General features: G+C 31.9%; 51 protein-coding genes (1 of these 51 running past the window's edge). 30 read left to right on the top strand and 21 right to left on the bottom strand.

The genetic code is table 11. The annotated features are described in order from the left end of the window. The 4 genes from cysS to Q0998_RS11550 all read right to left on the bottom strand — a co-directional run. On the bottom strand, positions 1-78 hold the 5' portion of the coding sequence (gene cysS, locus Q0998_RS11565) for a cysteine--tRNA ligase (protein ID WP_299670125.1). The gene continues 1,401 nt to the left of window position 1, outside the view; 78 of the gene's 1,479 nt are visible here — the first part of the coding sequence; its start codon is at positions 76-78; its stop codon lies off the left edge, out of view. Positions 79-175: 97 nt separating this feature from the next. Further along, the gene (locus Q0998_RS11560) at positions 176-1,591 is read right to left on the bottom strand and encodes a hypothetical protein (protein WP_299670124.1); all 1,416 of its coding nucleotides are present in this window, start codon (positions 1,589-1,591) and stop codon (positions 176-178) included. After that, entirely contained in the window at positions 1,572-2,153 is a 582-nt protein-coding gene (locus Q0998_RS11555) for a hypothetical protein (protein WP_299670123.1), read from the bottom strand. Before Q0998_RS11555 ends, Q0998_RS11560 begins: the two co-directional genes overlap by 20 nt. Beyond that, positions 2,137-2,694, bottom strand: a complete 558-nt coding sequence (locus Q0998_RS11550; protein WP_299670122.1) for a sigma-70 family RNA polymerase sigma factor — start codon at positions 2,692-2,694, stop codon at positions 2,137-2,139. The genes Q0998_RS11555 and Q0998_RS11550 overlap by 17 nt, the downstream gene beginning before the upstream one ends. Before the next feature lie 173 nt (positions 2,695-2,867). On the opposite strand from Q0998_RS11550, the gene meaB reads away from it, so the two are divergent. Together meaB and Q0998_RS11540 are read left to right on the top strand one after the other, a co-directional pair. Further along, positions 2,868-3,935 (top strand): methylmalonyl Co-A mutase-associated GTPase MeaB, encoded by a 1,068-nt coding sequence (meaB, locus tag Q0998_RS11545; protein ID WP_299670121.1) that lies wholly within the window; start codon positions 2,868-2,870, stop codon positions 3,933-3,935. Between the two features lie 184 nt (positions 3,936-4,119). After that, on the top strand, positions 4,120-4,791 hold the full coding sequence (locus tag Q0998_RS11540; protein ID WP_299670120.1) for a hypothetical protein: 672 nt from the start codon (positions 4,120-4,122) through the stop codon (positions 4,789-4,791). Positions 4,792-4,879: 88 nt separating this feature from the next. Here Q0998_RS11540 and Q0998_RS11535 read toward each other — a convergent pair whose 3' ends face one another. The 4 genes from Q0998_RS11535 to Q0998_RS11520 all read right to left on the bottom strand — a co-directional run bounded on the left by Q0998_RS11535 (position 4,880) and on the right by Q0998_RS11520 (position 9,797). Continuing rightward, positions 4,880-7,108 (bottom strand): TonB-dependent receptor, encoded by a 2,229-nt coding sequence (locus tag Q0998_RS11535; protein WP_299670119.1) that lies wholly within the window; start codon positions 7,106-7,108, stop codon positions 4,880-4,882. A 23-nt stretch (positions 7,109-7,131) separates the two neighbouring features. Next, positions 7,132-8,421 carry a tetratricopeptide repeat protein gene (locus Q0998_RS11530; RefSeq protein WP_299670118.1) on the bottom strand — a complete coding sequence of 430 codons (1,290 nt, stop codon included), beginning with the start codon at positions 8,419-8,421 and terminating at the stop codon, positions 7,132-7,134. Positions 8,422-8,551: 130 nt separating this feature from the next. Further along, positions 8,552-9,112 (bottom strand): DUF4331 family protein, encoded by a 561-nt coding sequence (locus Q0998_RS11525; RefSeq protein WP_299670117.1) that lies wholly within the window; start codon positions 9,110-9,112, stop codon positions 8,552-8,554. A gap of 25 nt (positions 9,113-9,137) precedes the next feature. Then, positions 9,138-9,797, bottom strand: coding sequence for a DUF4331 family protein (locus Q0998_RS11520; protein ID WP_299670116.1), 660 nt, complete (start codon positions 9,795-9,797; stop codon positions 9,138-9,140). A gap of 189 nt (positions 9,798-9,986) precedes the next feature. Between Q0998_RS11520 and Q0998_RS11515 the strand changes: the two genes are divergently transcribed. The 4 genes from Q0998_RS11515 (at position 9,987) to Q0998_RS11500 (ending at position 13,594) form a co-directional block, all read left to right on the top strand. Further along, complete coding sequence (locus Q0998_RS11515) at positions 9,987-10,814, top strand: ion transporter (protein ID WP_299670115.1); 828 nt, start codon at positions 9,987-9,989, stop codon at positions 10,812-10,814. After that, positions 10,814-11,722 (top strand): tRNA (adenosine(37)-N6)-dimethylallyltransferase MiaA, encoded by a 909-nt coding sequence (miaA, locus tag Q0998_RS11510; protein WP_299670114.1) that lies wholly within the window; start codon positions 10,814-10,816, stop codon positions 11,720-11,722. Before Q0998_RS11515 ends, miaA begins: the two co-directional genes overlap by 1 nt. Then, entirely contained in the window at positions 11,719-12,981 is a 1,263-nt protein-coding gene (locus Q0998_RS11505; RefSeq protein ID WP_299670113.1) for a DUF2254 domain-containing protein, read from the top strand. Before miaA ends, Q0998_RS11505 begins: the two co-directional genes overlap by 4 nt. Positions 12,982-13,075: 94 nt before the next feature. After that, positions 13,076-13,594, top strand: a complete 519-nt coding sequence (locus Q0998_RS11500) for an OmpH family outer membrane protein (RefSeq protein ID WP_299670112.1) — start codon at positions 13,076-13,078, stop codon at positions 13,592-13,594. A gap of 78 nt (positions 13,595-13,672) precedes the next feature. Here Q0998_RS11500 and Q0998_RS11495 read toward each other — a convergent pair whose 3' ends face one another. Further along, positions 13,673-13,897 (bottom strand): hypothetical protein, encoded by a 225-nt coding sequence (locus Q0998_RS11495; protein ID WP_299670111.1) that lies wholly within the window; start codon positions 13,895-13,897, stop codon positions 13,673-13,675. Between the two features lie 24 nt (positions 13,898-13,921). Beyond that, positions 13,922-15,322: an MATE family efflux transporter gene (locus Q0998_RS11490; RefSeq protein WP_299670110.1), complete on the bottom strand. Its 1,401-nt coding sequence runs from the start codon at positions 15,320-15,322 to the stop codon at positions 13,922-13,924. A 129-nt stretch (positions 15,323-15,451) separates the two neighbouring features. On the opposite strand from Q0998_RS11490, the gene tpx reads away from it, so the two are divergent. Genes tpx through ribB form a run of 6 tightly spaced genes read left to right on the top strand, consistent with a single transcriptional unit; the run spans position 15,452 to position 22,171 of the window. After that, complete coding sequence (gene tpx, locus Q0998_RS11485; protein WP_299670109.1) at positions 15,452-15,949, top strand: thiol peroxidase; 498 nt, start codon at positions 15,452-15,454, stop codon at positions 15,947-15,949. A gap of 4 nt (positions 15,950-15,953) precedes the next feature. After that, positions 15,954-16,334, top strand: a complete 381-nt coding sequence (locus Q0998_RS11480) for a diacylglycerol kinase family protein (RefSeq protein WP_299670108.1) — start codon at positions 15,954-15,956, stop codon at positions 16,332-16,334. Positions 16,335-16,368: 34 nt separating this feature from the next. After that, positions 16,369-18,819, top strand: coding sequence for a DNA translocase FtsK (locus Q0998_RS11475; RefSeq protein WP_299670107.1), 2,451 nt, complete (start codon positions 16,369-16,371; stop codon positions 18,817-18,819). Between the two features lie 36 nt (positions 18,820-18,855). After that, on the top strand, positions 18,856-19,512 hold the full coding sequence (locus tag Q0998_RS11470) for an outer membrane lipoprotein carrier protein LolA (protein ID WP_299670106.1): 657 nt from the start codon (positions 18,856-18,858) through the stop codon (positions 19,510-19,512). Between the two features lie 60 nt (positions 19,513-19,572). After that, a complete protein-coding gene (locus Q0998_RS11465) occupies positions 19,573-21,021 on the top strand; it encodes an LptF/LptG family permease (protein WP_299670105.1) in 1,449 nt (482 codons plus the stop codon). Between the two features lie 4 nt (positions 21,022-21,025). Further along, positions 21,026-22,171, top strand: coding sequence for a 3,4-dihydroxy-2-butanone-4-phosphate synthase (ribB, locus tag Q0998_RS11460; RefSeq protein ID WP_299670104.1), 1,146 nt, complete (start codon positions 21,026-21,028; stop codon positions 22,169-22,171). A gap of 94 nt (positions 22,172-22,265) precedes the next feature. Here ribB and pepE read toward each other — a convergent pair whose 3' ends face one another. Beyond that, complete coding sequence (gene pepE / locus Q0998_RS11455) at positions 22,266-22,967, bottom strand: dipeptidase PepE (protein ID WP_299670103.1); 702 nt, start codon at positions 22,965-22,967, stop codon at positions 22,266-22,268. Between the two features lie 132 nt (positions 22,968-23,099). On the opposite strand from pepE, the gene Q0998_RS11450 reads away from it, so the two are divergent. The 5 genes from Q0998_RS11450 to Q0998_RS11430 all read left to right on the top strand — a co-directional run bounded on the left by Q0998_RS11450 (position 23,100) and on the right by Q0998_RS11430 (position 29,828). Further along, positions 23,100-23,897 (top strand): carboxypeptidase-like regulatory domain-containing protein, encoded by a 798-nt coding sequence (locus Q0998_RS11450; protein ID WP_299670102.1) that lies wholly within the window; start codon positions 23,100-23,102, stop codon positions 23,895-23,897. Between the two features lie 87 nt (positions 23,898-23,984). Further along, entirely contained in the window at positions 23,985-24,788 is an 804-nt protein-coding gene (locus tag Q0998_RS11445; protein ID WP_299670101.1) for a hypothetical protein, read from the top strand. Positions 24,789-24,817: 29 nt separating this feature from the next. Further along, a complete protein-coding gene (locus tag Q0998_RS11440) occupies positions 24,818-25,315 on the top strand; it encodes a DUF6702 family protein (protein ID WP_366943643.1) in 498 nt (165 codons plus the stop codon). 31 nt (positions 25,316-25,346) lie between these two features. Continuing rightward, a complete protein-coding gene (locus Q0998_RS11435; protein ID WP_299670099.1) occupies positions 25,347-27,476 on the top strand; it encodes a M1 family metallopeptidase in 2,130 nt (709 codons plus the stop codon). A 147-nt stretch (positions 27,477-27,623) separates the two neighbouring features. Next, positions 27,624-29,828, top strand: coding sequence for a M1 family metallopeptidase (locus Q0998_RS11430; protein ID WP_299670098.1), 2,205 nt, complete (start codon positions 27,624-27,626; stop codon positions 29,826-29,828). 73 nt (positions 29,829-29,901) lie between these two features. Here Q0998_RS11430 and Q0998_RS11425 read toward each other — a convergent pair whose 3' ends face one another. Further along, positions 29,902-30,315 (bottom strand): 6-carboxytetrahydropterin synthase, encoded by a 414-nt coding sequence (locus Q0998_RS11425; protein WP_299670097.1) that lies wholly within the window; start codon positions 30,313-30,315, stop codon positions 29,902-29,904. Next, complete coding sequence (gene idi / locus Q0998_RS11420) at positions 30,308-30,826, bottom strand: isopentenyl-diphosphate Delta-isomerase (protein ID WP_299670096.1); 519 nt, start codon at positions 30,824-30,826, stop codon at positions 30,308-30,310. The genes Q0998_RS11425 and idi overlap by 8 nt, the downstream gene beginning before the upstream one ends. A 106-nt stretch (positions 30,827-30,932) precedes the next feature. Here idi and Q0998_RS11415 point away from each other — a divergent pair, with 106 nt between their 5' ends. From Q0998_RS11415 to Q0998_RS11390, 6 genes are all read left to right on the top strand, one after another. After that, the gene (locus tag Q0998_RS11415; protein ID WP_299670095.1) at positions 30,933-31,634 is read left to right on the top strand and encodes a peptidylprolyl isomerase; all 702 of its coding nucleotides are present in this window, start codon (positions 30,933-30,935) and stop codon (positions 31,632-31,634) included. A 160-nt stretch (positions 31,635-31,794) separates the two neighbouring features. Beyond that, positions 31,795-33,387, top strand: a complete 1,593-nt coding sequence (locus tag Q0998_RS11410) for a peptide chain release factor 3 (RefSeq protein WP_299670094.1) — start codon at positions 31,795-31,797, stop codon at positions 33,385-33,387. A 5-nt stretch (positions 33,388-33,392) separates the two neighbouring features. Next, entirely contained in the window at positions 33,393-34,961 is a 1,569-nt protein-coding gene (locus Q0998_RS11405) for a hypothetical protein (RefSeq protein WP_299670093.1), read from the top strand. Between the two features lie 109 nt (positions 34,962-35,070). Beyond that, entirely contained in the window at positions 35,071-36,003 is a 933-nt protein-coding gene (locus Q0998_RS11400; protein WP_299670092.1) for a peptidylprolyl isomerase, read from the top strand. 215 nt (positions 36,004-36,218) lie between these two features. Continuing rightward, complete coding sequence (locus Q0998_RS11395) at positions 36,219-37,082, top strand: YkgJ family cysteine cluster protein (protein ID WP_299670091.1); 864 nt, start codon at positions 36,219-36,221, stop codon at positions 37,080-37,082. 86 nt (positions 37,083-37,168) lie between these two features. Then, positions 37,169-37,540 (top strand): helix-turn-helix domain-containing protein, encoded by a 372-nt coding sequence (locus Q0998_RS11390; RefSeq protein WP_299670090.1) that lies wholly within the window; start codon positions 37,169-37,171, stop codon positions 37,538-37,540. A 204-nt stretch (positions 37,541-37,744) separates the two neighbouring features. Here Q0998_RS11390 and leuB read toward each other — a convergent pair whose 3' ends face one another. Both leuB and Q0998_RS11380 read right to left on the bottom strand, forming a co-directional pair. Continuing rightward, positions 37,745-38,800 (bottom strand): 3-isopropylmalate dehydrogenase, encoded by a 1,056-nt coding sequence (gene leuB, locus Q0998_RS11385; protein WP_299670089.1) that lies wholly within the window; start codon positions 38,798-38,800, stop codon positions 37,745-37,747. Between the two features lie 358 nt (positions 38,801-39,158). Next, a complete protein-coding gene (locus tag Q0998_RS11380) occupies positions 39,159-40,679 on the bottom strand; it encodes an alpha-isopropylmalate synthase regulatory domain-containing protein (protein WP_299670177.1) in 1,521 nt (506 codons plus the stop codon). A gap of 434 nt (positions 40,680-41,113) precedes the next feature. Between Q0998_RS11380 and Q0998_RS11375 the strand changes: the two genes are divergently transcribed. Beyond that, entirely contained in the window at positions 41,114-42,016 is a 903-nt protein-coding gene (locus Q0998_RS11375; RefSeq protein ID WP_299670088.1) for a hypothetical protein, read from the top strand. Between the two features lie 187 nt (positions 42,017-42,203). Here Q0998_RS11375 and leuD read toward each other — a convergent pair whose 3' ends face one another. Together leuD and leuC are read right to left on the bottom strand one after the other, a co-directional pair. Then, positions 42,204-42,803 carry a 3-isopropylmalate dehydratase small subunit gene (gene leuD / locus Q0998_RS11370; RefSeq protein ID WP_299670087.1) on the bottom strand — a complete coding sequence of 200 codons (600 nt, stop codon included), beginning with the start codon at positions 42,801-42,803 and terminating at the stop codon, positions 42,204-42,206. A gap of 197 nt (positions 42,804-43,000) precedes the next feature. After that, positions 43,001-44,401, bottom strand: coding sequence for a 3-isopropylmalate dehydratase large subunit (gene leuC, locus Q0998_RS11365; RefSeq protein WP_299670086.1), 1,401 nt, complete (start codon positions 44,399-44,401; stop codon positions 43,001-43,003). Between the two features lie 242 nt (positions 44,402-44,643). Here leuC and Q0998_RS11360 point away from each other — a divergent pair, with 242 nt between their 5' ends. The 4 genes from Q0998_RS11360 to Q0998_RS11345 all read left to right on the top strand — a co-directional run bounded on the left by Q0998_RS11360 (position 44,644) and on the right by Q0998_RS11345 (position 47,288). Then, complete coding sequence (locus tag Q0998_RS11360) at positions 44,644-45,003, top strand: DUF2200 domain-containing protein (protein WP_299670085.1); 360 nt, start codon at positions 44,644-44,646, stop codon at positions 45,001-45,003. Positions 45,004-45,219: 216 nt separating this feature from the next. Next, positions 45,220-45,900: a tetratricopeptide repeat protein gene (locus Q0998_RS11355; RefSeq protein ID WP_299670084.1), complete on the top strand. Its 681-nt coding sequence runs from the start codon at positions 45,220-45,222 to the stop codon at positions 45,898-45,900. A 472-nt stretch (positions 45,901-46,372) separates the two neighbouring features. After that, positions 46,373-46,840: an Mpo1-like protein gene (locus Q0998_RS11350; RefSeq protein ID WP_299670083.1), complete on the top strand. Its 468-nt coding sequence runs from the start codon at positions 46,373-46,375 to the stop codon at positions 46,838-46,840. Positions 46,841-46,949: 109 nt separating this feature from the next. Continuing rightward, positions 46,950-47,288 carry a tRNA-binding protein gene (locus Q0998_RS11345; RefSeq protein WP_299670082.1) on the top strand — a complete coding sequence of 113 codons (339 nt, stop codon included), beginning with the start codon at positions 46,950-46,952 and terminating at the stop codon, positions 47,286-47,288. Between the two features lie 62 nt (positions 47,289-47,350). On the opposite strand, the gene Q0998_RS11340 is transcribed toward Q0998_RS11345, so the two are convergent. Further along, a complete protein-coding gene (locus Q0998_RS11340) occupies positions 47,351-47,509 on the bottom strand; it encodes a YqaE/Pmp3 family membrane protein (protein ID WP_076686390.1) in 159 nt (52 codons plus the stop codon). A gap of 525 nt (positions 47,510-48,034) precedes the next feature. Then, complete coding sequence (locus tag Q0998_RS11335; RefSeq protein ID WP_299670081.1) at positions 48,035-50,527, bottom strand: M14 family metallopeptidase; 2,493 nt, start codon at positions 50,525-50,527, stop codon at positions 48,035-48,037. A gap of 51 nt (positions 50,528-50,578) precedes the next feature. Between Q0998_RS11335 and Q0998_RS11330 the strand changes: the two genes are divergently transcribed. Beyond that, entirely contained in the window at positions 50,579-51,709 is a 1,131-nt protein-coding gene (locus Q0998_RS11330; RefSeq protein ID WP_299670080.1) for a bestrophin family protein, read from the top strand. Positions 51,710-51,973: 264 nt separating this feature from the next. Here Q0998_RS11330 and guaB read toward each other — a convergent pair whose 3' ends face one another. Next, positions 51,974-53,449, bottom strand: a complete 1,476-nt coding sequence (gene guaB, locus Q0998_RS11325) for an IMP dehydrogenase (RefSeq protein WP_299670079.1) — start codon at positions 53,447-53,449, stop codon at positions 51,974-51,976. Positions 53,450-53,699: 250 nt separating this feature from the next. Here guaB and Q0998_RS11320 point away from each other — a divergent pair, with 250 nt between their 5' ends. Continuing rightward, positions 53,700-55,937 (top strand): TonB-dependent receptor, encoded by a 2,238-nt coding sequence (locus Q0998_RS11320; protein WP_299670078.1) that lies wholly within the window; start codon positions 53,700-53,702, stop codon positions 55,935-55,937. A gap of 32 nt (positions 55,938-55,969) precedes the next feature. Here the strand turns inward: Q0998_RS11320 and Q0998_RS11315 are convergent, their stop codons facing one another. After that, entirely contained in the window at positions 55,970-57,505 is a 1,536-nt protein-coding gene (locus tag Q0998_RS11315; protein ID WP_299670077.1) for a bifunctional metallophosphatase/5'-nucleotidase, read from the bottom strand. Between the last annotated feature and the right edge of the window lie 166 nt (positions 57,506-57,671).

Here is a 57,671-nt window from a genome sequence, read left to right as displayed (position 1 = left end):
TGTGATGGGTTTGAATTCTTCTTTAGTTTTGCTAAGAGAATTGTATACTTTAAGTTGATTTTCTTTGTAGAGTTCCATTAAAAAAGTGACTATTTACAGCGGATAAAGATAGTTACTTTATTGAGAATAGAGAAATGGAATTTGAGTGAAGTTTGCTAAGAAAAGAGATGAAAAACTATTTGATTATGATTGTACTTAAATCTGAATTTAAATTGATCATATTTTTTGTTTGACTATTGATAACTTCTGATTTAGAGCTCATTTCATACTTTTTAAAAACTTTGTTTAAAAAATCAAATGAAGATTTATTATCTAATTTGCTTCTATTGATGTTATAATGAAAAGAAGTTTTTACTTTATCTAACACCATAATAGCATTAGATTGACTTAAGTTTAAGACAAATTCTTCAAAATTTGGGTGAAAACTTTCTATGGTTAATTCGCCAAACTGATCAGAAATATGTACGTTTTTATTAATACTAAGAATATTCACATCTGATGAGTTATTAGATAAAGTTGTATTTGTAACTGATGCTATTTTAGCATCAGTTACATTGTTTAAAAATAAAGTACAGGCATTTAAGCTGTTAATACTTACAGGAGAATAATTGATGGTTAATTTTCCACCATTTAAATTATTGGCATCAAAAGAACCATATTTTACGTTACCAGAAGCCACTGTGTTTGGCAGCTTTACTTTACAATGGCGGGTGTTTAAATTAAAAGTTGCTCCTTTTGGGACTTTGATTTCTAGTCTTTTCTTAATTTTGATTTTCTTGCCATTGATCATCAAATCATTTTCATCTGAATAAAAATTAAAATTCATGTTTTTTAAAAGCTCTTTGGCTTTTGCCAACTCTCTTCTCATTTGTTCCTTATCGATACTCTTTATTTGAAGTTTTGCTTTTTCTAAAGATTTTTTTAGCCTTTCTTTATTTATATGTTTCATTTTTTCTTTAGAGTTTTCTAAAGCTATCTTTAGTTTTCCACTACTATTTTTAAATTCCTTCTTTAGGTCTTCATATTTTTTACTTTTTTTAAACTTTTCCCATTCTTTTTTTGTTTTTATAATAATATGTTCGCCGTCTTTATGATATTCGAAAGCATATTTTCCATCTCTTTCCATATCTTCTTCCAAGTCTTCTAATGATTCAAAATCGAAGTCAAAGTCGAAATCGAAATCCATATCTGGAAGTACAATGGCTTCAATATTCGGCATCTCTATTTCTGGGAAATCAAAATCGTTAAAGAAAACAAAATCGTTTTTTAAACCCGACAAGCCACTTCCCTTAGAGGTAATTTTTACTTTACTTTTGTTTCCTAAAGCTTCAAAATTCCATTTTTTAAAATAGGTCGTCGCTTCTTTTTGAGACAAGCCTTCAATTTCTATAAAAGCATTTATTTGTACTTCATTTTTATTCCAAGTAGTTACATTGATCTCTGAATTGGATGCATTTATAACCACTTCAACATCTTTATTTACCTTAAAATTTTCAGTAAAATTTTCATTAAACTTTTGCGCAAATACAGTTCCTCCTAAGAAACATATAGCTAAAAGTGTTGGTATTTTTTTATATAATTTGAGTTTCATTTTGATTTGTGTTTAAATTTTTAAGTTGTTTTAATTGCTTTTTCAAGCGTTGTAACAGCTGTAAGCGTAATTGTAAATTACTAATCAATGCATCTATTGTTGAATCATTAACACCGTTATTGTTGAGCTCTTGGGTTAATGACTTGTATTCTTTGGTGAGTTCTGCAATTTTTAATAAATAGCCGTCAATTACTTCTTTATTTTCATCGGTCAATTCTAACTGACTAATTTCTAGATTGATGCTATTTTTATAATACTTTTCTATCGTTTCAAATTCTGGTGAAATGCCTCCTAAAGTAATCTTTTTAGATGTTGCGTTATTTTCCGTATTATTTTGGTTTAAGGGTGCTACGATAGTATCTGTCGGATAAAACTGAATTGCCAAACTAATGAGTAGCACTACTGAAGCGGCAATAGAAAGCCATTTAAAATTTATCTTTTTAGATTTTTCTTGCGGAAACTCTGCATGCAATAGTGCTTTAAACTTTTTTGAATGATTTGCAGATAATTCTATATCCTTCTCTTTATATTTATTTACTGAGTTTCTAATATCTTGCTGCATAACTCGTGTTTTTTAATTGTTCTTTCAATATTCTTTTTCCTCTTAATAAATTTGTTCTCGATGTATTTTCTGTGATGTTTAAAACCGTTGAAATCTCTTGATGATCATAGCCTTCTAATAAATACAAGGTCAATACCAATCTGTATTTTTCTTTTAAATTGTTTATCGTTTCAACAATTTCATCAACAGAAATGGTGCTTTCTACTTGCCAATCTTCGGCTTCTACCGTTGTAATTACTTCCTCATTAATAGCAACCAATTCTAATTTATTCTTTTTCAAGTGATCGATACTTTGGTTAATTACAATACGCTTTAACCAAGCACCAAAAGCCACCTCATTTTTATAATTTTTTATATATTTAAATGCTTTTATAAAAGCATCTTGCATAACATCTTCCGCAATACACCGATCTTTCACATATCTGTGAGCCACAATAAACATTGCCTTGCAATACAAATTATACAACTGCATTTGCGCTTTGGCATTGTTGTTTTTGCATTGGTCAATGATGGGTTGATGTAACTGTTTGGTTGATTTCATTGAAATGTTCTTACTCTAAAGACGACACATTTTTAAGAGTGTTGCAAAATTTAAAAAATAAAATGCAAAGTGGTTGTTAAAGTTTCTATAGAAAGCAAAAAAATCTTTGTGAACGCTGTAAAAAACTTTGCTTCTTTGCGGTTAATCCTTAAATTTACACAATTACTTTTAAGATGGATAAAAAAAAATCTGCATTACAAGAAAATAAAGGAGTTTCTCAACCAGAAACGACCAGTAAATCGAGTGCAGAAAAAATTAAACTCAGTAGAGTAAAACAAAACTCTGTAGCCGAGTTTGTTACGCGTATTTTAGAAGGAAACATCACCTTTTTAAGCAAAGCCATCACTTTGGTTGAAAGTACAAACTCAAAACACCAACAAAAAGCAAACGAAATTTTAGAACGCTGTTTGCCGTACGCAAACAATTCTGTAAGAATAGGAATTACAGGAGTGCCTGGTGTGGGTAAAAGTACTTTTATTGAAGCCTTTGGCAAACACCTAACGAGTCAGGGAAAAAAAGTAGCGGTGTTGGCTGTAGACCCAAGTAGTTCTGTAAATAGTGGAAGTATTTTAGGTGATAAAACCAGAATGGAACAATTAGTTACTGATACAAATGCTTTTATTAGACCTTCTCCTTCCGGAACTTCTTTAGGTGGCGTTGCACAAAAAACACGCGAAAGCATTATTCTTTGCGAAGCGGCAGGTTTTGATACCATTATTATAGAAACGGTAGGTGTTGGGCAGTCTGAAACCGTAGTACATTCTATGGTAGATTTCTTTTTATTGTTGAAATTGGCTGGTGCAGGCGACGAATTGCAAGGCATTAAACGCGGAATTATAGAAATGGCAGATGCTATTGTAATTAATAAAGCAGATGGCGAAAACAAACAAAACGCAAAAATTGCCAAAGTTGAATTTAACAGAGCGTTGCATTTGTATCCGTTAAAAGAGAGTAAATGGCAACCAAAAGTACTTACTTCGAGTGCATTACATAACGTGGGGATTGAAAAAATTGACAATATGATTGTGGATTATATTTCTTTAACGAAAGAAAATAAGTATTTCTACCAGAAAAGAAATGATCAAAATAAGTTTTGGTTATTGTCTGCTATTGAGCAACAATTAAAAGCTAATTTTTACAGCAATAAAAACGTAAAGAAAGCATTACAAGAAGAAATTAAAAATTTAGAAAACGGAAAAACAACTCCTTTTTCTGCTGCTAAAAAGTTGTTAGATTTATAAAATTTTTCAAAACTTAAACATAAAGAATTTCTTGAAATCGATTATCCCAAAGGCAGAGTCCCGAGGAATTATTTTAGATTAACTTCTCTATAAAAACTAAAATTTTTAATTTTTGGTGTAATAATTCTTTCTCATTGAACGCAACCAATAGTAAATTAAAGCATCTATAAAAAAACGAACAGTTATGAAAAAATCTTTTTTGGTAAGTGTTTTTGCCTTTTTTTTACTGGTATCTTGTATAGATGAAGATTCATTCCCACAAATTGAAACTATAACAGAAGGAAAAAAATGGACGCTTGAAATGGGAAGCAGTCCGTCTGAAGTCTACACACAACTACAAGAATTCAATTTAGAGAAAAATTTTAATACTGTGGCTATCGCTTATAGGCAGCCTTATTCGAGTCCGGAAGAAATAAAGAGTGATATTTCATTATATAATTCAATCTCATTACAGACAACATCTGGGGTTTTAGAAAGAGTTCTCATAAGTTTTGACCAAGATAAAGTAAGCGCTATAGAAAAAGGAGGAGGACTTTTAGATCCTATTCAATATTGGCCTGAAAACCAACCCAATGATATTTCAATTCATGTAGATGATCCTCTTGAAATCATTCAACAAAAATTAATTGCAATTTATCAAATATCAACATATCAAGAATATCAAATTATTTTACCTGATAAATTGTTAGCAAAATCCTATGACCCTGAGATGAAAAATTATGAGGAATGGCTTTTTGTTTTTTCGGAAAGTATTTCTTCCTTACGAGAGGGCAGAACTTATGTACGCCTATACTTTAAAAATGAAAAATTAGTCAAGATTAGAACTGAATATGAAGAGTTTGATTTTGTTATTTAGGTTAGAAAACAAAATATCCGTTACAAATTGCAACGGATATTTTCATCCAACTAAAATCAACCAAAATAAAAATAGTTAATTATTTTTTCTAAAATGCATAATGAATGCTAGCTTTTGCGAAAAATGGTGTTCCTGGTGTAAAGTGAATTTCTTCTACAGCATTAGCTTCATTTTGCAATCTAGATTCTGTTGCAAATTGCGTTTCATTCCAAGCAACATCAAAAATATTTTCTATTGCCAAACCTAAAGTAATATTGTTATTCATTTTATAATTGATGTTAAAATCTGCTATAAAATAACCTTCTGCAATTATAGAATTGTCTTCATTTGCTGGTCTATCATCAATAAATCTATATTGTAAACCTCCCGAAAAATTTCCTAAGTTAGAAATAGACAAACCTCCTGCCATTGTAAAATCTGGCGCTAATGGAATATAATCTTCTCCACTAACATTCTCTAAACTTCTTGCCTTTGTAAATGTTAGATCTGTATTAAAAAACAACCAATCTGTAAATTGATATCTTACACCTAAATCTAGACCAAAACGTTCAGATTCTCCAGATGGCTCAATAATACCTGCATCACCAACATACACAAATTCTTCTTCAGATAATAAATACCAAACTGCTGTATTTAAAACCATATTCTTAGTTGGTTTCCAAACGTTCCCGAAGTCTAAACCATAGGCTCTTGGTAATATTTTATCTGCATTTTGTTGTAATACAACTCTTGCATCATTAGAATGAAAACCAATACCAGCTTTAAAAAACCATTGTAAATTATCGTTCTGAGCATATAAAAAATTTAATTTTGGAGCTACAATTGCTTTGTTTTTAGTTAAAGTTTTGTAGTCAGTTTGTAAAGCATCATTATAGATAAATTTAAAATAGTCTAAACGAACTGCGGGTGAAATTTTAAATTTACCTAATTCAAATTCTGAATTAAAAAATGCATACATATTGGTTTGTCTTACATTTCCTAATTGAATTTTATCTATAACTTCTTTTCTATTTTTAGTATGAGAAAGTTCAATATCATTTATTAAATCATAACGTAAACCTATTCCTTTTGTAAACTTTGCTTCTACATCTCCATATTCCTTATTAGAAATAATTTGTGCATTTGCACCAAAAATGTCTCTATTTTCGAATTGTTTTATTTGATCTCCGTTAATAGGATCTTCTAAAAAGAATGTAAAATTAGAAAACAATTCAAAATTATAATTAGAATAAAAAATATTACTTTTTAAAATTGATTCTTCAGATAAGACTTTATTTAATTGAACATTAAAATTTGTTCTCGAAGTAGTTCCTCCTTCAGTATCATCTATGGCACCAAAACGAGTGATATTTCCATTTTCAACTTCTCTTTTGGGTATTTGACCAGAAGCATCCCAACTACTTGTAAAATGTGAAGCTGTTGCTATAACTCTATCTTTTCCCGTTAAAAAAGTATTGTATTTCGCGAATACATTTAACCTGTTAAAATTCTGTGGAGATTCGAAAGGTCCATCATTGGCAATATATTCTATAGCAATATAGGCATCTTCATCTTTTTTATTTTCTAAAAGATGAAACATTCCCAAAAATCTTTGAGAATTAAACTGACCAGCTTCTAAAGAAATTGTGCTTTCCTGAAGGCTACTTTTTGTTGAAAAACTAACATAACCCGCTGTATTAAAATCTCCTTGATTCGCATAATAAGAACCTTTCCCAAAATCTATTTCATGTATGGTTTCTGGAATTATAAAATGTAAATCGCTATAACCCTGTCCATGAGCATGAGAAACCATATTAATTGGCATTCCGTCTACAGAAAGTGCTATATCTGTACCATGATCGATATCGAAACCACGTAAAAATATTTGTTCAGCTTTTCCTCCTCCGGCATGCTGACCAATAATTAAACCGGGTACTTTTCTTAAAATTTCTTGAGAATTATTTACAGGATTTACTAATAAATCTATCTTAGAGATAGTTTGTAACGCGTTTATTTCTTTTCGTAAAACCAATTCTTCTAATTGAAAAATTTTAGTTTCTAAAACAATAATTAAATCTTTAAAACTCGTTTTTGAAAGTACAACTTCTTGTTTTTCGAAGCCTAAAATTCCTATTTGAATTATATCTCCTATTTTAGAATTAGTAATTTTAAAACTACCATTTAAGTCTGTGTGCGTATGAGAATTTGATGTTACATTAAAAACATATGCATTCTCTATTGGTGCATTAAAAACATCTAAAACGCGTCCTTTTAACTCTTGACCAAATGTCTGCAAACAACTTATTATAAGAATAAATAGTACAAATTTACTTTTCATATTTTATTATTTAACTAGCAAATTTAAATATTTTTAATGTCTTTTTCTGCTAGAGGACCCAATTCGTAAATACTTTCTATCAATTCCTTTTTTAATTTCATAGCCTCCTCTACGCTACCATTCGCTTTTAAAATATAAGCGGTGTGTAATAATGCTTCAGGTTCAAAAGTTTTATTAATTACGTACCTTTCTACAATTTCTAACGCTTTTTCTTTTTGCCCGTTTTTAAAGTAAGACCAAGCCAATAAATCATAAGATTGCGCTGTTGGTCTTTCTGAAACCTCTTGTACTGCGATTGTTAATGCTTTCTTGCTATTATTATCTGCATGTAATAAAACGTCGTATTTATGATACATTACCCCATAATTTGAATCAGATACTTTTGTTAAATATTTTGCTATTTGTCTTTCTTTTTGATTATTATTTCCTATAAAACCTAAAATTTCTGCTTTTAATAAATGATAATCTGGCGCTATATTTTCTTTGGTAACTGCGTCTAAAATTCGCAATGCTTCTTCAGGGTTTCTTTCATAAGAATAGACGATCCAAGCAATTCCTTTTTTTGCATAGCTATCATTAGGATTTAGTGCTAATGCTTTTAAATACGCATTATAAGAGTCTTCTATTCTTCCTGCATGGCCATAATAATCGGCAAGGTTTGTATAATTCCATTGAATTAAGGCTTTGTTATTAGAAGATTTTGCAATTGCTAAAGAAGCTTCTAAATATTGAATGGCTTTATCTAAATTGCCCATATGATCGTTGAATTTAGAAATTCTAATTAAGTAATCGAAGCTTTTAAAGTTTTTAACTTTAGATAAGTAATGTTCTGTTGCTTCTAAGTTTCCTAGTTCTAAATAAACATCAATCAGCATCAATTGCGTTTGTTCTAAATTTTCACCATTTATTTCAGCTTTTTGAAGCAATGCCAACGCTTCTTTAAATCTGTGTTGAGAAATATAATTTCTAGACAAACTCCTTAAATAGCCTGCGTTGTTATATTTTGTTTTTTCATTTGCGAATATTAAGTTTTTTTCAGCATTTTTAAGCGAAGCTATTTCTCCTGTTAATTTAAAAATAGCAGTATTTGCACATGCAAATTTTGCATTGTAAGGATATTGATCTGGCGTGTTTTTTAACTTTTGCTCCCAAAAATTAAAATCTAATTTTACTTGTTCTAAAGATTCGTTTTTTACGCTATTTAAATAAACGTTATAATCATTCGTATTCGTTATTTGGGTGTTTGGTTTTGTGTTGCAACTTGTTGCTATTGTAAAAGTTACACATACTAAAATAAGTTGGAAGTATTTCATTGTTTGTGTTTTAAAAGTTAGTAGAAAACTTGGTGTAATTTATAGAGGTTTTACACCAAGTTTACAAAGGGTAATTTTTATTTTAAACTGGCACACATTCCCCCAAACGTGTACCAGATTTAAAAAACTTCTACCAAGGTGAAGCTAAATATGGAAAGCTTGTTAAAAAATCTTTGTCATTTCCATCTACATTATCATCCGATAAAGTTGGATTTTCTTTAAAATCTTCTCCTCCAAAAATTAATAATAACTCTACAGTAATTACATCATCTGCCAAAGCTCTACCTGTTAACACATTTGTACCGTCATAAAAAGTGGTTTTACCATCTAAAGTAACGTTTAAAACGTCCGTTGCTAATAAACCAGTAAAGGCTGCTGCATCTTGTCCTAAAGCATTTTTATCTCCTGAATTTGCAAAAGCAGGACTTAATCCTTTTAAATTTGCTTCAAACATCGATTGAAATTTGGCATTCTGTTCAGAAGGAATGGTTGCATTGAATTCATCTTTCTTACCTGAAGAAACAAAAACCGTATTTACTGCGGGTCTTCCCATTTGATCTTTCATAACAAAAGTTCCCGAAAAATCTACCATTGCTGTTACTTCTAAATCATTGTCTTTATTATTACAGCTCATCAATGTAAATGATGCCATTAAAAATGCTGCTGTGTATTTTATAAAATTGTTTTTCATGATATGTTGTTTTTTAGTTCGTTTATTATTGTTTTACTTTTGCTTCTACCCAAGTATTGATTGTACCTGAAGTACCTACCATACTTTTAGGAACTTCTACTACGATAGATAATACATTAGAGCCTGCAAATGTATCTTGACCCTCTGTTCTAAAAGAAGTTTCTGTTCCATTCACAACGATATCAGTATATCTCGCAAAATCCATAAAGAAAGGATCATCTCTTGGTCCTGCAAACATTTTCATTCCTGCGCTATTTGTTGCTGTTATAGCAGTGTTTCCATAAGGTGTAATCGCAACCTCACCTGTAATAGAAGACATGGTTGAAATACTACTGTTTTTTCCGGTAGACGATGGACCTACTGGACCAAAGAAATACATTTTACCATCTCTTGGTATTGCTTGTATTACCAAATCTTCAACATTGTCACCATTTGTGTCGATATTAAATTCTACCAAAACATTTTCATCAAAAGATGCCGTTCCTGTTGCTGTAGGACTTAACAAACCTTGAACGCTTGCCACAAATACCAAATTATCTGTATCTTCTCCTTGAAAAGCGTAGAAATCTGTAATGTCTGCAGAAGTTCCTGTTGTTGAAGGCGCATCAATATGATCTGCCGCAATTGTAATTAAACCGATAATTGCAACAATTACAGTTCCTAATAAAATTTTACTTTTTTTCATTTTGTGAGTTTTTAGTTTATATTTAATTGAATCTCATGTATACTTACGAGAAGAATTCGCATACGGTTTTAAAAAAGGTGCTTTTTTTTACTTTATTTAAAAACCCTTATGAATACTGATAAAAAGAGAAGTAAAAATTTTTAAATTCAGTAAATAATTGTAGTATTGTAATAGAAAATAAGCTAAATTTTGAGTACTTCTAAAAACAAACCTTCTTGGAAACTAAGACTTCATGAAATTATCTATGAGGCAGATACCAAAGAAGGTAAATTATTTGACATTGTCTTACTAATTATCATTATAGCAAGTATTTTGCTGGTAATGCTAGAAAGTATAGAAAGTTTTGATACTAAGTACCATGATCTATTAAATATCGGAGAATGGATTATCACGATTTTTTTTACAATTGAATATATTTTACGCATTGTTTCTATAAACAAACCATTTAAATATGTTTTAAGTTTTTATGGAGTCATAGATTTCCTGTCTACGATACCCAAATACCTTGCTTTGATATTTGTAGGTTCTCAAAGTTTGGTTGCTTTTAGAGCTTTGAGACTGCTAAGAGTTTTTAGAATATTAAAATTAGGTAGGTATATAGGTGCTTCTAATAAATTATTATTAGCTTTAAAAGCTAGCAAAGCTAAAATTGCAGTTTTCTTATTTTTTGTAGTGATTATTTGTGTCATTTTAGGAACGGTAATGTATATGATAGAAGGTGAAGAAAACGGTTTTACAAATATTCCTAAAAGTATTTACTGGGCAATTGTGACTTTAACAACGGTTGGTTTTGGTGATATTGCACCCCAGACACCTTTAGGTCAATTAATTGCAAGTGTTATAATGATTCTTGGATATTCTATCATTGCAATTCCTACAGGTATTGTAAGTTCTGAAATGACAAAAAATGATATGGTTCCAGACACAAATACACAATCTTGCCCTACTTGTTTAAAAGAAAAACACGCAAAAAATGCTACGTTTTGTTACAACTGTGGTAGTATCTTAAACGAATAATGAATTCAAAAAACACCTTAATTACTATTGTTGGCCCTACTGCAATTGGAAAAACAGCCTTAAGCATAGCACTTGCAAAAGCGTATAATGCAAGTATTATTTCTTGTGATTCTAGACAGTTTTATAAAGAAATGACCATCGGTACTGCGGTCCCAGAACCTGAGGAATTAGCCGCTGCAAAGCACCATTTTATACAAAACAGAAGTATTTTTGAAGATTATAATGTGGGTGCTTTTGAAAGAGATGCATTGGCTAAATTAGATACACTTTTTAAAGAAAATCCAATTCAAATTATGGTGGGTGGTAGTGGTTTGTACGTAGATGCGGTATTAAAAGGCCTGGATTATTTTCCTGAAGTAGCTCCTGAGATTCGTAAAAAACTGACTATCCTGTTTGAAAAAGAAGGAATTGAATCGCTTCAAAAACAACTAAAAGAATTAGATTTAGAAACCTATCATACTATTGAATTAGACAATCCAAAACGATTGATTAGAGCTTTAGAAGTTTGCATTGGTTCGGGCATTGCCTATTCTACCTTTAAAAACAAACCCAAAAAACCTAGAAATTTTAACGTTCTAAAAATTGGTTTGAATGCAGATAGAGAAATCATTTACAACAGAATTAACAAGCGCGTAGATAACATGATTGCGAATGGATTGGTTGAAGAGGCAAAAAGTTTACACCTTCATAAAGACTTGAATGCGCTACAAACCGTTGGTTATAGAGAATTATTTGCTTATTTTGATGGCGATTTTACAAAAGAATTTGCCATTTCTGAGATTAAAAAAAATACAAGGCGTTTTGCCAAAAGACAATTAACCTGGTTTAAACGAGATAAAGAAATTATTTGGTTTGATTATAAAACTGATATTGAACGCATTATTGAAGATATTAAAAACAACTTATGAAAGATAAATTAACACTTTTTTTTAGAAAAATTTATCACTTAAAAGACAAAATAGCCTTTTTTCCATCGATTATTTCTTTTGCAGGTTGCTTATTCGCATACACAATGATGTATGCAGAAAATAAAGGAATCTCTAAGTATCTTATTGACTTTTTACCAGAGTTGGTCATCAATAATATTGAAACTGCAAGAAATATTCTCACCACATTTATAGCGGGTTTAATTTCTATTATGGTGTTTAGTTTCTCTATGGTAATGATTTTATTAAACCAAGCTTCTAGTAATTTTTCACCAAGATTGTTACCAGGTTTAATCTCAAATAGAAAGCACCAAATAATTCTAGGTATTTATATTGCAACCATTTTGTATTGTATTTTTATACTTGTTTTTATAGAACCTACAGGTAATAAATATCAATTACCAGGTTTTTCTGTACTGTTAAGTATTATTTTTATGGTATTTTCTTTAGGAGCTTTTATCTATTTTATTCATTCTATATCTCAGGAAATTCAGATAGATTTTATTATGAACAGAATTACAAATGTTGCAAAAAATAAAATTAATACACTTCTAAAACTGGAAGAAGAGAGAGATTTTAATTTTCCAGACACGTCTAACTGGCATGTATTCAAATCTAAAGAAACAGGCTATTTTCAAGATATTTCTATTAAAATTTTAAAAGAAATTGCTACTAAAAATAGCTGTAAAATAGAAATTGTTTCTAAAAAAGGAACACTTTGTTATGAGAATGAAATGTTATTTAAAACAGAAAAAAAATTAGATGATGAAATTGTAGAAAAGATTTTTAATGCTTTCGATTTTTCTAAGGATGAATTTATAGATGATAATTATCTAATTGCCTTTAAACACTTAAAAGAAATTGCGCTAAAAGCAATGTCTCCAGGAATAAATGATCCTGGAACAGCAATGAATGCTATAGATTATTTGCACAAATTGTTTAAATTAAGAATTCGAAAAGAAGAAAAAGACTATATTTATGTAGATGACACCTGTATGATATTATTAAATATCATACCATTCGAAGATTTACTATATACTGTAATGGCTTCTTTAAGAACGTATTGTAAGCATGATGTTATTTTAGTCAAAAAAATGCTGCTTTTCTTAAAAGATTTAAAAAAGAAAACCACGGATAATGAGAAGAAAAAAAATATTAGTAAAGAAATTGAAAATATTTTAGCAGACGCTCAGAAAAGTATTTCCAATAAAAACGACTTAAAACGACTAGAGGGGATCTAAAATAAGTACCATTTATAAAATTTAACTTTTTTTATGACGGTTCCATTTGGCGAAATCTTTCGCTTTTATATCTTTGTAAGACTAAAAACAAATCATGAAATCAAAAATTACACTATTATTCATTGCTTTTATAAGCACTATTGCTGTAGCACAAACTAAGGTTGGTACAGTAGATAGCGATTATATTATAAATGTTATGCCAGAAGCTCAAATAGTTTTAAAAATGTCTCAAACCTATGGCGCAAAATTAGATTCTTCATTCACCATTAAAGTTGAAGATTTTAAATTGAAGTTAGAAGACTATAAAAAGAAAGAGAAAGAAATGGGTGCTTTAGAGAAAAAAACCATTCAAAAAGAATTGGCTGCTTTAGAGCAAGATATTAAAAAGTACCAACAGAATGGAAATACGTTAATGAGTCTTAAAAGAGATGAATTAATGCGCCCTCTCTATAAAAAATTAAACGAAGCAATTTCTGAAATTTCTAAAGCAAATGGGTATACGCAAGTTTTTACCACCACAGGAAATCAGTTTGCATATATAGATTCGAAATTCGATATTACAGAATTAGTGATTCAAAAATTAGGAATTGTAATTCCTGAGCCTAAGAAGTAACTAGAAAATAATAAAAACATAAAAAACCTCACATTTTTCTAAATGTGAGGTTTTTTATGTTTTTAAATGCTATTTTGATTACTCATATTGTTTCATTTCCTCGTCGTAAAAGGTACCCGCTTTGTCCATTAAATCGGCTAACTCTGTGGCAATATCTTCTTCATTTTCACCTGTTAAATCTTCGAACCATTCAATATCATCATCTTTTAAATTAATCACAAAACGTGGGAATTCTGTATGTAATACAAAGATGTCTTCAGGAAAATTGCTATTGTCTGCTAGTAAAAATTTTGGTAATTCCATATATTTTATTGTTTTTGCAAGCGTTTAAACGCCTTGTATAATTGGTTTGTTTTGTTTCTCTTTAATCAATTTTAAAGTTAATGAATTAAATCGAATGAATAATAAAATGGATGCTGTTGTTAAACCTGCTAATAAACCTAGCCAAATTCCGAAACTACCATACATTTCTTCTTTTCCGAAGTAATAAGAAACAGGAAAACCAACTACCCAATAAGAAATAAAGGTTAATATAGTAGGAACTTTCACATCTTGCAAACCTCTTAAAGCTCCCAAAACAACCACTTGAATACTGTCTGAAATTTGAAAAAAAGCAGCCGCTAGTAATAAATTGGAAGCGATACTTATTACTTCCATATTATCTACATAATTTTCAGCATCGTTTAGGTCTACATACAAATTTGGTAAGCTTTTATGAAAAATAAAGAAAAGTAACGCAAAAAAAGTTGCTAATAAAACGCCTAAAAGAAAGATGGAAAACGCAATTCTGCGCAACTCTTTGTAATTCTGCAATCCTTTTTGGTTGCCTAATCTAATCATAGAAGCCACACTTAATCCCATAGCAACCATAAAGGTCATAGAAGAGAGGTTTAAAGCAATTTGATTTGCTGCTTGTGGATTTTTACCCAACAAGCCACTCAACCAAATGGCTGCTGTAAAAATAGCTACTTCAAAAAACATTTGCATGGCACTTAAAGAACCTAAATTGACAATTCTTTTGATCATTAAAAAGTCTAAAACAAAGAATTTGATATTCTTAACAATTCTACCAGAACGCTCTTTGTATCTTAATAAAGTCCATAAATAAATAACCATCATAATTCTAGAAGCCAGCGTACCATAAGCAGCCCCAACAATACCCATTTCTGGAAACCCCAATTTTCCGAAAATTAAAATATAATTTAGAATCACATTTACAATGTTTGCTATTAAGGTTGCATACATTGGGTATTTTGTCATAGACATTCCGTCGCTAAATTGTTTGATTGCCTGAAAAATAATTAACGGAATTAAAGAAAAAGCCACCAAATCTAAATACGGAATTGCCAAGGCTACCACTTCTTTTGGTTGCTGCATTAAATACATTAAAGGTTTAGAAAAATAAACCAATAAGAATAATAAAAGCCCCAAAGTGGTACACAAAAACAAGCCATGTTTGTAGGTAGATTTTGCTTGTTGTAAATTATTAGAAGAGTCTGCTTCTGCAATTAACGGTGTAATTGCTGTAGAAAAACCAATACCAATAGACATGGCAATAAACATAAAACTGTTTCCTAAAGAAACTGCCGCCAATTCCGCAGTTCCTATTTGCCCAACCATAATATTGTCTATAAAACCCACAAAAGTGTGTCCTAACATTCCCAGCATTACTGGAGCTGCCAATTTCCAATTGTATTTAAATTCTGATGTATATTGAGAAATATTCACTTTAAAATGCCATTTTTGCGTCTGCGAAGATAAGTATTAAACGAAGAAGATGTAAGTATGAAGTTATCTGTTTTTCGCTAAATTTTTTCAATAAAAATAGTTACTTTTGATATTCTAAAAAAAAACAAAATGGCAAATATCACATTAAAAGGAAACGCAATAAACACAATAGGGAATTTACCTGAAAATGGTACAAAAGCTGCTGAATTCACTTTAACAGCAGTAGATTTATCACATAAAAGATTATCAGATTTTGCTGGTAAAAAAGTAATTTTAAATATTTTTCCTTCAGTAGACACAGGTACCTGTGCAACATCAGTAAGAGAATTCAACAAGAAGGCATCTGCATTAGAAAACACAGTTGTTTTATGTATTTCTAAAGATTTACCTTTTGCGCAAGCTCGTTTTTGTGGTGCAGAAGGCATTGATAATGTAGTAATGTTATCTGATTTTGCTACTGGAAATTTCGGGAAAGATTATAAATTAGAAATAGCAAACGGACCACTAGCCCACTTGCATTCTAGAGCGGTTGTTATTTTAGATGAAAAAGGAAACGTAGTCTATACAGAACAAGTTCCAGAAATTGTTGACGAACCTAATTATGAAGCAGCATTAAAAGCAATCTAATTGCATGAAAAACACAAAAGATGGCTTTATTAGAGGTAGAATACGTAGTTTAAAATTTGCTTTTAAAGGAACTTGGTTGTTGTTAACCACAGAAGACAGCATAAAAGCACAAATTGCTGTAGCCATCATGGCTACTATTTTAGGCTTCTATTTTGATATTTCTAATATAGAATGGATGATTCAGTTCTTAGCAATAGGGTTGGTTTTAGTCGCAGAAGCTGTAAACACCGCTATTGAAGAAGTTGCTGATTTTATACATCCAGATTTTCATATAAAAATTGGTTTGATTAAAGATCTTGCTGCAGGTGCACCAACATTAGCAGCAATTGTTTCTTTAATTATTGCTGGATTCATTTACATTCCAAAAATCAATTTGCTATTTTAGCAGACAGTATTTTCTAAAACAAGAAACTAAATTAATGGCGAAAAGAAAACCGCGCTTAAAAAAAACAGTAGAAACTACTACTGAAAAAAAACCAAGTAGTTTTGCTTTTTTAAAAACGAAACAAGCACAAACAATCTTTGGGATTTTTCTAATGCTTTTTTCTCTTTTTCTATGCATCGCATTCATATCTTTCTTTTTTAACTGGCAAGAAGATCAAAGTACAATTCATCATTTAACAAATAGAGCCGTAAAAAGTAAAAATCTACTAGGAAAAATTGGCGCGAATTTAAGTCACTTTTTTATTTATAAAGGTTTCGGAATTGGTGCGTTTATCATCTCATTTCAACTTTTTTTAACAGGATTGTATATTCTTTTTCAAAGAAAATTTTCTAAAATTATTATTTCTTGGAATTGGAGTTTAATTGCCATGGTGTTAATTTCCGTTACGTTGGGTTTTTTAAACGAAAAATTTGCGTTGCTATTTGGAGTTATTGGTTTTGAAATAAATAGGTATTTGCAAGATTTTATAGGAAAAACAGGATTGGCAATTGTTTTAATCTTCTTATTTATTGCATACATCATAGTACGTTATAAAGTAACATTCCATCAGATTATAGAAAATATCAAGAGAAAAAAAGCAGAGAAAGAAGCGGCCGAATCGCTTTTAGATGATAAAGAAACTACTACAGAGAAACATATAGTAGAAACTTCAGAAACAATTTCTTTGACTTCGGATAAAAAAGACAAATCTGAATTTGAATTATCTCTAGAAAATTTAAAACCTACCATTGCTAAACATTCTGATGTAAGTACTAAAAAGGAAGAAATTAAGCTAACTGTTGCACAAGAGCAGGAACCAGAATTAAAAGTTGAAGAAACTGTAGCCAATATGCATGATGTGGGAATTGATATTGCCATTGGTAGAGAAGAAGAACACGCAACTCAAAATTTATCCGATCAATTGGTAAAAGATTTTGGGGAGTTTGATCCTACTTTAGAATTGGCAAATTTTAAGTTTCCAACATTCAATCTACTAAAACAATACAACGAAACGATTTCTATAGATCCTGAAGAACTAGAAGCAAATAAAGATAGAATTGTAGAAACTCTAAAGAATTATAAAATTGGGATTGCAGAAATAAAAGCAACTGTTGGCCCAACAATTACTTTGTATGAAATTGTACCAGAAGCAGGAATTCGTATTTCAAAAATTAAAAATTTAGAAGATGATATTGCATTGTCTTTATCTGCACTGGGAATTCGTATCATTGCGCCAATTCCAGGAAAAGGAACCATTGGTATCGAGGTTCCAAATAAAAAATCGACCATTGTTTCGATGCATTCTGTAATTTCCTCAAAGAAATTTCAAGAATCTCCAATGGAATTACCAATCGCTTTAGGGAAAACGATTTCTAATGAAACTTTTGTAGTTGATTTAGCGAAAATGCCACACTTATTAATGGCTGGTGCAACAGGTCAAGGAAAATCTGTTGGTTTAAATGCTGTTTTAACTTCCTTATTGTATAAAAAACACCCAGCAGAAGTAAAGTTTATTTTAGTAGATCCAAAGAAAGTAGAATTGACATTGTTTAATAAAATAGAACGTCATTATTTAGCAAAATTGCCAGATGTTGAAGAGGCAATTATTACTGACACCACCAAAGTTGTGCATACCTTAAACTCTTTGTGTATAGAAATGGACAACCGCTACGACTTGCTAAAAGATGCAATGGTACGTAATATTAAAGAATACAATGTAAAATTTAAAGCCAGAAAATTAAATCCGAATGATGGACATCAGTTTTTACCATACATTGTTTTAGTGATTGATGAATTTGCCGATTTAATAATGACTGCCGGTAAGGAAGTAGAAACGCCTATTGCACGTTTAGCGCAACTTGCAAGAGCCATTGGTATTCATTTAATTGTTGCTACACAAAGACCTTCTGTAAATGTAATTACAGGAATTATTAAAGCAAATTTCCCTGCGAGAATTGCATTTAGAGTGACCTCAAAAATAGATTCTAGAACCATTTTAGATGCTGGTGGCGCAGATCAATTAATTGGTAGAGGAGATTTATTGTATACCAACGGAAATGATATTGTACGAATTCAGTGTGCTTTTGTAGATACCCCAGAAGTTGAGAAAATTACAGACTTTATTGGTTCTCAAAAAGCATACGCTGAAGCCTACTTATTGCCAGAATACGTAGATGATGAAAGTGGCACAAGTATTGATATAGATATCTCAGACAGAGACAAGCTTTTTAGAGAAGCTGCAGAAATTATTGTAACCGCACAACAAGGCTCTGCTTCTCTGTTACAAAGAAAATTAAAACTAGGCTATAACAGAGCTGGTAGATTGATAGACCAATTAGAAGCTGCTGGTATTGTTGGTGGTTTTGAAGGTAGTAAAGCAAGACAGGTTTTAGTTGCAGACTTTGTTGCATTAGATCAGTTATTAGAAAACGAAAAAAACGTATAGTCTCTTTTTTATTTTAGAGATGCTAATTATATAATTATGAAAAAAATAGGAATCTTATTTTTAAGTCTTTTTATGAGTACCATCACATTTTCACAAAATGATGAAAAAGCAAAATCTTTATTAGATCAAGTTTCTACCAAAATGGGAGCCTACAAAAATATGTATATTGGTTTTAGCCAAACGTTAAGCAATGAAGATGCAGGAATTAAAGAAGGCGACGAACCACCAATTAGAGGTGAAATCAACTTAAAAGGAGAAAAATACAGCTTAAATTACTTAGGAAATCAGTTTATTTATGATGGTAATAAATTGTATGTTATCAATCATGATGAAAAAGAAATTTCTATCACCGACGGAGATTTAGATGGTGATGATGGTTTTATTTATCCGTCTAAATTATTAACTTTTTACAAACAAGGTTATAATTTGCAAATGGGGAAACTAGAAAACATTCGTGGTAGAAAAATACAATATGTAACCTTAAATCCTATAGACAGTAATTCAGAAATTGTAAAAGTAGAGCTCGGTATCGATGCAAAAACAATGCACATTTACAAACTAGTGCAAACGGGTGCTAATAGTTCTAAAACAACTTTTACCATTACAAAATTTAAAAAGAATGAAGAGCTTTCTGAAAATTTCTTCAACTTTAACAAAGCAAAATTTTTAAGTCAGAATTATACCATAGACTAATTCTTCCAATTAACAGGAAATTAGTAGCATATTTATATTTAAGAAACTACTTTTGCTACAATGAAAATTTTAGATAAATACATCTTAAAAACTTTTCTAGTTCCTTTTTTTGCCACATTTTTAATTGTGCTATTTGTCTTGGTGATGCAAGTACTTTGGCAAACATTTGAAAACATCGCGGGTAAAGGGATTAGCTTAGTATTTATCTTAAAATTTTTATACTATACCACATTGGGTATTGTACCGCAGGCATTACCAATTGGCGTACTCCTCTCCTCTATTATGGCTTTGGGTAGTTTGGGTGAAAATTACGAATTTGCTGCCGCAAAATCTGCAGGAATATCACTACAACGTTTGGTAAGACCTCTTATCTTTTTAACAATTATTTTAAGCGGAGTCAACTTTCTGTTTTTAAACAACATCTTTCCGTATGCCATTTTAAAACAACGAAATTTATATTACAATATTAAAAAGAAAAAGCCTGCGATGGCTTTAGTTCCTGGAAGTTTTAATAGCGATTTACCAGGTTATCAAATTAAGTTTGATGAAAAATATGGTGAAGAAAAAAATCTTTTAAAGAAAGTTTTAATTTATGATTTAAGTGCTAGAAATGGAAATCAGAAAGTAATAACTGCAGAAAGAGGTAAAATTATTTCTGAAGAAGGCAGCAGATATATGACCTTTATATTGTACGATGGTTATTATTATGAAGACCATACAAAATCGGCAAAAACTACTATTAAAAAAGAAAAAATGCCTGCGTCTCAAGCAAATTTTAAAGAATATGAATTTAATATTGATATTGGAAATGTGGTTGGTGATGGTGAGTTAGATAAAGAAAGAGTTAAGAATAGTTATAATATGCGAACCTTGGCGCAACTAAATGACACCATTCCCGTGTTAAAAAACACATACGAAGAAATGTTATTTTCAAGAGCGAAAAGTATTTCATCGATTGCAAATGCCAAAGAGCTTTATAAATATGCAGATTCTTTAAAAGCAAAAGATATCAATAAAAATGATATTATTGAAAATTTTACTTTAAAAGATAAAATTAGTATTTTAAATGGTGCAACAACAAAAATGAATAGTGCCCTTACCAATATTAAAAATAACATGACGAGTATCAAATGGAAAAGAAAAACACTTAACTTTTTTGATACAGAGTATTACAGCAGAATCGCTTTGTCTTTTTCTTGTTTGATTTTGTTTTTTATAGGCGCTCCATTAGGCTCTATCATTCGAAAAGGTGGTTTTGGGTTGCCAATGATTTTAGCAATAGGAATTTATGTACTTTATTTCTTTGGAAATACCTTCGGAAAAAATTTGGCCGAAGAAAGCTCAATCTCTTCCTTATTAGGCTCTTGGATTTCTGCAATGGTCATGATTCCTTTTGGTATTTTCTTAACTAGAAGAGCTACAAAAGACAAAGGTTTATTTAATGTTGACGCTTTGCTATTACCCATTAAAAATTTATTTATAAAATTTAAGTCTAAAAAAGACATCTAAAAATATGACCACTTTAACAAGTCCAAAAAATACACAACTAAATAATATTGCAGATGCAATTGAAGACATTAGAAACGGAAAAATTATTATTGTTGTTGATGATGAAAATAGAGAAAATGAAGGTGACTTTTTAGCAGCAGCAGAAAAGGTAACTCCAGAAATGATCAATTTTATGGCAACTCATGGTCGTGGTTTAATCTGTGCACCACTTACAGAAAAACGTTGTAAAGAACTAGAATTAGGAATGATGGTTTACAACAACACAGATCCTATGGAAACCGCTTTTACCGTTTCTGTAGATTTGCGAGGAAAAGGAGTTACAACAGGAATTTCTGCTTCAGACAGAGCTTTAACAATTAAAGCTTTAATAGAAAAAACAACCAAACCTTTCGATTTGGCAAGACCTGGTCATATTTTTCCTTTAAGGGCTAAAGAGGGTGGTGTTTTAAGAAGAACTGGCCATACAGAAGCTGCTATTGACTTTGCACGTTTAGCGGGTTTAGAACCAGCGGGAGTCATTGTAGAGATTATGAACGAAGATGGTACCATGGCACGTTTACCACAATTATTAGAAGTCGCAAAAAAGTTCGATATTAAAATTGTTTCTATAGAAGATTTAGTGGCGTATAGAATGGAACATGATTCTTTAATAGAGAAAAAAGAAGATTTTGATATTATTACGCGTTTTGGTGAGTTTAGATTAAGAGCTTATCAACAAACTACAAACAACCAGGTTCATATTGCACTAACCAAAGGTTCCTGGTCTAAAGAAGATAGTGTTTTAACTCGTGTAAATTCGACATTAGTTAATAACGATATTTTAGGAACTTTAACCAACAATGCAGACAAGAAACTAGACCAGATGTTTCAAGTAATTAATGACGAAGGAAAAGGGGCTATTATTTTTGTAAATCAGCAACATCAATCTCAAAACTTATTAAGCCGATTAAAAATTTTAAAGGAAAATCAAGAAAACGGAGAAATAAAAGCACCACAGATAAAACTAGACAATAAAGATTTCGGAATTGGCGCTCAAATTTTACATGATATAAATATCAGCAAATTAAAATTAATTACCAATTCTCAACAAACAAAAAGAGTGGGTATGATTGGGTATGGTTTAGAGATTGTAGATTATGTGAATTATTAGTTAGAAAATAGAGAATAGAGAATAGAGAATGTAAATAAAAATTGCCGAGTGTCATTTCGACGAATCTCAACTTTGAAACTTAAAACCTTAAATCTTAAACAACTACTTCTACGCCACTTTCTAGCTCTAAAGGTTTTTTATTTTGTTTGAAAAACCTTGCCTTGTGTTTACCTTGAAGCATAATTTTTTCACCTTTCACAGCAAGCCAACTTCCTTCTCGCAATCCTAAAACAGGTGTGTTATGAAACACATGAAACTCTTTTATTCTCGTCTCTCGAGATTCTCCCATGTGGGTAGAATTTTTTATAGGATCTAAATAATGGGCGTTTATATTAAAAGGAATACAGCCCAAGGTTTTAAAACTTGGTGGATAGACAATTGGCATATCGTTGGTGTTCATCATATCAATACCACAAATATTACTTCCTGCACTTGTGCCCAAATAAGGAGTTCCGTTTTCTAAAACTTGTTTTAAAACATATAATACATCCTTTTTATACAATTGATTCAACAACTCAAACGTATTTCCGCCACCAGTAAAAATTCCTTCAGCACTTAAAATGGCAACTTTCGCATTTTCAAATTCATGAATTCCTTTCACCGCTATATGTATTGTAGCAAAAGATTTTTTTACGAGTGCTGTATATTCATCGTAAGAAATTCCTCCAGGTCTTGCAAAGGGAATAAAAAGCAATTCTTTGATATCTTTAAAATGGATTTTTAAAGTCGGTAATAAGTATTCTAAATAGCCGTTTCCAAAAATAGTAGAAGTACTGGCAACAATCATTTTTTTCATAGCTTCAAAAATAGAATAATTAGAGGCATTTAATTAATTTCTTCCCAAAATTAATTTCTTTAACAGCAATTTACAATTCTGTTAGTAGAGTTTTAAGAAGCTGTTCTCTTTACTTTGTGGAAAATCAACCCATTGAAAAAAATACTAATTTTACTATTTCTATGCATTTCAATAGCTAATTTTGCTCAAACGGATAGCTCTTTTTTCTTCGGACGAATAATAGATTCTACAGAGGCTGTTGTAAATGCGCACATCATCAACCTAAAAACCAAACAAGGTACTTTTTCTTCTAGTAAAGGTAATTTTAAGATTTCAGCTAATAAAAAAGACAGCTTACAGATAACTTCAATAGGCTATAAGTCAAAAATAATTGTATTGAAAGCTTTTCAACTTAGAGAAAAGCAAAATATTATTTTGCTTGAAAAACAAATTTACAATCTAGATGAAATTGTTCTTAAAAAACACGATTTGTCTGGTTTCTTGTCACTCGACATCAAAAAAACGCCAAAAGATTATAAGGCAGAACAGGTTCAAAAATTACTTACCGATATTAAAGAGATGGATTTGTATGCAATTTCTAAAATGCCAATTGGTACAAATGAGGCACATTTAATAAAAGCGACAGTTATTAGATTGCCAAATTATTTTGAAGGTTTTGGGATTAGAACTTCTTCTGGTGCTAATATTGCTGCAAAAAAAACAAAACTTTTAATTAAAAAATTACAAGCACAACAAGAAATATCAAATAAGCTTTTAATTCTTTTGGGAGATGATTTCTTTTTTAATGAATTAAAAATTCCTAAAGAAAAATACAATCATTTTATAACTTTTTGTTCTCATAAAGGAATTTATGAGTTGTATCAAAAAAATGAAATTTTAAAATTGATCAAAATTTTAAAAGATGAAAGCATACGATATCTAAAATTATAAAAGTGTTTTAACACAAGTTTACCAATGATTTTCATATTTTTAAAGAATCAAATTCCGAAATTTGTTTAGATCCCCAAACTTTATCAAATGATTAAAAAATTACCACTACTATTTTTATTAAGTTTTATTTCTTTTTCTAGTTTTTCTCAACTGAGAAGAACCATCATAAACGGTAAAGTTACAGACTCTTTAAGTACTGTTAAAAACGCAAATATTATCAACTTAAAAACAAATCAAGGTACTTTTTCATCAGATGATGGTGAGTTTAGAATTTTTGTAAAAACAGGCGATTCTTTACGCATTTCTTCGATACAACACATTACAAAGTTTATCATTATCAACAAAAATAATCTGGCTAACAAATTCGTAGATGTAAAATTAACCTACAGCACGGTTGTTTTAGATACCTTTGAGCTAAAGAGACATAATTTATCTGGTAGATTGGGCATCGATTCTAAAAATGTACCAACCAATAAAAAAGATTCCCTCTTAAATGATCTGCTAGATTTTTCTGATATTGATATGAATGTTGTTGCCCCAGATGATCATATTGATAAAATGAAACCTCCAGTAAACAATACAGATCCTACAGCAAATTTTGCGGGCGCTGGCGCGGCTGTGGTAATGCCATTTAAAGACTCAGAAAGGTTATGGGCACTTAGAAAAGAATTGGCTAGGAAGAAACAGTTTCCTTATAAAATCATGTCAGAATTGGGTGAAAAATTCTTTTTTGAGAAGTTAAAAATTCCTATAGATAAATATTTTCACTTCTTAGAATATTGCAATCCTTTAGGAATTGAAAAACTTCACAAAGATGGAAAAGTCTTAGATATCATTAAAATTTTTCAAACGGAAAGTAAATCTTATTTAAAAATTATAAAAAAAGAGTAATTTGGCTCATTAATTGTTTGTATGTTGATATGAAATTAAAAAAAACGCTTGTACTTCTTTTCGTAGTATCATTTTTAGCATTCTCTGCACACAAATATTATTTGAGTTTGACTCAAATTAAATATAAAAGTGAAACAAAATCTGTTCAAATAATCATCAATGTTTTTATGGACGATATTGAACTTGCACTCAACAAAGATTACCATATAGATCTCCAATTAACTACCAATAAAGAACTAAAAAATAACGATGTTTATTTTGAAAAATACCTAAAAAGCAAATTACAATTTAAAGTAGATGCTGCTTCAAAAGAATTTAATTATATTGGTAAAGAATACGAAGGAGATTTGGTTTTTTTTTACTTAGAAATAGAAGATATACCAACGGTTACAACTATAGAAGTAACTAATAAAATTTTATTAAAACATTTTCCTGAACAACAAAATTTAATAAAATCTAAGGTTGGCAAAAAAAATAAAAGTGTTTTACTTTCTAAAGACAAATACCAAGAAACATTAACATATTAAAATTAATATTAACCACCAGAAACTTCAAATTATGAAAAAATTAGGGCTACTAATCCTTTCTATTGTATTTTTTACAAGTGCTACTTTTGGGCAAGAGACTAAAACCAAAGAAGGCCATACAAATCAGAACAAATTTAGGCAAATGAAAGACCTTTTGCCAACACCAAATCTACAAAGAACTGCTTCTGGTGCACCAGGTATCAAATATACGCAGCAAAAAGTAGATTATACGATGGACATTGTTTTAGACGATGATAACACCAGAATATACGGGAATGAAATGATTACGTATCATAATAATTCAGACGATACTTTGCCTTATTTATGGGTACAGTTAGACCAAAATATGAGAGCTGCAGATTCTAAGACACCAGATATTCAACCCAGTAGAATTCCTAAAACAACATCTAAAAAGAGATTTGATAGCAACTATTCTGATGAAGCTTTTGATGGCGGTTTTAAAATTGAAAGTGTTACAAATATAAATGGCAGTAAACTAGCTCATATTGTAAACCAGACGATGATGCGTATCGATTTACCAAAACCATTAGCTTCTGGAGAGAAATTTAAATTCAAAATAAAATGGTGGTACAACATCAATAACCACAGAACGCAAGGGGGTAGATCTGGTTATGAAAACTTTCCTGCAGATGGCAATAATAATTATGTAATTGCACAATTCTATCCAAGATTATGTGTGTATGATAATGTAGAAGGATGGCAAAATGATCAATTCTGGGGAAGAAGTGAATTCGCGCTAGAATTTGGAGACTTTACAGTAAACATTACTACACCAAAAGATCACATGCTAGGCGCAACAGGTGTTTTACAAAACCCAAAAGATGTTTTTACTAAAACAGAATTAAAGAGAATAGAAAAAGCTAGAAAAACATTCGACAACCCTGTAATTATTAGAACGCAGGAAGAAGCAGAAAAAATTGAAAAAAGTCGCTCTAAAAAGACGAAAACTTGGAAATTCTTCGCAGAAAACGTAAGAGATTATGCCTTTGCAAGTTCTAGGAAATTTATTTTTGATGCGATGGCTGTAGATATCAATGGTAAAACAGTGATGGCAGAATCTTTATACTCTAAAGAAGCAAATCCGTTGTATGGTGAACACTCTACAAGAGCCGTTGCACAAACATTAAAAACCTATTCTCGATATACGTTTGATTATCCGTATCATAAAGCCATTTCTGTAGACGGACAAATGGGAATGGAATATCCACAAATTTGTTTCAATCCTGGAAGACCCAATGCAGATGGAACCTATTCTGATAGAACAAAATACAGAATGATAAAAGTAACAATTCATGAAGTTGGCCATAATTTCTTTCCAATGATTGTAAATTCAGACGAAAGACAATGGACTTGGATGGACGAAGGCTTGAATTCATTTATGGAAATGTTGGCAGAAAAAGATTATGATGAAAACTTTCCAATCACAAGAGGATATCCTAAAAATATTGTTGGTTATATGAGTGGAGATCAATCTAGAATTGCTCCAATTATGTCTAAAGGAGACAATGTCTATAGTTTTGGTAACAACGCTTACGGCAAACCAGCCACTGGTTTATGGATGTTACGAGAAACTATCATGGGCAAAGAACTATTCGATTATGCATTTCAAACTTATTCTCAAAGATGGAAATTTAAACACCCAACGCCTGCAGATTTCTTTAGATCTATGGAAGATGCATCTGGTGTAGATTTAGATTGGTTTTGGAGAGGTTGGTTTTACACAACAGACGTTACAGATATTGGCATCGAAACAGTAAGAAAATTCTATGCTGAAAATGATGGTGATGAAAGTGTAAAATTTATTGAAGATAAAAGCGAAGGATTGCAAATGAATAAACCGAAAGATGCAAAGGCTAAATATTTTTATGAAATTACTTTTAACAAACCTGGTGGTTTGGTAATGCCAATTATTGTAGAATATACGTATGATGATGGTACTAAGGAGAAAAAAACATATCCTGCGCAAATTTGGAGATACAATGATAGCTCAGTAACAAAAGCTATACATTCAGATAAACAAATTACTAAAATTGTGATAGATCCAGATTTAGAAACAGCAGATGTAGACTTGTCTAACAATAGCTTTCCTTCACAAGAAAAAGATAAATTCAATTCATTTAAAACAAAGATGAAGAATTAATTTTCATCAAAATACAACTTTTAATAAGCGATGTGGAGACCACATCGCTTATTTTTTTATAAAGATTTGTTAAAATTTTAACAACATTTAACGAATTCGCCGATATATGCTTAATTTAGACCACATTTTAAAATCAATTCAGATAATATGAAAAAAATTTCTTTATTAGTATTTTCTCTTTTCTTTGTTTCTTTTGCAACCATAGCGCAAGAAACTAAAATAGAGGGAAAAAAAACTCAACAAGGTCATACAGACCAAAACAAATTTAGGCAATTAAAAGATGTTTTGGCTACACCAAACGACCAACATGCTGCTTCTGGTGCACCGGGCCATCAATATACACAACAAAAAGTAGATTATGTAATGGACATTCGTTTAGACGAAAGTGCTAACAGAATTTACGGTGATGAGAAAATTACATACCACAACAATTCTAAAGACAAATTAGAATATTTATGGGTGCAGTTAGATCAGAATATGAGAGCAGATGATTCTAAAACTCCATTAGCTTCATCAAATGGTGCTTCTGCATTTATTACACCAGATAATTTCAAAAATTCTTTTATGAAGCAAAAGAAAGGTTTTGGTTATAACATTACAAAAGTAGAAAGTAATGGCAAACCATTATCTAACACCATCAATAGAACCATGATGCGTATCAATTTACCACAAGCATTGGCACCTGGTAAAGTTTTCGAATTTAGAATTCAGTGGAATTACTTAATTAATGACATCAATAAAGATGGTGGCCGTTCTGGGTTAGAAACATTTCCTGACGGAAATAACAATTATACAATTGCTCAATTTTTTCCAAGACTTTGTGTATACAATAATGTAGAAGGATGGCAAAACATGCAATTCTGGGGACGTAGTGAATTCGCTTTAGAATTTGGAGACTACGAAGTAAACTTAACCGTACCTGCAGATCATATTGTTGAAGCAACAGGTTCTTTACAAAATGAAAAAAATGTATTGACTAAAACACAACGCAAACGTTTAGAAAAAGCTAGAAAAACTTATGACAATCCTGTATTAATTGTAACACAAGAAGAAGCTGAAGCAGCTGAAAAAGTACGTGCAACAAGAACTAAAACTTGGAAATACAAAGCTAAAAACGTAAGAGATTACGCATTTGCGACTTCAAGAAAATACATTTGGGATGCCATGGCTGTAAATATCAATGGTAAAACGGTAATGGCAACTTCTTTGTATCCTAAAGAAGGTAATCCTTTATGGGAAGAGCATTCTACAAGAGCAGTTGCTACTACATTGATAGAGTATTCTAAATTAACGTTTGATTATCCTTATCCTAAAGCAGTTTCAGTACATTCAGAAAGACAAGGAATGGAGTATCCAATGATTTGTTTCAACTTTGGGAGACCAAATCCAGACGGAACATATTCTGACAGAACTAAAAAAGGAATGTTAGGTGTAATTATTCATGAAGTTGGACATAACTTTTTCCCAATGATTGTAAATTCTGATGAAAGACAATGGACTTGGATGGATGAAGGTTTAAACTCTTTCGTAGAAATTTTAGCGGAAGATGTATATGATCCTGAATTATTTGCTTCAAATCCAGCAAAAGAAATTACAAGATATATGGGCGGAGACCAATCGAATATCTCTCCGATTATGTCACAAGGAGACTATGTAAAGCAATTTGGTCCAAATGCATATTCTAAACCAGCTGCTGGTTTATATATGTTAAGAAAGACAATTATGGGACCAGAATTGTTCGATTATGCATTTAGAACGTATTCTCAAAGATGGATGTTTAAACACCCAACTCCAGAAGATTTCTTTAGATCTATGGAAGATGCTTCTGCAATGGATTTAGATTGGTTTTTTAGAGGTTGGTTTTATACAACAGACGTCACAGACATTGGTATCAAAGAAGTGAAGCCTTTGTACTTAACAGACAAACCAAACGAAAGAGTAAAAAAGTTAAAAGTACAATACAAACAGTATTTTGACGGATTAGGTGATCTAGTATATATTACTGATAAAAAAGAAGATGCAAATGCAAGGGCTATGGATACTTATGCTGATGGTAAAGAAGTACCTTCTTACATCTATTCTGTAGAGTTTGAAAAACCAGGAGGCTTAATAATGCCTATTATTGTAGAATTAACCTATGCTGATGGAACAACAAAAAGAGAAACGTTTCCTGCGCAAATTTGGATGAAGAATGATGCTTCTGTAAAAAGAGTATTTGCTTCTACACAAGAAATTACTAAAATTGTGGTAGATCCAGATTTTGAAACTGCAGATGTAGATACTTCAAACAATAGCTGGCCTAAAAAAGTTGGTGATAAGTTTGATGATATGAAGAAAAAAACAAAGAATTAATTCTTTCTTAAATATGTAAAAAGCCTCCAATTTGGAGGCTTTTTTTATATGCTAATTTTCATCTTTAGTGTATTTAATCTCCAGAATAACTCACAAAATTTCTTGGAGTTTCATACAATGTAATTGTAAGGTCTAAATGTTTAGGTAATAATTTTCTTAGTTTGTTATAAGTAACTACAGATATATTTTCTGCTGTAGGATTTAAATCTTTAAATTCAGCAACTTCTAAATTTAAATTTTTATGATCGAAACAGTCTTCAATTTCAGCTTTTATGTGATTTTTTAAAATCCCTAAATCAAAAACATAGCCTGTTTCCCTATCAATTTCTCCTGTTAAAGAAACAATGAGTTCGTAGTTGTGACCATGAAAATTAGGATTGCTACACTTATTGAAAATTTCGAAGTTTTTTTCATCACTCCAATCTTTTCTATACAATCTATGTGCCGCATTAAAATGCGCTTTTCTATGAACAGTAACCTTAGGCATTTGTTAACTTTTTATAAGATTTATCAAAAATAATTTTAAACCAAGCTGTATATTCCGTAGGGTTTTCATCAATGTCGTTTTTAACATTTTCTAAAGTCATCCATTTATAAGCTTCAACTTCTTCATTGTTCAAATTAGGAGCCTCATCATATCGACCAATCATAACATGGTCTAATTCATGCTCTGTCAAACCATTATCAAAAGGAGCTTTGTAAATAAAAGAAAAAACTTCTTTTAATTCAGTCGTAAATCCCATTTCTTCTTGCAAACGTCTTCTTCCAGCCTCAACATTACTTTCTCCATCTCTTTGATGAGAACAACAAGTATTTGTCCATAACAATGGCGAATGGTATTTAGAAGCGGCTCTTTGTTGTAACATTAATTCTCCTTTTTCATTAAAAATAAAAACTGAAAAAGCTCTGTGCAATACCGCTTTTTCATGTGCCTCTATTTTTTCCATCAAACCAATTGGTTGGTCGTTTGTATCTACTAAAATTACGTGTTCTTCCATTATTACAAAAATAAGGAATGAAATAGCAATAACAGATAAAAACTATTTGATTTTTCTATTCTTTTATTTCTATGATTTATCTTTGAAACTTTAAACCGCTTTTTAAATGAAATTTTTGAAACTACTTTTTTTTGCCACTTTCCTACTCTTCTTTTTTCAATGTAAAAATGAAAAAGGATCCGAAAAAAATGTGCCAAAAATTTCAACCATAAAAGAACATACAAAATCGAAATTAGAAGAAAAAATTAGTAAACCCTGGGACAGTTTAAATAAAGATAATGTGGAAGCTTTTTTTACTGAATATGGAAAAGAAAACAAAGAAACCAAAATACGTATTAAAACCAAGTTTGGAAATATAAAAATCCGCTTATATAAGGATGTTCCTATCCATAGAGCAAATTTTATCTTTCTTACAAAAATTAAATATTTTAATACCACTGAATTTTATAGAGTGGCTAAGAACTTTGTCATTCAAGGAGGTAACTCAGATGAAACCTATACCATAAAACAACGAAGGTTGTATGGTAATTATCGCATACAACCCGAATTTAAGGCTAATAGAAAACACAAATATGGTGCTTTGGCTGCTGCTCGAGATTGGGAAGAAAACCCTAATAAATTATCGAATCCGTTTGAATTTTACATTGTTCATAATAGAAACGGTGCACATCATTTAAATAATGAACATACTGTTTTTGGTGAAGTAATTGCTGGCTTTGACACGATGGATAAAATAGCTAAGGTAAAAGTTGGTGTTGATGAATGGCCATTGGAAGATATTAGAATGACAGTAGAAATTTTAGATTGATTAGCTCCCTTTGTCTTTCAAACATTTCCCAAAAGGAGAAAACCTTGATTGTATGTTAAAAACATCTATTATAATTTGTTAAAGTTCATAAAATTTGCGTCTAAATATCTTACCAAAAATCAATAGAATAAAATGTATATTTGCACCTCAAAATTTGTAGATGAATTTTTTAAAAGAAATAGCACGTAGAAGAACATTTGGAATCATTTCGCATCCAGATGCAGGAAAAACTACATTGACAGAAAAATTATTGCTTTTTGGTGGTGCAATTCAAGAAGCGGGTGCTGTAAAAAACAATAAAATAAAAAAAGGAGCAACTTCCGATTTTATGGAGATTGAACGTCAACGTGGAATTTCGGTTGCAACTTCTGTCTTAGCTTTTATTTACAAAGACAAAAAAATAAACATCTTAGATACTCCTGGTCACAAAGATTTTGCAGAAGATACATTTAGAACTTTAACTGCTGTAGATAGTGTTATTGTAGTGATTGATGTTGCAAAAGGTGTTGAACCACAAACTGAAAAATTGGTGGAAGTTTGTAGAATGCGAAGCATCCCCATGTTGGTTTTTATCAACAAATTAGATAGAGAAGGTAAAGATGCTTTTGATTTATTAGATGAAGTTGAGCAAAAATTAGGCTTGCGCGTAACTCCTATGAGTTTCCCAATTGGTATGGGGTATGATTTTAAAGGAATCTATAATATTTGGGAGAAAAAATTAAACCTTTTTTCTGGTGATAATAAAACCTCTATCTCTGAAGGAATCGAGTTTGACGATTTATCAAATCCTCAATTGGATGAAATAATTGGAGAAACTGCCGCAGAAACTTTACGAGAGGAAATAGAATTGATAGACGAAGTGTATCCTCCATTCAACCAAGAAGAATACCTGAGCGGTTCGCTACAGCCTGTATTTTTTGGTTCTGCCTTAAATAACTTCGGAGTAAAAGAATTATTAGATGCTTTTATTGAAATTGCACCGTCACCACAACCTAAAAAAGCAGAAGAACGTTTAGTAGATTCTAAAGAAGAAAAACTAACAGGTTTTGTTTTTAAGATTCATGCAAATATGGATCCTAAACATAGAGATAGACTTGCTTTTATAAAAATTGTTTCAGGTGTATTTAGAAGAAATTCACCGTATTTACATGTTAGAAATGGCAAGAAGGTAAAGTTTTCAAGTCCGAATGCATTTTTTGCAGAGAAAAAAGAAATTGTAGACGAATCTTTTCCTGGAGATATTGTAGGGATTCATGATACAGGAAACTTTAAAATTGGAGATACCTTAACAGAAGGAGAACAATTAAACTTTAAAGGAATACCGAGCTTTTCTCCAGAACATTTCCGTTATGTAAACAATGCAGATCCAATGAAGTCTAAACAATTGTACAAAGGTTTAGATCAATTGATGGATGAAGGTGTTGCGCAGTTATTCGTCTTAGAAATGAACGGACGTAGAGTAATTGGTACGGTTGGTGCTTTGCAATACGAAGTAATTCAATACAGATTAGAGCACGAATATGGTGCAAAATGTACCTATGAAAATTTACAAGTTCACAAAGCCTGTTGGGTAGCACCAGAAGATCCTAAAAATGAAGAATTTAAAAATTTTAAACGTGTAAAACAACGTTATTTAGCAAAAGACAAACAAGGTCAGTTGGTATTTTTGGCAGATTCTGAATTTACCATACAAATGACACAAAATAAATATCCAACTGTTCAATTGCATTTTACAAGTGAATTCAAAAAATAATAGTGATGAAAAAGGCATACATTTTACTGGTATTTCTTATAAGTTGGTCTTCTTTTTCTCAAAATGAAAATTCCTACTCAGATTTAAAAGTAAGAGAATTAACAAATAAAATTAGATTGAACTATACCACAGTTCACATGCCGGATGAACTTGATATTTATCAGAACTTTCAGTTAAGACCTACAATGGGTTTTGTGGGGCTAAATTATAACATTCCATTAAACGATTGGCTATACACAGGTGCAGGAATGCATTTTGCCATCACAGGAGATCAAGGTGGCTTGTTTACCTTAGGCGTCAATCTAGGCGTTAACAAAAAGATTTATAAGAACTTATATTTTGATGCAAATATTCATTTTGGTGGTGGTGGTGGCTACAGAGTTTTAGTGGATGGTGGTGGAATTCTATATGCAAACATTGGGTTGCAATATAAAATGGATCATTATTCATTTGGTGTACAATACGGAAATGTAGATTTCTTTACGGGTTTTATTAAGAATGACAATTTTTCATTTTTTGTAGAAATACCAAGTACTTTACGTTCTGCATCTTATAAAAATGCCCAAAAAGAATTTATTATAGATGATACTTCAAAAGATGAATTTTGGCAGAAACCCGCTGTAAAAAGTGTACAACAAGTAACGTTCGATTTTTTCTATCCTATTGGAGATTCAAGAACAGATTCGTTTCAAGGAAATATGCCAATTGACAACACGTTGTATATTATTGGATTTGAATACCAACGTTATTTAAATCAAAACACCTTTATTTATACGCATGTAGATACCATGTACAAAGGTTTGATTGCTGGTTTTATGGATTTATTTTTCGGAGTTGGTAAAAACTTTGTAGAAACAACATATGTAAACCTATTTGGTAAATTTGGAATCGGAGCTGCGGGTGGAAGAATTTATCAAGAAGGTGGTTTAACCATGTACCCAAATGTTGGCGCAGACATTAAATTGACAGATAAATTCGGAATTAGCGCTCATGGTGGTTACCACAGAGCCATTGGTGGAACTTTCGAAGCATATACTGCTGGTTTCAGTTTAAAATATTATGGATTAAGTGGCGGTATAAAACATCCTTTTACTGGAGAAAAAACGACGACTATACAAACCCAAGGAATTCAGGTGAGTGCACAAAATCAAAGCTATTTTGATGTTGCTAAATTTGGGATTCCTGCAAGTGATTTACAATTGATTGCTTTGAAAATAAATTATGATCTTAACAAACGTTTGTATATCGCAGGTGAAACCTCTTTTGCCTATGAAGGGAAATCTGGCGGATATGCACATGGTTTATTTGGTTTGGGTGTAAAAAGTGATCAATTTTTATACAATAGATTGTCTGTTTTTGCAGAAGCTGCGGCAGGTGTTGCAGGTGGCGGGCGTGTAGATTCCGGTGAAGGTGTTTTAATAAGACCTACAGTGGGTATCAACTATCATGTAAATGATGATTTTTCTTTACATGTTTCTGGCGGACAAATGGTTTCTCCTTTTGGAAATGTAAATTCAACAAATTTTAATATTGGGCTTACTTATGGGGTATCGATATTAAATTCAAAAAAATAAAAGTTCTTGAATAATAACAAGATATTTATAAATGTCAGTTCGAGCGCAGTCGCGAACTAATGAATACGTAAAATCTCTCGACTGCGCTCGAGAGGACAAATTAAAGATTATGAATAACGGAATCTATGCAAAATTTACCACTAGTAAAGGTGAAATTTTAGTACAATTAGAACACGAAAAAACTCCAGGAACCGTAGGTAACTTTGTTGCGCTGTCTGAAGGGAATTTAGAAAATTCAGTAAAAGAACAAGGAACGCCTTATTATGATGGATTAAAATTCCACAGAGTCATTCCAGATTTTATGGTACAAGGAGGTTGCCCACAAGGAACTGGAACAGGAAACCCAGGTTATAAATTTGATGATGAATTTCATCCAGATTTAAAGCACGATGCTCCAGGAAAATTAGCCATGGCTAATTCTGGTCCTGCAACCAACGGAAGTCAATTTTATATTACCCACGTTCCTACTCCATGGTTAGACGGCAAACATACTGTTTTTGGTGCTGTTATTGAAGGACAAGATGTGGTGGATGCAATTGCACAAGGTGATACATTAACTGCTGTAGAAATTATTAGAGAAGGTACAGATGCTGAAAACTTTAATGCAGTTGAAGCTTTTAGAACTTTTGAAGGTTCTAGAGAGAAAAGAGCAGCAGAAGAAATGGCAAAACAAAAAGAATTGTTAGATGCTGTTGCTGCTGGGTATGATGAAACTAAAAGCGGATTGCGTTACCAAATTTTACAAAAAGGAACAGGAAAACAAGCAACAAAAGGTGCGGGAGTTTCTGTACACTATAAAGGACAATTATTAGACGGAACTGTTTTTGATTCTTCTTATAAAAGAAAAGAACCTATCGATTTTAATGTAGGTGTCGGTCAAGTAATCTCTGGTTGGGATGAAGGTATTCAATTATTACAAGTGGGTGACAAAGCTCGTTTTGTAATTCCTTCTCATTTAGCCTACGGATCTGCTGGTGCAGGTGGTGTAATTCCACCAGATGCAACACTTATTTTTGATGTTGAATTGATGGCCGTAAAGTAAAACCTTTACACTATAAATTTTAAAGTCTCAAACTTATTCGTTTGGGACTTTTTTTATTAAAATCAAGAATTTTAACTCTTGACTTTTAGATTGAAAAAATATAACTTCGCTATCGATATTAAACTTGATCAACAACTATCAGCTTTATTCATTAAAACGAAATAATTTATTTAAAATACTGTATTTAAGGAACCTATCATAAATCAACTAAAATAATGCATACAACCAAACTAAATATTGATAGTATATTACCACTTACCTGTTCACGATCTGGAACTTGTTGTTTTGGTAAAAATGTAATGTTGAATCCATGGGAGTTGTTCAATTTAAGTAGCGAGAAAAAAATAACAACTAGAGCGTTTCGAGATTTGTATTGCGAGTTTGGAGGAATCCGATTACGTTTTGACGGAAAACCAGATAAAAAAGGGCAACAAGCATGCAGTCAATATGTAGATACTATTGGATGTAGTGTTCACCTAGGTCGTCCGTTAGCCTGCCGACTCTATCCACTAGGTCGTAAAGTACAATTTGACAAAGCGCACTATATTTATGAAGGCGACACGTTTCCTTGTTTAACTGACTGCCCTGAAGTTCTAGAATTACCAAAACTTAGTGTAGGCGATTATCTAAAAGGGCAAGAAGCAGCACTATTTGAAAAAGCTCAAGATGAGTATTTAATCGTAATGCAAAATATTGCAGATATAGGTTTTGAGTTGCTTTTAGAATCAGGTTTATCTGCATCTGGAGATACCAAAACTTTAGCAACATGGAGAGTTATGGGCAATGAGCTTCCGGAGTTATTGGCAGAAAGAATAGGACAAGAGTGGCTAGATTATTTAATGCTACCTGCAATAATAGACACACAGCACCCTATTACTTTTGCGCAAAACCATAATGAATTACTACTGTTAAAAGCCCAAGAAAAATTTGGAGCTATACAAACAAATCAAGAATTGCATGAAGCTTCTGTTTTAATGATTGGGTTAGCGCTTCATTTGGCCAGAGCTCTAGGAGCCGATCCAAAATCAATTGCTGAACATTGGATTGCAACCGCAAAAAACCATGGAGCTCAGGAATAATATTTGATGTTTTTAAACAAAACTTTTTACTGGCACACACGCTGAATATGACAAAATAAATACAGACACAATTTAAAATGAACACAATGGAATTAAAGCCTATTAAATCTGATAAAGATTATCGAAATTCACTTGAGCGTTTAGAAGTTATTTTCGATGCGAAAATCGACACGAAAGAGGGTGACGAAGCGGAAATACTTTCGTTACTCATTGAGAATTATGAAAACGAACATTACCCGATTGCGTCACCTGACCCAATCGAAGCGATAAAGATCAGGATGGAAGAATTAAATATGCAACAAAAGGATTTGATTAGAATAATAGGTGGTAAAAGTCGTGTATCCGAAATCCTAAACCGAAAGAAAAAATTAACCGTTGATATGATACGAGAGTTGGAACGAATTCTTCAAATTTCAGCGTCTGTTTTAGTCAATAATTATCAACTCGCGAAGAAATAACAAAGAAGTAAGATGTAATATAGTTATAAGCTCTCAATCAAAGTATAGAGCTTATTTATATATCACCAATTTATAGTTTGATGCTTGTTTAATGTTGTAAGTAATGTTTTTTTACACTATTTTTTATATACCAAGCGTTTCCGAAAAATATAAAAGCACGCTGAGTTATAGAGTGCTTTTTCAAAATAATTTAATTAACGATTTTTAGATATTCTCCGCCAACCAGTCTCCTACTTCTTTTGTTCCGTAAGCTTTTCCTTTGTCCGCTAAATCTTCAGTCACAATTCCTTTGTCTAAAGCATTGTTTACAGCGTCTCTAATTGCTTTTCCTTCTTCGGCTAAACCAAAATTTTCAAATAGCATTGCGGCAGATAAAACAGTTGCCATTGGGTTTGCTATATTTAATCCTGTTGCTTGTGGATACGAACCATGAATGGGTTCAAACAAACCAATATTAGCTCCTAAAGAAGCACTTGGCATCAATCCCATAGAACCAGAAATTACAGATGCTTCGTCGGTTAAAATATCTCCGAATAAGTTTTCGGTAATCAACACATCATAACTATTTGGCCACTGCACCAAACGCATGGCCACGGCATCTACAAACTCGTAAGAAACGGTTACTTCTGGATAGTCTTTTTCCATAGCTTGTACAGTTTCTCTCCATAGTCTTGATGTTTCTAAAACATTTGCTTTATCTACACAACACAGTTTTTTAGAACGTGTCATTGCCAATTCAAAACCCTTTTTTGCCAAACGAATTACCTCTGCTCTTGTATACACACAATTGTCAAAAGCTGTTTCTCCATCATCTCTCCGCCCCTTTTCTCCAAAATAAATTCCACCAGTCAATTCACGTAAAAAAACCAGATCCGTTCCTTCAATTCGTTCTCTTTTCAATGGTGATTTATCTAACAAAGATGGAAATGTAAAAGTGGGTCTTACATTGGCAAATAAACCCAATTTTTTACGCATTTTTAACAAGCCTTGTTCTGGACGAACCTTCGCAGAAGGATCATTATCAAAACGTGGATGCCCAATAGCACCAAACAACACCGCATCTGAAGACGCGCAAATTTCATGTGTTTTATCAGGATACGGTTCTCCAACAGCATCAATTGCTGCTGCACCTGTTAAAGCAGGTCTCCAGTTAATTTCATGGTTGAATTTCTTTGCAATAGCATCCGATACTTTTACGGCTTGATCTATGACTTCTGGTCCAATTCCGTCTCCTGCTAATAATGCGATATTTAATTTCATTCTATTATTTATTTGTGTTACTATGTACGTTCGAGCGCAGTCGAGAACTCATCTTTAGATCTCGACTGCGCTCGATCAGACATTTTACATTTAATTTAATCTACCCGTTGTGCATTTTGAGTTAAATGTATTCCAAAATGTCAGTTCGAGTGATTTTTTGATAAAAAAATCGTATCGAGAACTAGTTTAGAAACGAAAATTCTTATTCTCGATACAAATTTCACTTATTTCAATCGTGAAATTCACTCGAATTGACAGAATTTATCAAAATGCACAACGGGTTTAATCTATTAACTTTTAACCACGAACTCGCTCACTAAAAACTGCGACTGCCAACTGCCAACTGAAAAACTGCCAACTAAATAATATTCAACATTTTCTCTGTAGCCTTAATAGCAGACACTGTTTGATCTGAATCTAAACCACGTGTTATAAATTCGTGTTTATCTCTTTTCCAAGTGATGATGGTTTCACATAAGGCATCCGAATGGCTTCCTGGAGGAATTCTAACAGCATAATCGATTAAACTTGGCAATTCTTTTTTGCTGTGTGTTTTGTATAATTTTTTTAAAGCATTCATGAATGCATCAAATTGTCCGTCTCCTTGCGCATGTGCTTCGTATTGAATTCCTTCCACCTTTAACTGTAAAGTTGTAGAGGGTTTCATTCCTCTTGCGTGTCCTAACACATAGTTTTCTACAATCACGCGTTTTTCAATAGTATCACTATCTAAAACGTCTGAGATGATATATGGTAAATCATCTTGAGAAACCACTTCTTTTTTATCTCCTAACTCAATAATTCTTTGGGTAACTTTTTTTAGTTCTTCATCATTTAAGCTGATGCCTAAATCATGTAAGTTCTTTTGAATATTGGCTTTTCCTGATGTTTTTCCTAATGCATATTTACGTTTTCTACCAAAGCGTTCTGGCATTAAATCATTAAAATAGAGATTGTTCTTATTGTCTCCATCTGCATGAATTCCAGCTGTTTGCGTAAATACATTTGCACCTACAACAGGTTTATTTACAGGGATTCTAAAGCCAGAAAAAGTTTCTACCAATTTACTCACTTTATTCAAAGCCGTTTCATTTACAGTCACTTCAACATTCTTTAAAAAATCATGAATGACTGCAATTACGCTTGCCATGGGTGCATTTCCTGCACGTTCTCCCATTCCGTTGATGGTTAAATGCAATCCGTTTGCACCTGCTTTTACAGCTTCCATCACATTGGCAACCCCCAAATCATAATCATTATGACCGTGAAAATCAATATGCGTATTTGGATATCTTTGCCGGACTTCATTAATAAATTGAAACGTTTCAGTTGGAGTTAAAATACCTAACGTATCAGGTAATAAAACACGTTCTATCTTTTGAGTAATCAAAAAATCTAAATATTCAAAAACATAGGCTTTAGAATTTCGCATTCCGTTAGACCAATCTTCTAAATATACATTGGTTTTCAAATTATTTTTCGCTGCTAATTCAATAGTAGCTTTGATATCAGAAAAATGTTGAGCAGGCGTTTTCTTAAGCTGATGCGTTAAGTGATTTAAAGATCCTTTGGTTAATAAATTCTGAACTTTTGCACCAGAATCGAGCATCCAGTCAATCGATTTTCCACCATCAACAAAAGTTAACACCTCTATTTTTTCTAAAAAATTGTTTTCAGATGCCCAAGAAGTAATTTTTTTAACTGCTTTTAACTCACCTTCAGAAACTCTTGCAGACGCTATCTCTAAACGATCTACCTTTAATTCTTCGAGTAATAATTTTGCAAGGGTTAATTTTTCTGAAACTGAAAACGACACGCCTGATGTTTGCTCACCATCACGCAGTGTGGTATCCATTATTTCTATTTTTCTTTTATTCATCATATAAAAACGCTTTCTAAAAAAAAATTATTGATTTATAGATGTATCATCTTCTAAAAAACTCTTAAAAATTACAGTTACCAAAGATAAAAAAAGCCTTTTACATTTAAGTATTACTTTCCCATAAAAACTTTTTAAAATTAGCACTATCATTTTCTCATTTTAATAAATAACATGACTTTATTATTCAACATACAGTACAAAATATTATTTAATTCTTGACTCGTAACACCCCCATCGTAACGTAATTCAAGAATACTCGGAAAGCTATTATATTACTTTTATTATCATTATAATAATTATAAAAACACTTCAAAATACTGTAAAATGATTGTTTTATAGCAAATGCAACAAATAAGCAAAAATTTGATTGAATACAGAATACTACTTTTTCATTTAAAAAGTAGTTTTACTTTAAATTTAAAAAACTTAAAATGAAAACAATAAACTATTCACTATTTGTATTATTCTTAACCTTTTTATGCACTTCTTGCTTTGAGAATGAATACGAGACTTATGTAAGTAATATAGAAAATGAATTTACAGCTTTTAACGTAGATAATAATTACAAGTTTACTAGTGATGAAGCTAACCTTGTTATTGAAGCTGGAAATTATTCAGATATTCAGGTTACATTGGCAGATGAGACAACAAATCCGTCTGTAAGTATTGATAGAGATGTCATTTCTCTTATTAAAATTGACGATTTTAATTATACCATTTCATCTCCTGAAGCTGGTGAACAATTAATAATAATTACTGTAGTTGATGCTAGTGGGAATGAATTCATTGGATACCGAAGAATGTTTTTTTATGAGCATGGTACTACCGATTTTAATACTGTAGAAGGGGTTCAGCTTAATTTTGATTTTAACAAAAAACTTATTGCGTTACACGGAGAGCCTGAATTGTTAGAAGAATATCAAGTAACGATAACTTCAGAAAGTATAGATGATGCAGGAAATACAGTAACTGAAACAAGAATAGAAGATCGTGAACGTTGGTACTACTTTTCTAAAGGTTTTGTTTTTAATTATAATCCATTAACAGAACATTTTTATACAATTACCTTGTATGGTGAGAATTGGTTAAGAAATATAGATGATGTTAATTATAATGGAGAAATATATCCTTATCAAATTGACGGGTTAAGTAGTTTTAATAGTGCTACAGGGTTACTAATGGACGAAGTTGTTGAGAAATACGGAGAACCAATTTATAAATCGGATGGAACCACTTTACAATTATACCAATATGATAACGCTACTTTTACTTTTTTATCTGACAATGCAGATGATTACCTTGGTAAAAAAGTTTTGAATATTACAATATTTTAAAAGGCTAATAAGCGATATCAATTCCTAAAGAGTTGATTTTAAAAAAGCTAAACAATAATTACTGTTTAGCTTTTTTACTTTTTTTTTATTCCATTAGCATATCATAAAAAATATTACAAACTGGTATTTTAATACCGTTTAAATCTTTGTGATGAACAGAAAAAAACTTATTCTAAACTAAATCTTATTAAAATGGTCTTGTTTCAGCAAATGCAGCAATTTCGTTTTCGATGTTTTTTAAATAATCAATATCATCAAAACCGTTTAACATATTGTCTTTCTTGTAAGAATTGATGTCAAAAGGTTGCGATTCTCCAGTAGCAACAAGCGTTACAGTCTGATTGGGTAAATCTACCTTGATTTCTGTTTTTGGATCTGCCATAATTGCATCCAACAACTTGTCCGCAAACACCCCAGTAACCTGCACAGGTAAAACACCTACATTTAAACAGTTTCCTTTAAAAATATCTGCAAAAGCCGATGAAATTACACAACGCAATCCGAAATCATATACAGACCAAGCTGCATGCTCTCTAGAAGAACCAGAACCAAAGTTTCTACCACCCACTAGAATTTTAGAACCTTTATATACTTCTTTATTTAAAGGAAAATCTGCCTTTGGTGTTCCATCTGGATGGTATCTCCAATCACGAAAAAAGTTCTTATCAAAATCTACACGCGCGGTTGCTTTTAGGAAACGTGCAGGAATTATCTGATCTGTATCTACATTCTCTATTGGTAATGGATATGCTGTGCTTGTTACTACATTAAATTTATCGTAAGCCATGTTTTAAGTATTCAGTATGCCAGTATTCAGTTGGCAGTAATTATTGATTTTTATAGGTTAAAAGTTCAATATTAAATATTCAAAGTTTTGACTTTGACAAACTATTCAACTTTATTAATTTTATTCTATTTAGACTGTTTTTAGTAAAACTTCCACTTTTTCCCCTTTGGGGAAATGTCCGAAGGACAATGGGTATTTTAACTCGCTAAAAGCGTACGTGGATCTGTAACAACGCCTTCCACTGCAGAAGCTGCAGCCACTAAAGGACTTGCTAATAACGTTCTAGATCCTGGACCTTGTCTTCCTTCAAAATTTCTATTAGATGTTGAAACTGATAATTTCCCTGCTGGAATTTTATCGTCATTCATTGCCAAACAAGCAGAGCAACCAGGCTCTCTTAATACAAAACCTGCGGATTCAATTATTTTATCTAATCCTTCTGCTTTGATTTGATCTACTACTTTGTGTGAACCTGGCACCAACCACGCAGTAACATTGTCTGCTTTTTGCCTTCCAGCTACAATAGAACAAAAGGCTCTAAAATCTTCTATTCTTCCGTTTGTACAAGAACCTAAAAACACAAAATCAATAGGTTTGCCTATCATAGCTTCACCTTCATTGAAAGACATATATCCTAAAGATTTTTTATAAGTAGCTGCGCCTCCTTCTGCGTTTGCAGCTGTAGGGATTGATTGTGTTACGCCCATTCCCATTCCTGGGTTTGTACCATAGGTAATCATAGGTTCTATAGCTGCCGCATCAAAATTAATTTCTGCATCAAATGCTGCATCCTCTTCTGTATATAAAGTTTCCCAATACTTCATGGCTTTGTCCCAAGCCGCTCCTTTCGGAGTTTGAGAACGTCCTTTTAAATATTCGTAAGTTTTTTCGTCAGGTGCAATCATTCCTCCTCTTGCGCCCATTTCAATAGACAAATTACACACCGTCATTCTGCCTTCCATAGACATCTCTGTAAAAACATTGCCTGCATATTCTGCAAAGTAGCCTGTAGCGCCAGAAGTAGATAGTTTAGAAATGATATAAAGAGCCACATCTTTTGGAGTAACTCCCAAACCTAATGTACCATTTACATTAATTCGTAAACTTTTAGGTTTTGGTTGCATGATACATTGTGTAGACAGTACCATTTCTACTTCCGAAGTACCAATACCAAAGGCAATTGCACCAAATGCACCATGTGTAGATGTATGTGAATCTCCACAAACAATAGTTGCTCCTGGCAATGTAATTCCGTTTTCTGGTCCAACAACATGTACGATTCCGTTGTTTTTATCACCTAAACCCCAATGAGAAATTCCGTGCTTTTTAGCATTGTTCTCTAACGCGTTTAACTGATTTGCAGACAAAGGATCTGCTACGGGTAAATGCTGATTAATGGTTGGCGTATTATGATCTGCAGTTGCAAAGGTACGTTCTGGGTACACTACCGTGTTTCCTCTGCTTTCTATTCCTAGAAATGCAACTGGACTGGTAACCTCGTGAATAAAATGACGATCTATAAAAAACACATCTGGTCCGTCTTTTACACTACGAACTACATGTGAGTCCCATACTTTGTCAAATAATGTTTTTGCCATTGTTGTTTTATCTTTATTGAACTAATTTCCTGTGTCAGCTACCAAAAATAGCCTTTTCATGGTGTTTTAAGGACTTATATCTGTTTCTAAAATTATATTCAACTGTTAAACATATCTTTATCTTACTGATAAACAGAATTTTAGTTTGTTTAAAGATACGATGCCTAGTCCTTTTCTGTTTCTTTTTAACTGATATCTGTATCATTAATTTTTAATATATTTATGATGTAAAACAATAAATAATGAAAACAACAGCTAAACATAATGAACGAATTGCAGTGATGACCTTTGCTTCAGTTTTTCCACATTATGTAACAAAAGTGATTCAGAAAAATAGAACTGAAACAGAATTGCTTCAAGTAATAGAATGGTTAACTGGTTTTAACGAAAGTAAATTACAGAAACTTATTGAAGATAAAGTTACCTTTAAAAGATTCTTTCAGGAGGCAAAATTAAACCCTAATGCTCATTTAATTAAAGGAGTTATTTGTGGTTATCGAATTGAAGATATTGAAAACCAATTAACAAAACAAGTTAGATATTTAGACAAGTTGGTTGATGAATTGGCAAAAGGTAAAAAAATGGAGAACATATTAAGATAGATTTTCGAAACACTTTTTTTCAATAAGTCTACAATGACTATCAAACTTTAAATTCTAATTCCGACTGTTATTCGCTTCAAAAATAAAGGTAGCTTTTATATCAGAAGTATAACAGTAAGGCTGAAATTTCAGAAAATAGTTTCATTTCCTGTTAAAAAGTGTAACAAAACATATACATTAGGCGTCTAAAATACAGTATCAAATCACCAACTCATCATGAAAAAGTATCTTTTCCCTCTATTTTTATTTGTACTGTGCCTTAGTTGTACTTCCCCAAAAAATTCCGAAGATTTTATTGCAAACACAACAGGACGTTATTTATTTAATGCAAATGAAGTTTTAGAAGTCTATTTTAAAGAAAAAGAATTATTTATAAAATGGCGAGGCAAAGATGATATACATCCCTTGAAAGTGAATGATAGTTCTTTTTATATGAAAGAACTGAATGAAAAAATAATGTTTGTGAGTCAACCAGAAATTCATATTGAATTGGCACCAAAGACAGAACACGAAGGAATCACATATCATTTTAAAAAAATGAATGCTGATGAAAAAACACCAAATGAATACTTTGAAGCAAAAGAATATGATAAAACCTTAGCTGCTTTTTTAGAAATTCAAAGAAAAGATGCTTTAAGTCCTGAAGTGAGAGAACGTAGAGTTAACGACATCGGATATTCATTTTTAAGAGATAAAGAATATGAAAAAGCGATTGAGATTTTTAAAATTAATACGGTTTTGTATCCTAAAAGTTCGAATACTTTTGATAGTTTAGGGGATGCATATCTTAAAATAAAAGATACAGCAAAATCTATAGAAAATTATAAAAAAGCATTGGCTATAAATCCTGAAAATAGAAGCTCTTTAAGAATGATGAAAAAGATTGATAAAGAATAAGCATGTTAGAACCATTAAAATACCCTATTGGAAAAACAACAATTCCTAAAAATATTTCTAAAAAGAATATTGAAGAATGGATTTCTGTTTTAGAAAGCTACCATTGACGCGATTATTTAATTATTTGATTTTGAAATACTTAACAGTTATAGACTCCGCTACCATTGACGTAGCTTGTAAGTTGCTGTTTTACAAATTATTAATATATGTCTGGTCGAGCGCAGTCGAGACCTCATTAAAACCTCTCGATAGCTTCGCTAGCTACTTTCAATGAAAATGTATTTTCATTTCAGTAATGCTCGAGGAGACATTACGTCATTCCAACCGCTTGATAAATTTTTTTTTCTCGGGTCTCGAACAGACATGTTTACAGACTAATTTACTTCATTATAACCATTTGGTGATTTTTTTTCTAAACCAAATCTTACTTTTTACCAAAATACTCCTATCTTTAAAATCTAATGATACTAATATGAAAACTGCTCAAGAATGGTTTGATGAATATGCGATAAGCCATCAAAATGAAACCAATCAACTGATACATTATATCTGTGTTCCCATCATCTTTTTTAGTGTAATTGGGTTGTTAATGAGCATACCCACTACTTTTTTAGAAAATACGTTTCATCTATACAATCCTTTGTTAGAAAATTGGGCTGCCGTTATGGGTGTTCTTATTTCATTATTTTACTTGCGTTTGGGTTTTTGGTATTTTGTAGAAATGCTTTTTGTACTCTTACTTTGTATTGTTTTAAATTTCTGGTTGAGTAAAAATGTAAACTTATTATATGCGTCTTTTATAATTTTTGTTTTGGCTTGGATGGGTCAGTTTTGGGGACATAAAGTAGAAGGTAAAAAACCTTCTTTTGCGAAAGATTTACCGTTTTTATTAATCGGCCCACTTTGGGTAATTCAAAAATTAGGTAAGAAAAGTAAATAAATGTTTTAAATACCTGTCTTGCTTTGAAAATAGAAAAAAAAAGTTCTAGATACATTTTTTATTTCTGTTACATTGCAACAAAAAACTACTCAAACCGACAAAATATAAGATGAAAAAAGAAATAACTTTCGAAGACTTTTTAAAAGTAGATATTCGAATAGGAACAATTGTGGAAGTCAACGATTTTGAGAAAGCAAGAAAACCAGCATATCAATTAACCATTGATTTTGGCGATTTAGGTATTAAAAAATCGAGTGCACAAATCACCAATTTATATTCAAAAGAAGCGCTACTGAATAAGCAAGTTTCTGCAATTGTAAACTTTAAACCAAGACAAATCGCTAATTTTATGAGTGAAGTTTTGGTTATTGGTGTTTACAATATTGATGGAAATGTTGTTTTACTAAAAGCTTCTAAAGCCGTTAAAAATGGAGAGCAGGTTCGCTAAGTAGGCAGTAGGCAGTAGGAAACTAAAAACTTTGAAACTACTATTAAGAACAAATTGCTTAATTAATTTTTAGGATTATTTAAAATTACCAAAGCACCAATAACGCCAGGAATCCAGCCACAAAGTGTGAGTAAAAAAATAATAAAGAAAGAACCACAACCTTTGTCTATCACAGATAATGGTGGAAAAATAATAGCAAATAAAACTCTAAAAAAGCTCATAATATATAGTTGGTTGGTATATAATTAAGACGAGTTTAAATGAATTTTGTTACAAATAATAGTTGTAAAATGACAAAGTCACAAAACTTCAGAAAATTCCTCGAAGTAATCATATAGACTTTAAAACGAAAATTACATCTGGATACACAATGGTTGACGACAGCTCAACTTTCCCCTTCGGGGAAATGTCCGTAGGACAAAGGGGATAAAAAGGCTACCTTCCATCAAAATACATTTTGATTTTGGCAATGCTACCATTGACGTAGCTTGTAAGTTACTGTTTTACAAATTATTAATATATGTCTGGTTGAGCATTGCCGAGAAGCAAAAGATATTTTCATTTCAGTAATGCTCGAGGAGACATTACGTCATTCCAACCGCTTGATAAAAATTTTTCTCGGGTCTCGAAATGACAAACCATTCTTTTGTCAAAATTATGGATTTCAAATCCTTAGTGGTTTTATTAATCAAATCTACAGTCATTTGTCTTTTCTCTTTCATCTATTTTCTCTCCTTTCAAAAAGTCTACATTTTGTCTCCAAAGAAAATAGCATTCATTAATAACTTATTTGTGCCGTACCAAAAAGCTCTAAAATTGGTATTATCCGTAAAAACGATGACTTTACCTCTACCTAATCTTTGGGTTTTAAATGGAACTGTATTTTTAATCAGTTTAGCGTTTTCTTTTGAAATATAGCCACTCAATAAAGGGTTTGAAGTATACTGAATAGGATTATTATAACTGCGTTTATCAGCTTTTATAAACATTGTAGAATTTCTAAATAAGGCTATTCTATCGTTTTTATATCCGAAATTTATAGGATGAGATCTATCAATATTTGCTTCAAAAATGGCGCCTCCAATAACTTGTGCGCCAGATTTTAAGGACCTATTTTCAAAAGTAATTTCTTTAATGGTATCTGTTTTTACCTTGTCAAAGGCTAAACTGATAAATTTACCACTCGCCAACCATCTGGCTGTATTTTTATAACCAATTAGCGTTCCGCCATTTGTAACCCAAGTTCTTAATTTTTCTTGAGCTACTTTGTCAATAGAACTACTAGGAACTACAATGGCTGTATATTTGCTCAGATCTATTCTTGAAAAATAGCTCATATCTAATCGCGTTACAGGCATGTCAAAACGCTGATCTAACAAATGCCAAATTTCTCCAGAATCGTTTCCTGCAATTCCGTTACCCACCAACATGGCAACTTTAGGTTTTGTAATGGGTCTAAAATTATTACTTCCTAAGTCGATTCCATCATTCAATCCTGTGGTAACTCCGTTGATAGCAACATGACTTTCTGTGGCAATTGTATTTAAAAATTGATACAATTCAGCAGTGTTCATTTTTTGATTTTGAACAGGAATAAAAATGGTTCCATAATCATAAGAAACGCCACCATTGTTAAAGTTTTTCATGGACACTTTTACACGCAAGCCTTTTTGTAGAATGGTGTGTAAAGCTTTTGGTGTGTAATATTCATTCCAAGGCATTAAATACCCGTAATCACTTTTGCTAGAAACAGTTCCTGTGTTCATTTTTAACTCAGAAATTTCATTCCCTGCTTTAGAAAGTGAAATATTTTCAGCATAATCTACACCAAATGCATGGTGAAACGTCCATGCAGAAACATCATAAAACAAACTGTCTTTAAACGTTTTTCGAACATCAAACATTGATTTTACCAAACGTTGATTTTTCTGATTCATAGGAACTACATAACTGTAGCCTTTTTTAAAGTTTTTACCGTTTTGTGTAAAATCATCTTTTACTTCGTGAATTTTAATTTGGTGTCTTTTTAAAACTTCTGCCAAATGGTAACTCTTTGCTGCATCTTTTTCATCGCCAAAAACAATCGCTTTATTAGAACCTGTACTTCTAGATGCTTTGTAAAAGTCTTGTTGATATTGTAAAATCTTGGTTCTCATTTTTCTTGCAGCTTCTAAAGTTGATAAAGCGGCAGTAAATTGGTTTCTAATCGTAAAAGGAAAGGTTAAGATTCCATTGACAGTTTCTTGTGCATGTCCTCTAGAACTTCCTTGTTCGAATAAGATTCCGATACTTCCGTTGATATCTGGAAATGTTGATCCTTTTCCGTAGTAAAAATCATCAAAACTTTCTTCAGAATAATATAGAGAACCTATTTTATCTAACGCTTTCGCATGGTAAGTACCTATTTCTTTGGTCAAATCCTGATTCATTTGTGGTGTTAGCGGATTTGTTCTGCTCGGAATTCCAGGTTGAAAAAAGAAACTAGAGTTGCTTCCCATTTCATGATGGTCTGTTAAAATATTAGGCAACCATTTATGAAAAGTCTCAATTCTTACGCGACTTTCTGGCAATTGCACCGGCAACCAATCACGGTTCATATCAAACTGATAATGATTGGTTCTTCCTCTTGGCCAAATCTCAGTATATTCTCTATCGTTAGGGTCTGGATTGATGTTTTTACTTCTATTTGTGTTTGCCCAGTATGCAAAACGTTGCAAGCCATCAGGATTAAAAGAAGGATCAAATAAAATAACGGTATTCTTTAATAAATCATCAACTTCAGCACCTTCTGCAGCTGCTAAATAATAGGCAACTGCCAAAGCAGCATTCGAACCGCTGGGTTCATTGCCATGAATAGAAAAACCTTGGTATACAACTATTGGATTGTTAGAAACATCTGAATTAGTATCTGTAGCATTGATATGATTTTTTCTAATTGTTGCTAAATTTTGATGATTTGTAGGAGCCGTAATTGTTAATAATAACAAAGGTCTGTCTTCAAAAGTTTTTCCTCTATTCTCAATAGAAATTCTGTCTGAAGCCGCGGCTAACACTTTCATATATTCCACCAACTTGTCGTGCGTTACATGCCACTCGCCTACTTCATGCCCAAGTACAGATTTTGGCGTTGGTATGTTTTGGTTGTAACTAACATCCGTTGGTAAGTAATAAGATAAATCTACTTTTTGAGCAGTAATTGAAAAGGATACGAATAAGAAAAGTACAATGATTTTTTTCATCTAAATTCAGGTTTGGTTATGTACAAATATATGAATTCAAAAATGTTATATTTGGACTTTAACACTCATTTAAGATATATGTATATAAAAAGAATATTTCCAATTAAAGGGATGCTAAAATGGACAAGAAGAGATATTTTTTTGTTTATACTTATTGCAACCACCCCTGTTTTTCTATTTGATATTGTGGGTTTAAAATGGCTTCATGTGCCGTGGTTGCCCTTGGGTGTTTTAGGAACCGCCATTTCTTTTATTGTCAGTTTTAAAAATAATGCTTCCTATGATCGGCTTTGGGAAGCACGTAAAATTTGGGGAGGTATTGTAAATACTTCTAGAACTTGGACCATTATGATAAAAGATTATATAGATGTAAACCATACTAAAAATGAATTTAAAGAGCCAGAATTAGACCTCATTAAAAAACAGCTGGTGCACAGACATGTTGCGTGGTTAACGGCTTTACGATATCAATTAAGAAGTGATAAGCCTTGGGAAACATATTTGAAAAATGACAAACAAAATTCTGAATATAGAAGAAATCATTATATCGTCTGTGAAGACATTGTTGATTTTAAAGAAGCCATTCAACCCTATATATCTAAAAGTGAATTGGATGAAATTCTTTTAAAAGGCAACAAACCTTCGCAACTTTTAGGCATACAATCTAGAAAGTTAAAGGGTTTAATGCATAGCGGACTTATAGAAAATTTCAGGCATGTAGAAATGATGAATGTGCTAAAAGAACTGTATACACTGCAAGGCAAATCTGAGCGTATCAAAAACTTTCCGTATCCGAGACAATACGCAACTTTAAACTATATTTTTGTATGGATTTTTATCATCCTATTGCCTTTTGGGATTATGGAAGGTTTTGAAAGCATTGGCAAACATATTGTTGAAGATTTGGCTTTGCATACTTCTAGAACCCATTTAGGTCATCGAATTCAAGAAGCAATTGCGCAAAATTTCGTCTGGTTTTCTATTCCTTTTAGTACTTTGTTGGCTTGGGTTTTTCATACCATGGAAAAGATTGGTGAAAACACAGAAAACCCGTTTGAAGGCGGGCCCAATGATGTACCAATTACAGATTTAAGTAGAAGTATCGAGATAGATATTCGCCAATTAATTGACGATACAAACATTCCTGAACCCTATCTTTGGAAGAATGATATTGTGATGTAACTTGTTTCTGAAAATAAATAATTTTTTGAACCCAACTATCCTCGATGCAGAACCATAGAGGTATTTAGCTGGTTTCATACCTAGTCAAGCCGGGCACAAGCTTTGACCTAAAAAGGTCAAAAACCATCCCGACAACATTCGGGATTATATTTAGATTCCCGTTTTCACGGGAATGACAATTTCAACGGAAACCCCGAGGCTAGCCCCTCGAGGAATTCTTTTCGATTAAATTCCTGAGCTTTTCAATTTTATAAATAAGTTCTTTTACCTTCTACTATAATTGGGTGCTTCTTTGGTAATAGCCACATCATGCGGATGACTTTCATTGATGCCGCTTGCTGTAATTCTTACAAATTGTCCCGTTTCCTTTAAGGTTTCAATGTCTTTTGCGCCACAATAACCCATTCCTGCGCGTAAGCCACCAATAAATTGATGAATACTTTCATCTAAGTCTCCTTTGTAAGGAACTCTCCCCACAATTCCTTCAGGAACTAATTTTTTAATATCTGCTTCTACATCTTGAAAATAACGATCTTTAGAACCTTGCTTCATCGCTTCCACAGACCCCATACCTCTGTAAGATTTGAATTTTCTTCCTTCATAAATAATGGTTTCTCCAGGAGATTCTTTGGTTCCTGCTAATAAAGAACCCAGCATTACAGCATCTGCACCCGCAGCAATTGCTTTCGGGATATCTCCTGTATAACGAATTCCGCCATCTGCAATTACAGGAACTCCACTTCCTTTGATTGCCGCAGCAACTTCTAGAACAGCAGAAAATTGAGGAAAACCTACACCTGCCACAATTCTTGTAGTACAAATAGAACCAGGACCAATACCTACTTTTACAGCATCTGCACCCGCTGCTACCAAATATTTTGCAGCTGCAGCAGTGGCAATATTACCTACCACTACCTCTAAATCTGGAAATCTTTCTTTTACTTGTTTTAAAACAGTAACCACCCCTTTTGTGTGTCCGTGAGCTGTATCTATAATCACCGCATCTACACCTGCATTTACCAAAGCTTCTGCTCTTTCTACGGCATCACTAGTAACTCCTAAAGCAGCAGCCACTCTTAATCTTCCAAAAGTATCTTTGTTTGCAATGGGCTTTTGAGTCACTTTTGTAATGTCTCTAAACGTGATTAACCCTTTTAATTTATACGCATCATCAACAATTAAAAGTTTTTCTATTTTATAATTTTGAAGAATTTTTTCTGCGTCGTTTAAAGAAGTTCCAACAGCAGCAGTCACCAAGTTTTCGCTCGTCATCACATCTACAATAGATCTTTCATGATCATGCTCGAAACGTAAGTCTCTATTGGTAACAATTCCTTTTAAGATGCCATTGTCGTCTATAATCGGAATTCCGCCAATACCATGTTCTTTCATATTTGCTTTGGCATCTGATACTTTCGCCGTTAAGGGCAACGTAACAGGGTCTAAAATCATTCCGCTTTCTGCACGTTTCACTTTTCTTACTTCTTGCGCTTGTTGCTCAATCGTCATGTTTTTATGCAAAACACCAATACCACCTTCTCTAGCAATCGCAATAGCCAAAGCAGATTCTGTAACCGTATCCATCGCTGCAGACGCAATAGGAACATTGATGGTTATATTTCTAGTAAATTTTGTTTGAATACTTACTTCTCTAGGAAGAACTTCTGAAAAGGCAGGAACTAATAAAACATCATCGTATGTTAAACCTTCTCCTAAAATTTTGTTGTCGTGTGCTGTCATGTTGCAATTAAGGTATAATTGCGAGCAAATTTACAATATATTATTGAATATCAGGATATTTATTTGGGATCATTGTTTATTTCTAAAATCATAAAAAAAAGTTAATATGTTAAAATTTTAAACTTAAAACATTGATTAAAAGTAAACTATATTTATTATTTATATTTAATCTAAATAAACTTTGTATATGTATTGTTGGGTCGTATATTTGCACTCGAAAAAACAACTATTTATAATTAATCTAAATAAAATGAAGCTTAACATATTTCTATTAAGTATCTTATTAACAGCTACTTTAGCAGCACAAAAGAAAGAGAAAAAAGTATTTAAAGGCCAATTAGACTCTATACAAAAACTAGACGAAATCATTATTTCTACAAATGTAATTTTCGGAAATAAATATGTGGCGAAACACAGAACAGGTTCTGCATATTATCTATCGCCAAAAGAGTTACAAAAGTTTGGTTTTACAGATATCAATAGAGCGTTAAGAACCGTTCCTGGAGTTACCATGTATGAAGAAGATGGTTTTGGTTTAAGACCTAATATTAGTTTGAGAGGAACCTCGCCAGAAAGAAGTTCTAAAATTACTTTGATGGAAGATGGTGTTTTAATTGCTCCTGCACCTTACAGTGCTTCTTCTGCTTACTACTTCCCTACAATTGCAAGAATGGAAGCGGTAGAAGTTTTAAAAGGAAGTAGTCAAGTACAATACGGCCCCTTTACAACAGGTGGTGCTATCAATATGATTTCTACGCAAATACCTACTGAATTTGGAGGACAAGTTAGAGCCAGTTATGGTAGTTTTAATTCCAGCCAATTGCATGCTAAAATTGGTGGAGGAAATAACACATTCGGCTATATGGTAGAATACCTAAATTATGGTTCTGATGGATTTAAAACCTTGCCAAGTGGAAAAAACACAGGTTTTAATAAGAATGATGTTGTGGCAAAATTTAAAGTAAATTTATTTCCGAATGCAACTGTAAAACAATCGTTAGAATTCAAATTTCAATATGCAGATGAAGATGGAAACGAAACCTATTTAGGGCTGTCTGAAGAAGATTTTAACGCAAATCCATTTGCTAGGTATGCTTCTTCTAATAATGATAATATGACTACAGATCATACGCAATATATGATCACACATCATTTAGATTTATCTAAAAACTTTAGAATCACAACTACTGGATATCAGAATAACTTTGCAAGAAATTGGTACAAGTTAAATGACATTACTTTTAATGGCGACAAACAATCTATTGCGAATGTTTTAGAAGATCCGAATGCATTTTCTAACCACTTTAATATTGTAAATGGAAGTGTAAACTCTTCAGCAGATGCCATTGGCGTGAAAGCAAATAATAGAGCCTATTATTCTCAGGGAATTCAAACAAAATTAGATTATCACTGGTATCAAGGAGATGCTTTTCATGATATTGAGGTTGGTTTAAGATATCATTATGATGAAGAAGACAGATTTCAGTGGGTAGATAAATACAGTATTTCAGATAGTGGAATATTAGACATTACAACTAATGGAGTTCCTGGAACCGATGCAAATAGGGTTAGCAGTGCAAAAGCCATTGCTTCTTATATTACCTATAGATTAAAATACAACAACTGGACGTTTACTCCTGGAGTTCGTTATGAAAATATTATTTTAGAAAGAGACGATTTTGGTAAAAATGATGTGACTAGAACTGGCGTTGATTTAGCAAGTAGAAAAAATTCAGTAGACGTTTTTATACCAGGAATGGGTGCGAATTATAAATTCAATAATGATTTTTCTCTTTTTGGAGGTGTTCATAAAGGATTTTCTCCTCCTGGAAATCAAGAGGATGAAAAACCAGAAGAAAGCATCAATTACGAATTAGGAACTCGTTTCAACCTTGGAAAACTTAAAGGAGAGTTTGTAGGTTTCTATAACGATTATTCGAATCTTTTAGGAAGCGATTTGGCTGCTACTGGTGGAACCGGTTCTTTAGATCAGTTTAATGCCGGGGAAGTAAAAGTAAACGGAATTGAAGTATTGTTAAATTATAATTTAGCAAAAAAAGGAACTGAATTCTCGTTACCTATTTCTTTTGGATATACTTTTACAAATACAGAGTTTCTAAATAGCTTTGGGAGTTCAGATAGTTTATGGGGAACTGTAACTGCTGGAGATGAGTTGCCATACATACCAAAGCACCAATTGAATGCTGCTTTCTCTTTAGAGCACTCTAAATTTGAATTCAATTTAAATGCAAGATATAATGGTGAATTTAGAACTTTAGCAGGGAGTGGTACGATACCAAATAATGAAAAAGTTGCTTCTAATTTTATTGTTGATTTGTCTGGTAAATACTATGTAACCAAACAATTAAATCTTACTGCAAACGTAATTAACTTGTTGGATAACACCTATGCAGTTTCTAGAGTACCTGCTGGTTTAAGACCAGGACATCCTTTTGGAATATATGGTGGAATGGAATTTAGATTCTAAAAATTCTTTATAAAAATAACTCAAAAAAAGTGCTATTTATTAGCACTTTTTTTTGTTTCCAATTTTAAATAAGCAACCACAGCTTTTCTAATATCAATTGCTAATTCGTTTTCTTTTGGTTGATAAATGGATAGTACTTCTTGATTTTTGTCAGATAAAAAAGGAATGTCAAAACCTTTTAACAAGTAATCTGAAAAAGCAATTGTATAGATTTTATTAGTATCTAATGCTATCTTTTTAATCATCCACTTGTCTCCTACTTTATCAATATTAAAACGATGTAAATAAGCACCTGTTCCTTTTGCTAAAAGGCCATAATCTAAAACACGTTTTAACAGTCTGCCTTTAATTTCAACTTTTAAAATAGCACCACCATAAGGCAAGACTCTAAAAATATCTACAGGTGTTATATTCCCAATTAATTGATCATCAATTCTTATGGAACCGCCATTTACAATCGCTGCATCTAATTCATTATCATATGCAAAAGCCATCGCTTTGGTAATGACTTGACCTAAATTGGTTTGCTTGCTTCTTGTAGGTGTGTCTCTGCCATCTAAAGGAATTTTTGCATTGTAAATAATTTCAGAAGGATTTTTAATCACATCCTTAATTCTTGTATTTAAAATATCTTGCCATTTATTTACGATTTTTTCAACCTTTTCATCTGATGCTATGGAGGCGTTGATTTCTTTTAGTTCTGATTTTACAGTGGTCTCTTTTGTTTTTTTATGATAAGAAATTCGATGAATATAGGCCGTTTTCGCATTTGCATCAGCTTTAGAAATCTGAACATTCCCTACAAAATTATTGCTATTGGTATGCTCATGACCTCCCATGATTAAAGGCAAATTAGGAAGTAACTTCGCGATTCTTTTATCGTTCGCAATTTTTACATGTGTTAAACCAAAGACTACATCTACTTTGTCTTTTAAAGCAGCATAAGAGGTTCTTGCTTTGACAAACATATTTGAATATGCTACATACTCTTTTGGATTTGATGGAATGCAAACACTAATAAAACCCACTTTTATCTTTGTTCCGTCTTCATCTTCTATTTCTTTAATAAAAGTAGTATGTACGTCCTGTTTTTCTCCGTTTATTTCTTTATAAAAAGGAATGGCTCCATTGTCTGTTTTTAGTTTTATATTGGCAGAAATCCATGGAAAGGTACTTTCATTTAGTCTTTTTTGAAGATCCTCTTGTGATACATCAAACTCATGATTTCCAAAAGCAACCAAATCGAAATTCATCGCATTCATTACTTCTACCATTTGTCTTCCACGAACGCGTTCTCCATCTACTTTTAAAGTTCCTAATAAAGACGGATTTAGAAAATCGCCCGCCATAAAGAATAAGGTGTTTTTATTTTCTTTTAACAAATCTTGGTGCACGGTTTCTACTCTTGCCATTCCGCCAAACGCTCCTCCTTGAATGGGTGCAATTTCGTAGACATCATTAATTTGTAAAAAGGTAAATGCTATTTTTCCATCATCTTTTGAAGTTTGTTTTGCGGATGAGCAAGAAACTAGAATACCTATAAAAAGTAATTTTATATATAGTCGCATATATGATTTAAAATGTAAAGTTGATTTTTATTTTTTCAAAAGTAATACCATTAAACAAGAAAGAGGTCGTCTAAAAAGTAATTTTTAGGCGATTTTCTTTTTACTCATTTTTCAGTTTATTTTTTTGATTTTCAATACTTGCTTAAAAAGTTGAATTTTAAAAAAG

The organism is uncultured Polaribacter sp. (assembly GCF_947501385.1).
In the GTDB taxonomy this organism is placed as follows: domain Bacteria; phylum Bacteroidota; class Bacteroidia; order Flavobacteriales; family Flavobacteriaceae; genus Polaribacter.
This window is presented reverse-complemented; position numbering and strand designations above follow the sequence as displayed.

What these genes read in the sequence shown, in the direction of transcription:
- Q0998_RS11560 (WP_299670124.1), bottom strand. Translation starts at nt 1,591, where the DNA reads ATGAAACTCAAATTATATAAAAAAATACCAACACTTTTAGCTATATGT.
- Q0998_RS11555 (WP_299670123.1), bottom strand. Translation starts at nt 2,153, where the DNA reads ATGCAGCAAGATATTAGAAACTCAGTAAATAAATATAAAGAGAAGGAT.
- Q0998_RS11550 (WP_299670122.1), bottom strand. Translation starts at nt 2,694, where the DNA reads ATGAAATCAACCAAACAGTTACATCAACCCATCATTGACCAATGCAAA.
- meaB (WP_299670121.1), top strand. Translation starts at nt 2,868, where the DNA reads ATGGATAAAAAAAAATCTGCATTACAAGAAAATAAAGGAGTTTCTCAA.
- Q0998_RS11540 (WP_299670120.1), top strand. Translation starts at nt 4,120, where the DNA reads ATGAAAAAATCTTTTTTGGTAAGTGTTTTTGCCTTTTTTTTACTGGTA.
- Q0998_RS11535 (WP_299670119.1), bottom strand. Translation starts at nt 7,108, where the DNA reads ATGAAAAGTAAATTTGTACTATTTATTCTTATAATAAGTTGTTTGCAG.
- Q0998_RS11530 (WP_299670118.1), bottom strand. Translation starts at nt 8,421, where the DNA reads ATGAAATACTTCCAACTTATTTTAGTATGTGTAACTTTTACAATAGCA.
- Q0998_RS11525 (WP_299670117.1), bottom strand. Translation starts at nt 9,112, where the DNA reads ATGAAAAACAATTTTATAAAATACACAGCAGCATTTTTAATGGCATCA.
- Q0998_RS11520 (WP_299670116.1), bottom strand. Translation starts at nt 9,797, where the DNA reads ATGAAAAAAAGTAAAATTTTATTAGGAACTGTAATTGTTGCAATTATC.
- miaA (WP_299670114.1), top strand. Translation starts at nt 10,814, where the DNA reads ATGAATTCAAAAAACACCTTAATTACTATTGTTGGCCCTACTGCAATT.
- Q0998_RS11505 (WP_299670113.1), top strand. Translation starts at nt 11,719, where the DNA reads ATGAAAGATAAATTAACACTTTTTTTTAGAAAAATTTATCACTTAAAA.
- Q0998_RS11500 (WP_299670112.1), top strand. Translation starts at nt 13,076, where the DNA reads ATGAAATCAAAAATTACACTATTATTCATTGCTTTTATAAGCACTATT.
- Q0998_RS11495 (WP_299670111.1), bottom strand. Translation starts at nt 13,897, where the DNA reads ATGGAATTACCAAAATTTTTACTAGCAGACAATAGCAATTTTCCTGAA.
- tpx (WP_299670109.1), top strand. Translation starts at nt 15,452, where the DNA reads ATGGCAAATATCACATTAAAAGGAAACGCAATAAACACAATAGGGAAT.
- Q0998_RS11480 (WP_299670108.1), top strand. Translation starts at nt 15,954, where the DNA reads ATGAAAAACACAAAAGATGGCTTTATTAGAGGTAGAATACGTAGTTTA.
- Q0998_RS11475 (WP_299670107.1), top strand. Translation starts at nt 16,369, where the DNA reads ATGGCGAAAAGAAAACCGCGCTTAAAAAAAACAGTAGAAACTACTACT.
- Q0998_RS11470 (WP_299670106.1), top strand. Translation starts at nt 18,856, where the DNA reads ATGAAAAAAATAGGAATCTTATTTTTAAGTCTTTTTATGAGTACCATC.
- Q0998_RS11465 (WP_299670105.1), top strand. Translation starts at nt 19,573, where the DNA reads ATGAAAATTTTAGATAAATACATCTTAAAAACTTTTCTAGTTCCTTTT.
- ribB (WP_299670104.1), top strand. Translation starts at nt 21,026, where the DNA reads ATGACCACTTTAACAAGTCCAAAAAATACACAACTAAATAATATTGCA.
- pepE (WP_299670103.1), bottom strand. Translation starts at nt 22,967, where the DNA reads ATGAAAAAAATGATTGTTGCCAGTACTTCTACTATTTTTGGAAACGGC.
- Q0998_RS11445 (WP_299670101.1), top strand. Translation starts at nt 23,985, where the DNA reads ATGATTAAAAAATTACCACTACTATTTTTATTAAGTTTTATTTCTTTT.
- Q0998_RS11440 (WP_366943643.1), top strand. Translation starts at nt 24,818, where the DNA reads ATGAAATTAAAAAAAACGCTTGTACTTCTTTTCGTAGTATCATTTTTA.
- Q0998_RS11435 (WP_299670099.1), top strand. Translation starts at nt 25,347, where the DNA reads ATGAAAAAATTAGGGCTACTAATCCTTTCTATTGTATTTTTTACAAGT.
- Q0998_RS11430 (WP_299670098.1), top strand. Translation starts at nt 27,624, where the DNA reads ATGAAAAAAATTTCTTTATTAGTATTTTCTCTTTTCTTTGTTTCTTTT.
- Q0998_RS11425 (WP_299670097.1), bottom strand. Translation starts at nt 30,315, where the DNA reads ATGCCTAAGGTTACTGTTCATAGAAAAGCGCATTTTAATGCGGCACAT.
- idi (WP_299670096.1), bottom strand. Translation starts at nt 30,826, where the DNA reads ATGGAAGAACACGTAATTTTAGTAGATACAAACGACCAACCAATTGGT.
- Q0998_RS11415 (WP_299670095.1), top strand. Translation starts at nt 30,933, where the DNA reads ATGAAATTTTTGAAACTACTTTTTTTTGCCACTTTCCTACTCTTCTTT.
- Q0998_RS11410 (WP_299670094.1), top strand. Translation starts at nt 31,795, where the DNA reads ATGAATTTTTTAAAAGAAATAGCACGTAGAAGAACATTTGGAATCATT.
- Q0998_RS11405 (WP_299670093.1), top strand. Translation starts at nt 33,393, where the DNA reads ATGAAAAAGGCATACATTTTACTGGTATTTCTTATAAGTTGGTCTTCT.
- Q0998_RS11400 (WP_299670092.1), top strand. Translation starts at nt 35,071, where the DNA reads ATGAATAACGGAATCTATGCAAAATTTACCACTAGTAAAGGTGAAATT.
- Q0998_RS11395 (WP_299670091.1), top strand. Translation starts at nt 36,219, where the DNA reads ATGCATACAACCAAACTAAATATTGATAGTATATTACCACTTACCTGT.
- Q0998_RS11390 (WP_299670090.1), top strand. Translation starts at nt 37,169, where the DNA reads ATGGAATTAAAGCCTATTAAATCTGATAAAGATTATCGAAATTCACTT.
- leuB (WP_299670089.1), bottom strand. Translation starts at nt 38,800, where the DNA reads ATGAAATTAAATATCGCATTATTAGCAGGAGACGGAATTGGACCAGAA.
- Q0998_RS11380 (WP_299670177.1), bottom strand. Translation starts at nt 40,679, where the DNA reads ATGAATAAAAGAAAAATAGAAATAATGGATACCACACTGCGTGATGGT.
- Q0998_RS11375 (WP_299670088.1), top strand. Translation starts at nt 41,114, where the DNA reads ATGAAAACAATAAACTATTCACTATTTGTATTATTCTTAACCTTTTTA.
- leuD (WP_299670087.1), bottom strand. Translation starts at nt 42,803, where the DNA reads ATGGCTTACGATAAATTTAATGTAGTAACAAGCACAGCATATCCATTA.
- leuC (WP_299670086.1), bottom strand. Translation starts at nt 44,401, where the DNA reads ATGGCAAAAACATTATTTGACAAAGTATGGGACTCACATGTAGTTCGT.
- Q0998_RS11360 (WP_299670085.1), top strand. Translation starts at nt 44,644, where the DNA reads ATGAAAACAACAGCTAAACATAATGAACGAATTGCAGTGATGACCTTT.
- Q0998_RS11355 (WP_299670084.1), top strand. Translation starts at nt 45,220, where the DNA reads ATGAAAAAGTATCTTTTCCCTCTATTTTTATTTGTACTGTGCCTTAGT.
- Q0998_RS11350 (WP_299670083.1), top strand. Translation starts at nt 46,373, where the DNA reads ATGAAAACTGCTCAAGAATGGTTTGATGAATATGCGATAAGCCATCAA.
- Q0998_RS11345 (WP_299670082.1), top strand. Translation starts at nt 46,950, where the DNA reads ATGAAAAAAGAAATAACTTTCGAAGACTTTTTAAAAGTAGATATTCGA.
- Q0998_RS11340 (WP_076686390.1), bottom strand. Translation starts at nt 47,509, where the DNA reads ATGAGCTTTTTTAGAGTTTTATTTGCTATTATTTTTCCACCATTATCT.
- Q0998_RS11335 (WP_299670081.1), bottom strand. Translation starts at nt 50,527, where the DNA reads ATGAAAAAAATCATTGTACTTTTCTTATTCGTATCCTTTTCAATTACT.
- guaB (WP_299670079.1), bottom strand. Translation starts at nt 53,449, where the DNA reads ATGACAGCACACGACAACAAAATTTTAGGAGAAGGTTTAACATACGAT.
- Q0998_RS11320 (WP_299670078.1), top strand. Translation starts at nt 53,700, where the DNA reads ATGAAGCTTAACATATTTCTATTAAGTATCTTATTAACAGCTACTTTA.
- Q0998_RS11315 (WP_299670077.1), bottom strand. Translation starts at nt 57,505, where the DNA reads ATGCGACTATATATAAAATTACTTTTTATAGGTATTCTAGTTTCTTGC.